We start from the raw sequence: 55,633 nt of genomic DNA, 5'->3' as shown, positions 1-55,633 counted from the left end.
GTCGAGGCGAGTCCGGACGCGAGCAGCCCGACCGCGAACAGGACACCGACGACGGGGCCGACGTTCGCCTCGATCGCGGCCTGCGCGCCGGGGATCGTGTCGGTCCCGGCGACCCCGGGCAGCGTCGCGGCGGCGAGCACGAGCATGCAGACGTTCACGCCGCCGGCCACGACGAGCGCGAGGGCGACGTCCCACCGCGTCGCGACGAGCACCCGGCGGCGTTCCGGGCCCGCCGGGACGTCGCCGTGCCGGTCGCGTGCGAGTGCCGAGTGGAGGTAGACGGCGTGGGGCATGACCGTCGCGCCGAGCATCGACGCGGCGAGGAGTACCGACTGCGCGCCCTCGAAGCGGGGGACGAGCCCGCTGACGAGCTCGCCCGGTGAGACCTGCGCGAAGAGGAGCCCGGCGCAGAAGCCGACCGTGAGGATCGCGAGCATCGTGGTCACGACGGCCTCGAACGTGCGGGTGCCGCGGCGGCTGTGCAGCAGCAGGATCGCCATCGAGACCACGCCGGTGAGCACGCCGCCGGCGACGAGCGGCAGGCCGAAGAGCAGGTGCAGGGCGAGTGCGCCGCCGATGACCTCGGCGACGTCGGTCGCGGCGGCCACCACCTCGGCCTGCGCCCAGAAGAGCAGCCGCGGGGTCCGTCGCATGCGCAGCCCCAGGTGCTCCGGCAGCGACCGGCCGGTGACCACGCCGAGCTTCGCCGAGAGGTACTGCACGACGACGGCGCTCGCGTTCGCGGCGACGAGCACCCAGAGCAACAGGTACCCGTACTGCGCGCCCGCGGTGAGGTTCGCCGCGACGTTCCCGGGGTCGACGTAGGCGATCGCGGCGACGAAGGCCGGGCCGAGCAGGGTGAGGCCGGCGGCGCGGCGACGCGGTCCACCGGCTCCCGGTGCGCCGCCCCGGATCGCAGCTGCGTCGGCACGACGGGGGTCGGTGCCGTCGGCGGGGCGTCCGGAGCGGGCACGTCGAGCGGCGGCGGTGTCGGTCATGTCCTCAGCATGCCAGGATTCGGCGAGCCGAATCCACAGGTTCGGTGAACGTCGAACGCTCCCCCGGTCGCGGCACGTCCCACGCGGGCGCTCCGCCCACGTCCCACGCAGACGCTCCGCCCTCGGTCCGCGCTCAGGCGGCAGCACGGCGGGCGCGGTGCGCGCGCACCTTGGCCCGGTTGCCGCAGCGCTGCATCGAGCACCAGCGACGCGTGCCCCCGCGCGACGAGTCGTAGAACACGAGCCCGCAGTCCTCCGCCGAGCACCGGCTGAGCCGCGTCGGCTGCCCGTCCGCCGCGACGTCGTCGAAGCCGACCTCGGTGAAGAGCGCGACCGCGTCCCGCGCCACGCTGGACAGCGCCTGCGCCAGCCGGACCCGGTTCGCCCCCGCCCGACGTCGGCCGCCCGGCAGGCTCGGTGGCACGTCGGGCAGCGCCGCGAAGAGGTTCACCGTGTCGATGTCGTCCGGTGCCGGGCGGGTGCGTCCGGTGCCCGCGCGCAGTCCCGCCGCGACGGCGGTCCGTGCGGCCGCGTCCGCGGACCCGACGGGGGCCGGGGCGGCCGCCACCGCGAGCCTGCCGATCGCGGCCCGGAGCGCACGGGCGTCCTGCAGCTCGCGGGCGGTCGCGCCGACGTCGATCGGCTCGGTGTGGTCGCCGAGCCACTCGTCCAGGTCGGCCGGGGTCACGAGGAGCTCACCGAGGCGGGCGCGCGGACGTCGGGCGTCCGGGTCGTCGGCGAACCCACCGGTGTGGGCGAAGTCCAGGGCGATCCGGCCGGCGTCGAAGAACCACGACGACCCGCTGTCCGTCCGGATGTGCTGCCCCGTGTGCATCCGTCCAGGCTAACGGTTCCCCGGCGCGCCTCCCCGGGGCCCGTGGATCATGCGGTAGCCGCCCGCCGCTCCCACGTGATGAGGTTCCGGCCGTCGAAGCGTCGCGAGCACCGCGCGCACGCCAACGGTCGCGTGGGCGTGCGGTAGCGGAAGTGCTCGTGGCCGGCCGGACAGGTGCCGACCCACGGTGCGAGCTCCGACGCGATGGGCCCGTCGTACAGGCGGGACCCGGTGTACCCGATGCCCGCGGCGGTCCGACGCCACGCGGGCCCGTGCCCGGCACGGGGGCCTGCCAGCGCGTGCGCGACCTCGTGGAGCAGCACCTGCTCGACGTCGTCCTCGGACACCCGGGCGGCGATGTGCCGGCTCACCGTGATCCGACGTCGTCCGAAGTCGCACTGGCCCGCCCGGGTCTTCGCGTGGTCGAACGCGAACGTCCAGCCGCCCGGACCCAGGTGCACGGTCAACAGGTGCTCGGCGCGGACCCGGACCCGCTCGAGCGTCGCGGCCGCGGGGTGCGTCGTCACCGCGCGTCGGGGTCCTGCTCGTCGCGCGGTGCCTGGCCCTTCTGCGCCGCTCGTGCGGCGATGCGCCCCCACAGGTCGTCGGCCTCGGTGCGTGCGGCGTCCGGGGCCCCGAGCACCCGGCGGCGGACCGGCGGGACCTGCTTCACCGGCTCGGCGACGCGGGTGGTCGGCTCGTCGTCCTCGGCGCGGCGCGCGGCGACCTCGCGGGCGGTGCGGGGCTTGTCCTCGGCGGCCCTCGGCTGCGACACCGATGCGCGGAGTGCCGCCTCGACCGCGGTGCGCAGCGCCTCGGTGCGCTCCGAGGGAGCACCGGCCTGCCGGAACGCCTGGTAGGCGCGGGAGAGCGCGGAACGGGCCTCCTCGAAGCGCGACAGCTCGAACAGCGACCAGCCCTCGAGCTCGGCGGCGGCGCCCTCGAGCTCGGGCCACTCCTCGGTGCGTGCCGTGTCACGGGCCATGGCGGCCTCGGTCGCGGCGCGCTCGTACCGACCGAGGTCGTGCAGCACGTGGGCGCGACGGATGCGCGCGGCGACCTTGTCCGAGCGTTCGCCGGTGAACATGGTCAGGCGGAAGACCTCCTCCGCGACGACGAGCGACTCGTCGAGACGGCCGAGCAGGCGGAGGAGCTCGGCGCGCTCGGCGAGGGCGTCGGTGCTCCGGCTCTGGCCGAGGTCGCGCAGCCGCTGCTGCACGGCGTCGGCATCGACGGCCGGGCGCAGGCTGATCGGCGCGAAGGTGCTCCCCGGGCTCACACCGGCAGTGGGTGCGGAGCCGACCGGCGTGGAGTCGCCCGGTGCGGCGTGACGGGGTTCCCGAGCGCGGTCGGCGCGGTCGGGCTGCTGGCTGTCGTCGGGCGGGAGGGACATCGGTTCGAGGGTAACCGTGGGCTCCCGTGAGCGGGCGGTGCCACGCGCACGGGGGGCGTGAAGCGTGTCGGGGTGGACGCGGAACGGCCCGCCCCGCTGCAGCGGGACGGGCCGTTCACCGGGCGGGCGGACGCTCAGGACGCGCCGTTCACCGCCGCTGCGGCAGCCACGCCGATGTAGGTCACGAAGGTCGCGATGGTGGCGACGACCGCCAGGACGATCGCGAAGACGCCCCAGCCGCGACCCCGCTTGGTCACGGCGGCGATGATGCCCTGCACGAGTGCCCACAGGCCGAGGATCGCGGCGATGCCGGCCACGACCGCACCGACGCCGAGCTGACCCATCACGGCCGGGTCGTTCATGAGCTGCTGCTGCAACTGCTGCTGCTGCTCGGCCGAGGCACCGCCACCCTGCGCGATGTCGCTGAGGGCGTTGCTGTTCGCCAGGGCGTTCCCCATCAGGTAGCCGCCGACCACGCCGAGCACGAGCGACGCGAGTCCGAGCACGAAGGCGACGACGCCGACGGTCTTCTTCTTGCGCTTCGGCTCCTCGTAGGACTGCCACGCGGGGCTGCCGGCGCTCGCCGGAGCCGAGGACGCCGCGTACGGCTGGTGGGAGCCCTGGTGCTCACCCCACGTCGGGGAGTCCTGTCGGCCGTCGTGCTGCCCGTACTGGTCCTGCTGGTGCCCGTGGTGCTGCCCGTACTGCGGCTGCTGCCCGTACTGGTCGCGCTCCCCGTACTGCGGCTGGCCCTGGTGCTGCTCGCCGTACTGCGGTGCCGAGCCCGGTGCCGGGTCCACGCGCTCGCCGTAGCGCGGTGCGTCGTGCTGGTCGTGCCGCGGCGCGCTGCCCCAGACCGGCGCGCTGCCGTCGCCCGTCCGGTCCTCGTTGCTCCGGTCGTCGTTCGTCATCAGGGGACTCCCTCGGTCGGTCGCGCGGTCGCGCGGTCGTTGTCCCCCATCCTGGCAGCCGGATGCCCGACGTGTTCAGGGGGACACGGGACTCCTGTACCCGTCCGCGGCCGGGAGGCGCGGTGGCGGACCGGCACGGCGCCTCCCGGCCGGAGGTGGTCGCGACCCGACCGCCGGCTCAGCCGCCGAAGACGCTGCGGTTCGGCTCGGGGGACGCGACCGCGGTCGCGTCGGTGACGATCGCCGCCCCCGCCGTGAAGGCGCGGAGCTCCTGCCCGTGCACCACCTTCGCCGGCATCGGGTCCGACGAGTACCGCCGGGGCATGTCGGCCACCGGCAGGTCCGCCTTCGACCCGAGCAGCACGATGTTGCCGAAGCGTCGGCCCTTCAGCATCCCCGTGTCGGCGACCGCGGCGACCGACGGCAGCACGGCCTGCAGCGTCGACGCCTGACCGCGGGCGAACGCCAGCCCGGCGCCGTCCGCGACGTTCACCGCGACGATGCCGGTGGGGGAGAGGAACTCGGCGACGGACCGGTAGAACTCGACGCTCGTCACGTGCGCCGGGATCTGCGATCCGCCGAACACGTCGACGACCACCAGGTCGACGGTGCCGCGGAGTCCGGCGGGCAGCTTGCCGAGGACCTCGCGCGCGTCGCCGTACCGCACCCGGATCGATGCGCCGCGGGGGAACGGCAGGACCGCGCGGACGTGGTCGACGAGGTCCCGCTCGAGCTCGACCACCTGCTGCCGGGAGCCCGGGCGGGTGACGGCGACGTAGCGGGGCAGCGTGAGTGCGCCCGCTCCCAGGTGGAGCGCGGTGACCGGCCCCTCGGGCAGCAGGTCGATCGCGTGCCCGATCCGCCGGATGTACTCGAAGGCCAGGTGCGTGGGGTCCTCGAGGTCGACGTGCGACTGCGGGGTGCCGTCGACCACGAGCGTGAACGAACCGGGGCGGTGCCGGTCCGGCTCCACGGCTGCCCAGCCCGCACCGATCCGGAACCCGTCGAACGCATCAGCCATGCCCCCAATGGAACACCACCCCGCATCCCCACCCGGACCACCACCCGCGGGTGGTGGGCACGGCGGACCCCGCTCGCGAGGCTGGGAGCACCGGTCGGGGACCCCCGTCGGACACCCCGTCGGGAAGGCACACCATGACCGCCCAGCTCCTCACGAACACCGTCGTCGGACTCCTCCTCGTCGGGCTCCTGGCGTACCGCCAGGCGACCTGGCGGGCCCTCGACCCGACGCGGGTGTGGCGCGCCCCGCTCGTCCTCGGCGTGGTCGGGGTGGTGGTGCTCGCGCGGTCGGCCGTCACCGTGACGACGCTCGACGTGCTCTTCCTGGGCATCGAGGCCCTGCTCGCGGTCGCTGTCGGGCTCGCGATGGGGTCGATGACCCGGTTCCGGACGGCTGCGACCCCGGACGACCACGGACGGACGCTGCAGGCCCGGACCGGGTGGGTGGGCGCCGGGCTGTGGCTGCTCCTGGTCGCCGTCCGTGTCGGGCTGGACGTCGTCGGCGGTCACCTCGGCGCGCACCTGCTCACCTCGACGGGCGCGATCCTGCTCGTCCTGGCGCTGAACCGGGCAGCACGGGCCCTGGTCGTCGACCAGCGGATGCCGCGCGCCACCAGCGGCATGATGGTCCGGTGAGCAGCAGCCCTGGACCCGTCAGGACCGCTGCCGCACTGCCCGGGGCGGTGCGGGTGCGGTCCGGCTCCGCGGTCACCCGTGCGCTGAACGTCCTCGGGATCGTCGTGGTCGCGTACTGGTCCGTCCGCACCGCGACCGCCGTCGACGCGCCCGTCTGGGTGTGGGTCACGGGGGCCGTGGCGCTCGCCGCGTGGGTGCTCCGCGTCGCCGCCCGCTCGGAGCGCGTGCTGCTCGTCGCGGCCGGGGTCATGGTCGTCGCCGGCGCCGCCGTCGTCGTCCCGACGGTGACCGTGGTGGTCGCCGTGCCGCTCGTGGGCGTCGTCGTCCTCGGCGCGAGCGCACTGCTGCCCACGTGGACAGGCCCCGTCGCCGCGACCGTGGCACTGGTCGAGGTCGCGGGCACCGCAGTGCCGGCCGGCGCACCGGTGACGCTCGTGCTCGGCATCGGCGGCGGTCTGCTCCTGGCGGCCGTGGTCGGGTTCAGCCGCCACCAGGCCCGCCTGGTCGAGGACCGCACCCTGCAGGCCGAGGTCGAGCAGCAGCGCGCCGAGCTGCTGGCGGACCGGTCCCGGACGGCCCGTGAGGTCCACGACGTCCTCGCCCACTCGCTCGGCGGACTCGTCCTGCAACTCGACGCGGTCGAGGCCCTGCTCGAGGCGGGTCGCGTCGAGGAGGCCACGCGGCGCGCAGGCGCGGCAAGGGCCCTCGCGGCGTCGGGGCTCGCCGAGGCCCGACGCGCCGTGCACGCGCTGCGGGACGACACCGTCGGACCCGTCGGGCCGCCCGTGGACCTGACCGGTCTGGTGGACGCGCACCGTGCGTTCGGCGGGACGGTCACGACGCACGGTGACCTGGCGCTCACCGCCGTCGACGCGGCGCACCGCGACGTCGTGGTCGCGGCCGGCCGGGAGGCCCTGAGCAACGCGCGCAGGCATGCTCCGGGCCGCCCCGTGGTGCTGTCCGTCGACCAGGAGGACGCCGCGGTCCGGGTCACCGTGACCAACCCCCTCGATGCGACCGCGGACCCGGCGGCCACCGCCTCGGGCGCCGCTCGTGGACACGGCACCGACGGGATGCGGGAGCGGTTCGCGGAGCTCGGCGACGACTCGTCCGTCACCGCCGGTGCCGTGGAAGGGTCCTTCGTGGTGACCATGCGGGTACCGACGCCGTCCGGAGAGCCGGGGGTGCGGCGGTGACGATCCGGGTGCTCGTGGTGGACGACCAGGCGATCGTGCGGGACGGCCTGGTGACCGTGCTGTCGCTCGTGCCCGACCTCGAGGTCGTCGGCGAGGCCGCGGACGGTGCCGAGGCGATCGCGATGGTGGAGGGCGACCCGCCGGACGTCGTGCTCATGGACCTGCGGATGCCGGGGACGGACGGCCCGACCGCCACGGCGGCGATCACGGCCACGCACCCGGAGGTCGCAGTGCTCGTGCTCACGACCTACGCCGACGACGAGTCGATCGTCGGCGCGCTCCGAGCCGGAGCACGCGGGTACCTGACGAAGGACGCCGGCCGGGCCGAGGTCACCACCGCGGTGCGCGCCGTCGCCTCGGGCCAGACCACGTTCGACGCGCAGGTCGGGGCCCGGCTCGTCGCGCAGCTCGGCGCCGCCCCGGTGGCGTCGGAGCACCCGACAGCCCCCGCGGTCCGCGACCGCTTCCCGGAGCTCACCCCGCGCGAGGCCGACGTGCTCGAGCGGATCGCGGCCGGTCGGACGAACCCGGAGATCGCCGCCGAGCTGTTCCTGACGGTCCCGACCGTGAAGTCCTACGTGAACCAGGTGTTCGCCAAGCTGGGCGTGCGGTCCCGGTCGGAGGCCGTGGCCCGCGTCCTGCGCTGACGCAGCGTCCCCTCCGCGTACGACCAGCCGACGTCAAGGGACACGACGTACCGTTCACCTCGTCGTCACCCGACAGGTGTCGAGCACCGCGCCCTGCGAGGCCGTGGTGTTCCGCCGGTCCGGGTGACCACGACGTGGACCGGCACGACCACGCGCGACCCCCACCGCGCCCGGGTGCCCCGCACGTCGTCGGCGCGCCCAGCGGTGCGCCGCCCTCCGGCGTGCGACGGCGCACCCCACCACGCGTGCGCCGATCCCCGATCCGTGCGGCACGCGGCAGCACCCGACTCCCCCAGGAGACCCGCGATGACCGACACCCTCAGCGTCCCCACCCTCCGACCCGCCCGCACCGCGACCGCGGCGGGCCGCTCCGCCCGTCCGCACCGCGCCTCCCGTCCGGTGACCGCGGACGGTGAGCGCGCGCCGCTCTGGATGCGCGTGCTCGGTGCCGCGCTCCTGCTCGGCGGCGGCGTGCTCACCGCGGCCGTGCTCGGATGGCCCGGGGACGCACCAGAGGTCGCCCTGCTCGTGCCCGGTGTGGTCGCGCTCGTCGCCGGCGCGCTGCTGCTGCTCGCCCGGACCGGGATCGCGGTGACCGAGACCGACGTCGTCCTGCGCTTCCGGCCGCTGCCCGCACGACGCATCGCGCGCCGACGCATCGCCGACGTCGCCGTGGTCGAGGCGGACGCCCGCACGTACGGCGGGGTCGGACTGCGGCTCGGGCGGGGCGTCCGCGCGCTCATCCTGACGCCCGGCCGGGGCGTGCGCATCACGGACGACCGCGGTCGCGTCACCTTCGTGCGGACCGAGCACCCGGAGCAGGTGCTGCACGCGCTCGCGGCCTGACACGCGCCGACCGGGGCCCGGCGGCAGGGAATGCGGCGGCGGTCCGCGTGCTTATACACGCCATCGCCGAATCCGGTCAAGCCAGGACTGGACAGCGCAGGCCAGGGCGACCTATGATGACAGTTCGCGCTCCCTGGCATCCGTGTGTCGTCATATTGCGGTCGAACACGCGCCCTGGTGAAGCCGGTCCCGTATATGGCGGCGGGTCCCGCTCACCGATCATCCCACAGGTCCTCGACGGTCGTGTCCGTCGTGCGTTCCGTGTCGGTGGTCCCGGGGTCGCGCCGAGCGATCAATCCACTCACCTACGTGCTGCTCGTCAGTACCGGCCCGACGGGGCCTACCGGAGGTCACACCCTTGGCTGCTGCGCCCAACGCATCCACCAACCCCAAGAACGGTCGCAACCACTCGCGACTCTCGTTCGCCAAGATCACGGACACCCTCACGGTGCCGGATCTGCTCGCCCTCCAGACGGAGAGCTTCGACTGGCTCGTCGGCAACGACGTCTGGAAGGCCCGCCTCGCCGAAGGACAGGAGCAGGGTCGCACCGACCTCGCCCTGCACTCCGGCCTCGAGGAGATCTTCGAGGAGATCTCCCCGATCGAGGACCTCGGCGAGACCATGCAGCTCTCGTTCACGTCCCCGGAGCTCGAGGACCCGAAGTACTCCATCGACGAGTGCAAGGAGCGTGGCAAGACCTACGCCGCGCCGCTGTACGTCAACGCCGAGTTCATGAACCACATGACCGGTGAGATCAAGACGCAGACCGTCTTCATGGGCGACTTCCCGCTCATGACCGAGCGCGGCACGTTCATCATCAACGGCACCGAGCGCGTCGTCGTCTCGCAGCTCGTCCGCTCGCCGGGCGTGTACTTCGAGCGTGCGCAGGAGAAGACGTCCGACAAGGACATCTACTCCGCTCGCGTCATCCCCTCGCGTGGTGCCTGGCTCGAGTTCGAGATCGACAAGCGCGACCAGGTGGGCGTGCGCATCGACCGCAAGCGCAAGCAGTCCGTGACCGTCTTCCTCAAGGCCCTCGGCCTGACGAGCGAGGAGATCATGGAGGAGTTCCAGGGCTTCGCCTCGATCGAGTCGACCCTCGAGAAGGACGCCGTCCTCACGAAGGAAGAGGCGCTCAAGGACATCTACCGCAAGCTGCGTCCGGGCGAGCAGGTCGCCGCCGAGGCCGCGCGTGCGCTCCTCGACAACTTCTACTTCAACCCGAAGCGCTACGACCTCGCCAAGGTGGGTCGCTACAAGCTGAACCGCAAGCTCGGCATCGACGCGCAGCTCTCGGACTCGGTGCTGACCGTGCAGGACATCGTCCGCACCATCAAGTACCTCGTCTCGCTCCACGCCGAGAAGACGACGCTCGACGGTGTCCGTGACGGCGAGCCCGTCCAGCTGCGCCTCGACGTGGACGACATCGACCACTTCGGCAACCGTCGCATCCGCGCCGTCGGCGAGCTCATCCAGAACCAGGTCCGCACGGGTCTGTCCCGCATGGAGCGCGTCGTCCGCGAGCGCATGACCACGCAGGACATCGAGGCGATCACCCCGCAGACCCTGATCAACGTGCGACCCGTCGTCGCCGCGATCAAGGAGTTCTTCGGCACCTCGCAGCTGTCGCAGTTCATGGACCAGAACAACCCGCTCGCGGGTCTGACGCACAAGCGTCGCCTGTCGGCCCTCGGCCCGGGTGGTCTGTCCCGTGAGCGTGCCGGCGTCGAGGTCCGTGACGTCCACCCGTCGCACTACGGCCGCATGTGCCCGATCGAGACCCCGGAAGGCCCGAACATCGGCCTGATCGGCTCGCTCGCGTCGTTCGGTCGGATCAACTCGTTCGGCTTCATCGAGACGCCGTACCGCCGCGTCGTGAACGGTCAGGTCACCACGACCATCGACTACCTCACGGCATCGGAGGAGGACGACTTCGTCGTCGCCCAGGCCAACGCGCCGCTGACCGACGACTTCCACTTCCAGGACGACAAGGTGCTCGTCCGGAAGAAGGGCGGCGAGGTCGAGCTCGTCGGCAAGGACGAGGTCGACTACATGGACGTCTCGCCGCGCCAGATGGTGTCGGTCGCGACCTCGCTCATCCCGTTCCTCGAGCACGACGACGCGAACCGCGCCCTCATGGGTGCGAACATGCAGCGTCAGGCCGTCCCGCTGCTCCGTTCCGAGTCGCCGCTCGTCGGCACCGGCATGGAGGGCTACACCGCCATCGACGCCGGTGACGTCGTCACCGCCGACAAGGCCGGTGTGGTCTCCGAGGTCTCGGCTGACGCCGTGACCCTGCAGCTCGACGAGGGCGGCACGCAGACCTACTACCTGCGCAAGTTCGACCGCTCGAACCAGGGCACGAGCTACAACCACCGCGTCATCGTCTCCGCAGGCGAGCGCGTGGAGCAGGGCGAGGTCATCGCCGACGGCCCCGCGACGGAGAACGGCGAGCTCGCGCTCGGCAAGAACCTCCTCGTCGCGTTCATGCCGTGGGAGGGCTACAACTACGAGGACGCGATGATCCTGTCGCAGAACCTCGTGAAGGACGACACGCTCTCCTCGATCCACATCGAGGAGTACGAGGTCGACGCCCGCGACACGAAGCTCGGCAAGGAGGAGATCACCCGCGACCTCCCGAACGTCAGCCCGGACCTCCTGGCAGACCTCGACGAGCGCGGCATCATCCGCATCGGCGCCGAGGTCCGCCCCGGCGACATCCTGGTCGGCAAGGTCACGCCGAAGGGTGAGACCGAGCTCTCCGCCGAGGAGCGCCTGCTCCGCGCGATCTTCAACGAGAAGTCGCGCGAGGTGCGCGACACCTCGCTGAAGGTGCCCCACGGTGAAGAGGGCACGATCATCGGCGTCAAGGTCTTCGACGCGCAGGACGGCGACGACGAGCTCGGCTCGGGCGTCAACCAGCGCGTGGTCGTCTACATCGCCCAGAAGCGCAAGATCACCGCGGGTGACAAGCTCGCCGGTCGTCACGGCAACAAGGGCGTCATCTCGACGATCCTGCCGGTCGAGGACATGCCGTTCCTCGCGGACGGCACCCCGGTCGACATCGTGCTCAACCCGCTCGGCGTCCCCGGCCGCATGAACTTCGGCCAGGTCCTCGAGATCCACCTCGGGTGGCTCGCGAAGCAGGGCTGGAACGTCGAGGGCATCCAGGAGTGGGCATCCGCCCTCCCCGAGGCCGCCCGTCACGCGGAGCCCGGCACGAAGGTCGCCACCCCGGTGTTCGACGGTGCGTACGAGCGCGAGATCGAGGGTCTCCTCGACAGCACGCTCCCGAACCGCGACGGCGAGCGCCTGATCGGTTCGTCCGGCAAGGCGCAGCTCTTCGACGGCCGCTCCGGCGAGCCGTTCCCGGAGCCCGTCTCGGTCGGCTACATGTACATCCTCAAGCTGCACCACCTGGTCGACGACAAGATCCACGCCCGTTCGACCGGTCCGTACTCGATGATCACGCAGCAGCCGCTGGGTGGTAAGGCGCAGTTCGGTGGACAGCGGTTCGGTGAGATGGAGGTGTGGGCGCTCGAGGCGTACGGCGCCGCCTACGCCCTCCAGGAGCTCCTGACGATCAAGTCCGACGACATCCTCGGCCGCGTGAAGGTCTACGAGGCGATCGTCAAGGGCGAGAACATCCAGGAGCCCGGCATCCCCGAGTCGTTCAAGGTCCTCATGAAGGAGATGCAGTCGCTCTGCCTGAACGTCGAGGTCCTCTCGGCCGACGGCCAGGCGGTCAGCCTGCGCGACACGGACGACGAGGTCTTCCGTGCCGCTGAAGAGCTCGGCATCAACATCTCCTCGCGGTTTGAGTCGTCGTCCGTCGACGACATCTGAGCCGGCCCGTACCGAACACGTTTCGAACTCAGCAAGAGAGAAGAACATTGCTCGAAGCAACGTCATTTGACGCCATCCGGATCGGCCTCGCGACCGCCGAGGACATCCGTCAGTGGTCGTACGGCGAGGTCAAGAAGCCGGAGACCATCAACTACCGCACCCTGAAGCCCGAGAAGGACGGTCTGTTCGGTGAGCAGATCTTCGGTCCGTCCCGCGACTGGGAGTGCGCCTGCGGCAAGTACAAGCGTGTCCGCTTCAAGGGCATCGTCTGCGAGCGCTGCGGCGTCGAGGTCACCAAGTCCTCGGTCCGTCGTGAGCGCATGGGCCACATCGAGCTCGCCGCACCCGTCACGCACATCTGGTACTTCAAGGGCGTCCCGTCGCGCCTCGGGTACCTCCTCGACATGGCGCCGAAGGACCTCGAGAAGGTCATCTACTTCGCGGCGTACATGATCATCGACATCGATGAAGAGGGCCGTCACGCCGACATGCCCGGTCTCGAGAACGAGATGCGCCTCGAGATCAAGAACCTCGAGGGTCAGCGCGACTCGATCATCGCCGACCGTCTCAAGAAGCTCGAGGACGACCTCGCAGCGCTCGAGGAAGAGGGCGCCAAGGCCGACGTGAAGCGCCGGACCAAGGACACCGCCGAGAAGGAGATGTCCCAGGTCCGCAAGTCCTTCGACGAGGACATCACCCGCCTCGAGCGCGTGTGGGAGGACTTCCGCAACCTCAAGGTCGGCGACCTCAAGCCCGAGGACGCCGTGTTCCACGAGCTGCAGGACCGCTTCGGGATCTACTTCGACGCCTACATGGGCGCCGAGGCGATCAAGCTGCGTCTCGAGGCCTTCGACCTGGCCGCCGAGGCCGAGGCGCTGCGCCTGCAGATCGCCGAGGGCAAGGGCCAGAAGAAGATCCGCGCGATCAAGCGTCTGCGCGTCGTCAGCTCCTTCCTCGCCACCGGCAACTCGCCGGCCGCGATGGTGCTCGACGTCGTGCCGGTCATCCCGCCGGAGCTCCGCCCGATGGTGCAGCTCGACGGTGGCCGCTTCGCCACGTCGGACCTCAACGACCTCTACCGTCGTGTGATCAACCGCAACAACCGTCTCCGCCGCCTGCTCGACCTCGGTGCCCCCGAGATCATCGTGAACAACGAGAAGCGCATGCTGCAGGAAGCGGTCGACGCGCTGTTCGACAACGGTCGCCGTGGTCGTCCGGTCACGGGCACCGGCAACCGCGCCCTGAAGTCCCTGAGCGACATGCTCAAGGGAAAGCAGGGTCGCTTCCGCCAGAACCTGCTCGGCAAGCGAGTCGACTACTCGGGCCGTTCGGTCATCATCGTCGGCCCGCAGCTCAAGCTGCACCAGTGCGGTCTGCCGAAGCAGATGGCGCTCGAGCTGTTCAAGCCGTTCGTCATCAAGCGCCTCATCGACCTGTCGCACGCGCAGAACATCAAGTCGGCCAAGCGCATGGTCGAGCGGTCGCGTCCGCAGGTGTGGGACGTGCTCGAGGAGATCATCCGCGAGCGCCCCGTCCTGCTGAACCGCGCACCGACGCTGCACCGTCTGGGCATCCAGGCGTTCGAGCCGCAGCTCGTCGAGGGCAAGGCCATCCAGCTCCACCCGCTCGTGTGTGCTGCGTTCAACGCGGACTTCGACGGTGACCAGATGGCCGTGCACCTGCCGCTGTCGGTCGAGGCCCAGGCCGAGGCCCGCATCCTGATGCTCGCCTCGAACAACATCCTCAAGCCGTCGGACGGCCGTCCGGTGACCCTGCCCGCACAGGACATGATCATCGGTCTGCACCACCTGACGACCGTCCGCGAGGGCGCCGTCGGTGAGGGCCGTTCGTTCTCCTCGGTCGCCGAGGCGATCATGGCGAAGGACCAGGGCACGCTGCACCTGAACGCGATGGTGAAGATCCGCATGTCGGGTGTCCACTTCGCCGAGGGCGAGGCACCGGAGGGTTACGAGGTCGGTCAGTCGATCCTCCTCGAGACCACCCTGGGCCGTGCGCTCTTCAACGAGACCCTGCCGGCGGACTACCCGTTCGTGCAGCGCGTCACCGACAAGGGCACGCTCTCCGCGATCGTCAACGACCTCGCCGAGCGCTACTCCAAGACCGAGACGGCCGCTGCGCTGGACCGGATCAAGGACGCGGGCTTCTACTGGGGCACCCGCTCCGGTGTGACCGTGGCGCTGTCGGACGTCGTGACGCCTCCTCGCAAGAAGGAGATCATCGCGGGCTACGAGGTCCAGGCCGCCAAGGTCCAGGGCGAGTTCGACAAGGGCCTGATCACCGATGCGGAGCGCCGCGCCGACCTGATCAAGATCTGGACCGAGGCCACGAACGAGATCGCGCAGGAGATGCGCGACAACTTCCCGGTCGACAACACCATCAACCGCATGGTGTCGTCCGGTGCTCGTGGTAACTGGCTGCAGGTGCGCAACATCGCCGGTATGCGCGGTCTGGTGAACAACCCGAAGGGTGAGATCATCGCCCGCCCGATCATCAACTCGTACCGCGAGGGCCTGACCGTGGCGGAGTACTTCATCGCCACGCACGGTGCGCGCAAGGGTCTGGCGGACACGGCTCTCCGTACCGCCGACTCGGGCTACCTGACCCGTCGTCTCGTCGACGTGTCGCAGGACGTCATCATCCGTGAGGACGACTGCGGCACGACCCGTGGTCTCGAGCTGCCGATCGCGACCGTGGGTGCCGACGGCGCCCTCGTCCGCGACCCGCGCGTCGAGAACACCGTGTACTCGCGCACCCTGGCCACCGAGGCCGTGGACGCGAAGGGCACGGTCGTCGCCGAGGCCGGTTCGGACGTCGGTGACGTCCTGCTGGACACGCTGCTCGAGGCAGGTGTCGAGAGCATCAAGGTGCGCTCGGTCCTGACCTGCGAGTCGGCCGTCGGTGTCTGCGCGAAGTGCTACGGCCGTTCGCTCGCCACGGGCAACCTCGTCGACATCGGCGAGGCGGTCGGCATCATCGCCGCCCAGTCCATCGGTGAGCCCGGTACCCAGCTGACGATGCGTACCTTCCACACGGGTGGTTCGGCCTCGGCCGACGACATCACGCAGGGTCTGCCCCGCGTGACGGAGCTCTTCGAGGCCCGCACCCCGAAGGGTGCGTCCCCGATCGCCGAGGCCCCCGGCCGCGTCACGATCGAGGACACGGACAAGGGTCGTCGGATCATCCTCACGCCGGACAACGGCGACGAGCCGTTCATCTACCCGGTGCTCAAGCGTGCGACCCTCCTCATCGAGGACGGCCAGCACGTCGAGCTCGGCGAGCAGTTCATCGCCGGCACGGTGGACCCGAAGGAGGTCCTCCGGGTCAAGGGTGTGCGCGAGGTCCAGAAGCACCTCGTCAACGGTGTGCAGGACGTGTACGGCTCGCAGGGCGTGCCGATCCACGACAAGCACATCGAGGTCATCGTCCGTCAGATGCTCCGCAAGGTCACCGTCGTCGACCACGGCGACACCGACCTGCTGCCGGGTGAGCTCGTCGACCGGTCGCGCTACAACGCGCTGAACCGTGCGGCGCTGCAGGAGGGTCGCAAGACCGCCTCGGCTCGCCAGGAGGTCATGGGCATCACGAAGGCGTCCCTCGCGACCGAGTCGTGGCTGTCCGCTGCGTCCTTCCAGGAGACCACCCGCGTCCTCACGCAGGCGGCCATGGAGGGCAAGCAGGACCACCTCGTCGGCCTCAAGGAGAACGTCATCATCGGTAAGCTCATCCCCGCCGGGACGGGCCTCAGCCGGTACCGCGACGTGGACGTCGCCGCGACCGAGGAAGCGAAGGCAGAGCGGTACCCCAACCGCATCTTCGCCGACGACTCCTCGTTCTCGGACGCGGACCTGAGCTTCGTCGACTTCGACAGCTTCTCGTCCGACGACTTCACGCCCGGCACCTACAACTGAGCCTGAGCTGACGTCGGAAGGCCCCCGCATCCTCGGATGCGGGGGCCTTCCTCGTTGCCGGAGCGGTGTCGGACGGGAGGCACGGTGCGAGCCCGTACCGCGCCTCCCGTCCGGCGGGTGGCCGCGTCTCAGGCGGTGCGGCCCTTCTCGTCGACCAGCGAGTACAGGCTGAGGACGTTGCCGTCGGGGTCGCGCACGTCGAACCAGTCGACGGCTCCGTCGACGCACTCGACCGGGCCGACGTCGATGCCGAGGGACCCGATCCGCGCGTGCTGCGCGCGGACGTCGTCGACACCGAACCGGACGGTCGCCGGGTGCTCCTCGGCGTCCGCGGCCAGGTACAGCTGGAGCCAGATGCCGCCGATCTCGTACTCGACGACGCCGTCCTCGGGCTCGAGGTCGGGGTCGGTGCGCTGGAACACCGCGCCGTACCAGAGGCAGGACGCCTCGATGTCGGTGACGGGCAGGCCCACGGTCACGCTCGTGATGTCCATGACTCATCATGTCCCGGCCGGTGGGCGCACGTCGAGGGTCTCCTCGTCGCGGGACCTGCGGACCGCCGTTCCTGCACAGGGCCGCAGGCAGGTCGACCTGTGCACCGGATGCCGCTCGCGTCCGTGCGCGCACCGCCTCGGGTCGCAGCATCGGTGCATGACGAACGCGCTGCGGGCCCCTCGGCACCCCTCGGTACCCGTCGGTACCCCTGCACTGGGGCCACCCGGCACCCCGTCGCCCCCTCGTTGTGGGACTGCGGGGGCCGTGCCGGGCGGCCGTAGCGTGGACGGGCGCCGCGCCGCTGCGGTGCGTTCCCCACGACCCGGTCTCGACCCGAAGGAGGCTCCGGGACACATGGCCACGCTGTCCGAGATCCTCATCCTCAACGGCGCACTGCCGATCGAACACCTCGACGCCATGACGGGCGACGAGGAGATCGACGAGCGCGCGATCCGCACCCTTGTCGACCAGGGTGTCGTGAGCGAGGCGCAGTACATCACCGCCCGTGCGGCGTCGAACAACTCGCGCACCGTGCCGCTGACGGACTACCCGGTGGACGGCACCGCGGTCTCGATGCTGCCGGCCGCGCTGTGCCGCCGGCACGGCGTGCTCGGCATCGGGTTCGAGGGGGAGACGCTCGTCCTGGCGATGGTCAACCCGACCAACGTGCTCGCGATCGACGACGCCCGTGCCGCCTCCGGCCGGACCGTCAAGCCGTTGCAGGTCGACGAGCGGGACCTGCAGGCAGCGCTCGACCGGTACCTCCGGGCGGACGACGAGCTGAACGACCTGACCTCGTCCCTCGAGGAAGAGGCATCGACCCAGGCGAAGCAGCACGTCGACCTGACCGACGGGGCGCTCGACGACGTCCCGATCGTCCGCTTCGTCAACCTGCTCGTGTCCCAGGCGATCCAGGACCACGCCTCCGACATCCACATCGAGCCCGGCGAGCACGAGGTCCGCGTGCGGTACCGCATCGACGGCGTGCTGCACGAGATGGCACCGGCGCCGAAGAACATCCAGAACGGCGTCATCAGCCGCCTCAAGATCATGAGCGACATCGACATCGCCGAGCGCCGGAAGCCCCAGGACGGCCGCATGTCGGTCCGCCACGGCGGGCGCCAGATCGACCTCCGCGTCGCGACGCTGCCCACCGTGTGGGGCGAGAAGGTCGTCATGCGGATCCTCGACAACACGAACACGTCGATGTCCCTGAAGGACCTCAACCTGCTCGAGCAGAACTTCCGGGCGTACCAGCGGTCCTACTCGAAGCCGTACGGCATGATCCTGGTCACCGGACCGACCGGCTCGGGCAAGTCGACGACGCTGTACACGACGCTGAACGCGGTCGCGAAGCCCGAGATCAACGTCATCACCGTCGAGGACCCGGTCGAGTACCGCATGGCCGGCATCAACCAGGTGCAGGTCAACCCGAAGGCGGGTCTGACGTTCGCGTCCGCGCTCCGGTCGATCCTCCGCTCCGACCCCGACGTCGTGCTGCTCGGTGAGATCCGCGACCACGAGACCGCGCAGATCGCCATCGAGGCGTCGCTCACCGGTCACCTCGTGCTCTCCACCCTGCACACGAACGACGCCCCGTCGGCCGTGACCCGTCTCACCGAGATGGACATCGAACCGTTCCTGGTCGGCTCCGCACTCGACTCCGTCGTCGCGCAGCGTCTGGCCCGACGGCTCTGCGACCGGTGCAAGGCCCCCGCGGTCTACGAGGCCGAGCAGCTGCACGCGCTCGGGTTCCTCGACCGTCCGGACGCAGCCGTGCCGGAGTTCTTCGCACCGATCGGCTGCGCCGTCTGCTCGAACACCGGGTACCGCGGCCGCATCGCCCTGCACGAGGTCATGACCGTCACCGAGGAGATCGAGCGTCTCGCCGTCGCGCGTGCGTCGAGCGCCGAGATCAGCCGGGTCGCCCAGCAGCAGGGCATGCTCACGCTGCGACAGGACGGGTGGGAGAAGGTCAAGCTCGGCATGACGAGCGTCGACGAGATCCTGCGCGTGGTCGCGTAGGGCGGGAGCACGAGACGATGAACGAATCGGTGTACGACATCGAGGCCGGCGACGACCCCGTCGCCGGCTGGCACCCCGGACAGCCGGGCAACGAGGTCGGCGGGCGTCGGGCCGCGCGGCTCGCGGCGGCGGCAGCGGCTGCGGCCGCCGCGTCGGCGCCGGAGGTCGACCGGCCCGTGGTGCCGACGTCGAGCAACGCGGTCTACGACCTGTCGGCCGAGCCGGTGTGGGGCGACCCCTCCGGCACCGGCAGCGCGGGCGCGTGGGCGAACGGTCCGGGCTCCGACGGCGCCCCCGCGTGGAGTGGCACCGGGTCCTGGCCGCCGCCCGCCGGAGCCCCGGTCGCCGTGCCGGTCGCGCAGCCGCAGGCCGCACCCGCCACGCCACCCGCCGCCGTGCCGCCGTCGACCGCCGCGTACGGCTACGCCGACGTCGTGACCGAGCACCTGCCGGCGGCGCCCGCGGCCCCGACCACGGTCCTCCGGTCCGTCGCTCCGGCAGCCGGCGGCACCCACCCCGAGATCGGCTTCACGCGACACGCTCGCGAGGTCGCGGACGCCGACCTCATCACCGCGCTCGCCCAGGTCGTGTACCAGGGGGCCTCCGACCTGCACGTCACCGCGGACGCCCCGCCGACCGTGCGCGTCGACGGCTCCCTGCGACCCGCCGTGCCCGGAGGACCGTGGGCCCGGAACAAGGTGATCGCCGCACTGAAGACGCTGCTCAGCCCCGAGCAGGCCGGGCAGTTCGACCACGAGCAGGAACTCGACTTCGCCTACTCCCTGTCGCCGGAGTTCCGCTTCCGCGTGAACTACTACCAGCAGCGGGGCAACTGGGGCGCAGCGTTCCGCATCATCCCCACGAAGATCAAGTCGCTCAAGCAGCTCGGCATCCCGGCGCACGTCGGCGAGTTCGCCAAGCTGCCCCGCGGACTCGTCCTCGTCACGGGGCCGACCGGGTCCGGCAAGTCGACGACCCTCGCGGCGCTCATCGACCTGGTCAACGAGACCCGTGCCGACCACATCGTGACGGTCGAGGACCCGATCGAGTTCATGCACGAGCACAAGAAGGCGATCATCAACCAGCGCGAGGTCGGTGCCGACACGCACTCCTTCGCGGCCGCCCTCAAGCACGTGCTGCGGCAGGACCCCGACGTCATTCTGATCGGCGAGCTCCGCGACCTCGAGACCATCTCCGTCGCACTGACCGCGGCCGAGACCGGACACCTCGTCTTCGCCACGCTCCACACGCAGAGCGCCCCCGGCACCATCGACCGCGTCATCGACGTGTTCCCGCCGCACCAGCAGGGGCAGATCCGGACGCAGCTCGCCGCCACGCTCGAGGGCGTCGTGTGCCAGACCCTCGTGCCGAAGGCCAACGGGGCCGGCCGCGTCGTCGCCACCGAGATCATGAAGACCACGCCGGCGATCGCGAACCTGGTGCGCGAGGGCAAGACCTACCAGATCACCTCCGCCATGCAGGCCGGCCGCGACGCAGGCATGCACACGATGGACCAGGACCTCGCGGAACTCGTCAACGTCGGCACCGTCACCCGCGCCGCGGCGATGGAGAAGGTGCACGACGAGGACGGCTTCGACCGGCTCGTGCAGCGCGTCGAGTCGCCGTCCGACTCGTCCGCCGCGGCCATCGCCGCGTCGGAGATCGACTTCGGCGACAAGTACTCGGGAGGCCACTGATGTCGCTCGCCTTCGACTACCGGGGCCGTGACGGTGCCGGCAAGCTCGTCAAGGGCCGGCTCGACGCTGCGTCCGAGGGTGCGGTCGTGCAGCGGCTCCGCACGATGGGCGTCTCGCCCATCGCGATCACCGAGGCGAAGCCCGGCACCGGGCTGCAGACGGAGATCAAGATCCCGGGGTTCGAGAAGGGCGTCGGGCTCAAGGACCTCGCGATCATGTCGCGGCAGGCCTCGACCATGCTGTCGTCGGGGCTCTCGCTGCTCCGCGCGCTGACGATCCTCGCCGACCAGACGGACAACAAGAAGCTGCAGGACATCCTCGGGAAGGTCCGCGACGACGTCGAGCGCGGTGTGTCGTTCTCGGATGCCGTGGCGAAGTACCCGGTCGACTTCCCGCCGATCATGGTCAACATGATCCGGGCGGGGGAGACGGGCGGCTTCCTCGACCAGGCGATGGACTCGATCGCGACGAACTTCGAGAAGGAGCACAAGCTCCGGTCGACGATCAGGTCGGCCATGACCTACCCCGTGGTCGTCCTGGTCATGTCGCTGCTCGCGGTGGCGATCATGCTCATCTTCATCGTGCCGATCTTCCGGGACATGTTCGCGTCACTCGGCGGCCAGCTCCCGCTGCCGACGATGGTGCTCGTCTGGCTCTCGCACGCCATGGTCTACATCGGTCCGGTGCTCGCCGTGCTCCTGGTCGTCGGGTGGCTCTGGTGGCGGGCGAACAAGAACACCGACCGGGTCCGCGGGCTCGTCGACCCGCTGAAGCTCCGGATGCCGGTGTTCGGGCAGCTCGCGCGGAAGATCGTGATGGCACGGTTCTCGCGGAACCTGTCGAACATGATCGGCGCGGGCGTACCGATCCTCGAAGCCCTGCAGATCGCCGGCAAGGTGTCGAACAACATCGTCGTCGAACGAGCTTTGCACCGGGTTTCCGAAGCGGTGCGGAAAGGCGAGTCCATCGCCGCACCACTCGAACGCGAAACGGTGTTCCCGGCAATGGTCGCGCAGATGATCGCCGTCGGCGAGGACGCCGGTTCCATGGAATTGATGCTGGAACGCATCGCGGTGTTCTACGACAATGAAGTAGAAGCGTCGACCGAAGCATTGACGTCGCTCATCGAGCCGCTGCTGATCGGGTTCCTCGGTGTGGTGGTGGGCGGCATGATCGTCGCGCTGTACCTGCCGATCTTCCAGATCTCCTCGCTCGTCAAGTGACTCGACGACCGGCGTCCCTCGTTCCGGGGGCCGTCAGGTGATCCGCACCCCCGGTACTGGGGGCATTTCGTAGCAGAGATCACCCCCGTTCTCGGGATTATGCCTCCAAAGCGCCCTGAATACGCTTGCCAGCGGCGGCGGAGCAGTCTGCGGCACATCCCCCAACGCATTTCCCAGAAGAATGGAAAACACCATGTACTTCGCTCTCATGGGCAAGCTCGACGCTCGCCGCAAGGGCCTCCTCGAGGACAAGGAGAAGGGCTTCACGCTCATCGAGCTCCTGGTCGTCGTCATCATCATCGGCATCCTCGCCGCGATCGCGATCCCGGTGTACCTGGGCATCACGAACAACGCGAAGGACAGCTCGGCGAAGTCCGACCTGACCAACTGGAAGACGGCGGTCATCTCCATCCAGTCGAACAACGGCGCGCTGCCCGCGAGCGTTGGGCCCATCACGCACGCCGCGAACGGTGGTGCGGCGACCCCGGCGATCTCGGACGCACTGAAGAGCGCCGGTGCCGGCTTCAGCGACAACACCAAGAGCCTCACCTACACCCTCTCCGGTGATAGCAAGAGCTTCTGCATCGCGGCCACGAGCACGGCTGACAACACCTTCCACATCACCGACGCCGGCGGCGTCGTCAGTGGCGCTTGCTGATCAGCTGAGCCGGAGACGGGTCGTGACACGCGTCATGGCCCGTCTCGTTACACACCCACCGCGAACGAGAGGCTGAGCATGCTGCTGCGCATCGTCGACCGCCTCCGAGCGGCCCGGGAGTCCGACGAGGGCTTCTCGATCATCGAGGTCATGGTCGCCATGACGATCTTCGCGATGATCGCCGCGGGCGTCGCCGCCGGCATCGTCTCCACGCTCTACCTGACGCAGGACAACCGCTCCCGCGAGGCTGCCCTCAACCTCGCGAACCAGGCGCTCGACGCCGCGCGCAGCACGAAGGACGTCTTCACCCTCGATGACGAGACCGTGCCGGCGACCGTCGGGAACCAGGACTTCACGGTCAAGCAGACGACCAACTGGATCAACTCGGACGGGTCCGACAACACCTGCGGTGCCGGTTCGGGCGTACTCGCCTACAAGCGTGTCTCCATCAGCGTCTCCTGGACAAGCGGCACCTCGCCCCGCCAGAAGAACGTGGTGCTCGACACGCTCATCTCGCCGTCGTCCGCCGTCACCAGCGCAACGGCGTCGACGATCGTCATCGGTGTCAAGACGGCAACCGGCGGCCCGAACCAGGGCGTGGCGGTGGCGTTCACGCCCCGCTCCGGCGGTGCGAGCGCCATCGCCAGACCGCCCGCCGCGACCGACGCGAACGGGTGCACCTACGCCGTCGGTGTGACCCCTGGGACGTACCGGGTCACGATCACCAAGGCCGGAAACATCGACCCCGACGGTACCGCGGCGCCCTACGCCGACGTCACGACCGCTGCGGGCGGCGTCGGCAACAAGACGTTCCAGTTCGACCGCGGACTCACGGTGACGGCGGGCGGTCCGCTCAACCTGAAGGACGGCGTCAGCGCGAAGCTGCCCACGGCCCTCCCGATGACCTACCGCTACGACGACCAGGTGAAGACGGTCTCCACGGTGACGACGACGCTCTTCCCGTACCAGTGGAAGGCCGTCGCGGGCGCGTTCTCGGACACCTGCACGAACGTCGATCCGTCGGCCTGGCCGACCGCGAACGGCTTCGCGACCTCACCGAACATCTTCAACGCCGCGGACGGCGTCACTCCCGGCTTCAACCCGACGACTGACAGTACGGTCACGGCCCGAGCGCCGATGGGCATCGTCGACGTCACGACCAGTGGACTCGACACGGTCCTGGTCGCCAAGGTGAAGAACACCAGCGCCGTTCCGAACGGCGACCCCGGCTGTCAGGCCACGACCTACGTGTTCACCGGGTTGTCGTCGCTCCGACCGACGACGATCGCCCTGCCGTTCGGCACGTGGTCGCTCGCCGGCACGACGGCGGTCGGCAACCTCCTCGCGTCGGGATCGGTCAAGATCGCTGCCAACCCGGACGCACTGAACCTCAAGACGACGACGAGCGGCAACGTCGTCACCCTCGACCCGCGAACGGTCGTCGCCCCGTGAGCGTGGTGCTCCGGCGACTCGCGGACCGTCTCCGCACGGAGGAGCGCGGGCTGTCCCTCGTGGAACTCCTCGTGGCGATGACGCTCGGATTGCTCGTCCTGACGATCGCGGGCTCGTTCCTCGTCTCCTCGCAGAAGGCCGCGGTGACCGCTACGTCGACGAGTGCGAACACGCGAGCCGCCTCGGTGGCGATGAACGAGATGGGGCGCATGCTCCGGGCCGCGACGGACAACCCGGTGCCCACGGGTGACGACTCGCAGTTCGCGTTCCAGTACGCGAGCGCGACGTCGCTGCGCTTCTTCGCGTACGTCAACCTCGACTCGACCCTGTCGCAGCCCGTCGAGGTGCAGCTCACGCTCGATCCGGCGACGAAGCGGATCACCGAGACCACCTGGAAGGGCCAGGCCGTCGCCAACAACACGTCGTACTTCGCGTTTCCGCTCGGTTCCGGCCCGACGCTCGCAGCGACACCGACCACACAGCGAACCCTCGTGTCGTCCGCCGTCAATGCGACCGCCTTCAGCTACCGGAAGACCGACGGCAGTCCGCTGACCATCACGGGCTCCGCCCTCGCACCCACCGACTTGCCGAACATCCGTGCCGTCACGATGGCCGTGACCGTCGGCTCGAGCAGTGCGGACCCGAACGCCGTCACGCTGTCGAGCACGGCCAGCTTGCCGAACATCGTCATGGGAGCGTCGTCGTGATCCGGATCCTGCGCGCGATCCGCGCCCGCGACGACGAGCGGGGGATCGCCCTCGTCGCCGTCGTCGGCATCGGCGCCGTCGTCATGCTGCTCGTCGCGACGATGGTCGCGGTCGCCACCTCAGGGGCGCGGGTCACGGCCTCGGACCGGTCGTGGAACCGGGCGATCGCGGCTGCGTACGCGGGGGTCGCCGACTACCAGTCCCGTCTCAACGCTGACAACACCTACGGGAACTACGGGCAGCCGCGGGCGCCGTTCAGCCTGGCCACGGGCAGCCTGTTCCCGAAGGGCGACGGCGGCAACCCGGCGTTCGGGTACCGCGCTTCCGACCCCTGGGTGACAGTCCCGACGGGGGACGGCACCGCGGGCGACTCATCGTTCCGGTACGCGGTGGACAACAGCAAGCTGTCGGCGCAGGGCGTGATCCGCGTCCAGTCGACCGGCCGGTCCGGCTCGACGACCCGCACCGTCGTCGCGAACGTCCGGCCCGATGGCTTCTCGAACTACCTGTACTTCACGAACTACGAGTCGGGCGACCCGACCGTCACGAACGAGACCATCTCGACCACCAGCTCAACGCTGTGCACGTCGGCGTACCGGCCGGCGGCGACGTCGCGGACCTGCCAGCAGATCCAGTTCGGGTCGAGCGACGTCTTGCGTGGCCCGGTGCGGTCGAACGACCAGATCAAGGTCTGCGGTGCGTCGTTCAAGAGCTCCGTGCAGAGCGTGTTCGGCATCACGAGCAGCGGCAGCGGATGCTCCGCCGGCCAGTACGACGTCACGCCGAAGACGTCCTCGACGCTGACGCCACCCGCGACGATCGGTGACCTGCGCGACTTCACGCGCACGGACCTGCCTCTCACCCGCGACACCGTCGAGGGCCCTGGGTGCCTGTACACCGGCCCGACGAAGATCGTCTTCAACGGCAACGGCACCATGACGGTGCGCTCGCCGCTGACGATCAAGACGCAGGTACAGGGGGAGACAGCCACGGCTGGCGCGCAGCTCGTGAGCGGCGACGCCGTCGCGATGTGCGGGGACGTGAGCGCGCTCCGGAGCAGCCGGGGCGCGACGATCCCGGTCCCGAAGAACAACATCGTCTACGTCCAGAACGAACCGGCCACCCGCGCCGGACAGCAGAAGGACCCGAACTCGTGGAGTGAGTCCGAGGCGACGAAGACGACCGCCACCGCCTGCTCGGCGCTCAAGCCCAGCGTCGGATCGAGGAGCGCCACGAGCTTCAAGCAGAACGGCGTCGGGTACCCGTTCATCGGGAACACGGTGAGCAGCTCGGAAGCAGATCCCACCGCCGGCCTCGGCCAGGGGGTCTCGGAGCCGTACGGGTGCGACCGTGGCGACGCGTTTGTCGAAGGTACCGTCGACAAGGCCGTCACCATTGCGGCCGAGAACTACCTCTACGTCACCGGCGACATCACCTACTCCGCGAACCGCTCTGCGTCGACCGTGCTCGGGCTGATCGGTCAGCGCGCGGTCTGGGTGTGGAACCCGATCAAGCCGGACGGCTCCACGCTCCTGACGAAGGACCGGGAGATCGACGGTGCGATCCTCTCGAACACCGGCACGTTCGTGGTGCAGAACTGGACGCGCGGTTCGACGAACGGCCGGGGCACCCTGACCGTGAACGGGTCGATCGCGCAGAACTTCCGTGGTGCCGTCGGGTTGGCGAGCGGGCAGGGGTACGACAAGGACTACCGGTTCGACCCGAGCCTGGCCACCTACACGCCGCCGAAGTTCCCGCAGCCGACGGTCACGACCTACCGAGTAGCGACACAGGTGGAGTCGAGGACTGCATACGACGCGGCCGGGACGGCGCTCCCGTGATCGCCGCGCTCCCGGTCCTGACACCGATCGTCGGCGTCCTGGGCCTCGCCCTCGGCTCGTTCCTCAACGTCGTCGTGCACCGTGTGCCCGCCGGTCGCTCCGTGGTGTCGCCTGCGTCGGCCTGCCCGCGCTGCCAGCACGCGATCCGCGGCGTCGACAACGTCCCGGTGATCTCGTGGTTCGTCCTGCGCGGACGCTGCCGTGACTGCGCGCTTCCGATCCCGGTGCGGTACCCGCTCGTCGAGGCGGCGACGGCGGTGCTGTTCGTCGTGGTCGTCCTCGGTTTCCAGCCGCGTGCGCAGGCCACGTCCGCAGAGTTGATGGGTCACGGCGTGCTCCTCCTCGCCCTCCTCTACCTGATGGCCATCAGCGTCGCGCTCGCGCTCATCGACCTGGACACACACCGGCTGCCGAACCGGATCGTGCTGCCCGCCTACCCGGTGCTCGCCGTGCTCCTGACCGGCGCGAGTGCCTTCACCGGCGACTGGGTAGCCCTCCTCCGTGGTCTCGTCGGGGCGATCGGTCTCGGCGGTGCGTATCTCGCCCTCGCCCTCGCGGTGCCGCGCGGGATGGGGCTCGGGGACGTCAAGCTCGCCGGCGTCCTGGGCCTCGTGCTGGCGTACCTCGGATGGGGACCCCTCGCTGTGGGTGCTTCCGCGGCGTTCGCGCTGGGCGGTACCTTCGGCATCGTCCTCCTCGCGGTGCGACGGGCGAGCCGATCGACCGGTATCCCGTTCGGCCCCTGGATGCTCCTCGGCGCGTGGGTGGGCGCGTTCGCGGGCGCTCCGCTCTGGGACGCCTACCTCCGACTCTCCGGTCTGCGCTGATCCGAACCGCTGATCGACCGCTCCCCGCGCCCTGGAAGGAACCACGACATGGCGAAGAACATCGTCGGCATCGACATCGGTGCCGAGACGATCCGTGCGGTCGAGGTAGCAGACGCCGCCAAGCCCCAACCGATGATCGTCCGCGTCGCCGAGGTCCCGGTGCCGGTCGACGCGACGAAGCACGGAGAAGTCCTCGAGGCGAACACCGTCGCGACCGCACTCCGCGAGCTGTGGTCGATCGGGCGGTTCCGGACGAAGGACGTCGTGCTCGGCATGGGCAACCAGCGCGTGCTCTCCCGCGACCTGACCGTCCCGAAGGTGCCGCTCGCACAGATCCGCGAGTCGCTGCCGTTCCAGGTGCAGGACATGCTGCCCGTCCCGGTCGGTGACGCGATCCTCGACTTCTACCCGATCGAGGAGGGCACGGGCGACAGCGGTCCGGTCGTACACGGCCTGCTCGTCGCGGCGATCAAGGACGCCGTGCTGGCGAACGTTCGCGCCGCCGAGCTGGCCGGGCTCCGGCCCGTCGGCGTCGACCTCATCCCGTTCGCCCTGACGCGTGTCCTGGCGCCGCGGGTGGCCGGAGCGGGCACTGTCGCCCTCGTCGACTGCGGAGGCAACACGACCTCGGTCGTGATCGCGCACGACGGTGTCCCCAAGTTCGTCCGCATCATCCCGACCGGCGGCGACGACGTGACGAAGACGATAGCCGCACGCCTCGAGATCCCGCTCGCCGAGGCCGAGGCGGTCAAGCGGCACTTCGGGCTGGTCGGCCGGGCGCTCACGCCCGACGACGCCCGCGCGGTCGGCGTCATCCGCGAGACGGTAGGCGAGCTCATGACGAGCATCCGCAACACCGTCAATTACTACGCGAACACGCGTCCGGACGACGCGGTCCGCGGCATCGTCGCCGTCGGCGGCGGGTCCGCGCTGCCGGGCTTCCGCGAGGGGCTCGGCGACGTCTCGGGTCTGCCGGTCGCGATCGGCGACCCCTTCGTCTCCGCCCGCACGGCGCGAACCATCACGCCCGAACTGCTCCGCGAACGGTCGACGTCGATCGCCGTGGCCTGGAGCCTCGCCGTGGGAGGGCGCGCAGCATGACCGAGATCCTCGACGGCACCAGCGCCGACGGCGCGACCCACGGTCGCGGCGGACGCGGCAAGGGTGCGCGCGGCCAGGGCGGCGGCCGATCGGCGACTGCCCCGACGGCAGCGGCCCGCGGCCTCGTGATCGGCGGCGCGCCCCGCGTCGACCTGCTCCCGGCAGAGGTGCACGCGAACCGCCGGCAGCGGCAGGTCGTGCGACGCGTCTGGGCCGGCGTCGTGGTCATCGCCGTCGGCGTGGCCGTCGTCGCCGGCTGGGCCACGATGGTCCGGATGACGGCGGAGCAGGAGCTCCTGTCCGCCCAGGGCGAGACGACCGCGCTCGCGCAGCAGCAGGGGCAGTTCCGGGACGTCCGTACGACGGAGTCCGAGAGCACGCTCCTCGAGGCGGCGCAGCAGGTCGGCGGTTCGACCGAGGTGGACTGGTCGGCGACGCTGCAGGCAGTCCGCGCGAAGCTGCCGGCCGGCGTGCAGATCACCGGCGTCACCGTGGACTCCGCCTCGGCCACCGAGCAGTACGCGCAGTCCGACGACCCGCTGCAGGGCCGACGGATCGCGACGCTGACATTCGACGCGACGAGCAGCGTGCTGCCGTCCGTCCCCGACTGGCTGACCGCGGTCCGCGGGGTCACCGGGTTCGTCGACGCCAACGCCAACTCGGTCACGCGGGCCGAGGACGGCGGCGGGTACTCGGTGAACATGACGATCCACCTCGACGAGCGAGCGTTCGACGGCCGGTACGCCGCCGACGCGGCGAAGGGCTGACACGATGTCCCGCACCCGACTCAACCTGATGCTCGCCGTCCTCGCGATGGTCGTCGTGGCCGTCGGCGGCTTCTTTCTAGCCGTCCAGCCGCAGCTGACGCAGACCGCGGCGGCGCGTGAGCAGCTGCAGACCGTCGAGCAGACCAACGCCACGAGTCGGACGGAACTCGCCCGGCTTCGCGAGCAGGCCGCGCAGCTGCCGGCGATGCGCGAGGAGCTGTCGGCGCTGGACGCCTCGGTGCCGGACCGGGCGGACCTGCCGGCCTTCATCGACCAGCTCAACGGCGTCGCCGCGGCCACCGGGATGACGGTCTCGTCCTTCACGGCGAGCGACGCGACGGCCTACGCGCCGGTCGCCGCAGCCCCGGCCGGTGACACGACCGCCACCTCGGAGCCGAGCAGCACCGCCACCCCCGCGCCGAGTGCGTCGCCCACCGCTCCGGAGCTCGTCACGAACCCGGCGATCACGGCGCAGAACCTCTCGATCGTGCCCGTGACGGTCGCGGTCGACGGTACGTTCGACCAGGCGCTCGCGTTCGTGAAGGGTGTGCAGTCCGGGCAGCGGCTCTTCCTCATCACGACCATCACCTCGTCGGAACAGAGCGGTGACGACGGCGCCACAACGACGAGCTCGACGTGGACCTTCGGCGGCTCCGTGTACGTGCTCGACCGTTCCACGGACGCGTCGGCAGGCTCCGCTGGCACGTCGTCGGAGCCGTCCTCAGCCGCCACCTCCAGCACCGCGACCGCGGGCTGACACCCCCGCACCACACCCCCGCGAAGTGGGTGCGGCACGCCGCGCCGCGCCCGCTTCCGCGACACCCGCCGGAGTGCGTACGATGCTCCCGACGCCGCGCTCGCGGCTGCTCACACCCCTCTCGGACGGTCGCCTCAGGACGGCCGTTCCTCGTCGTGCCCGGAGTCGCGCGTGTTGGTCGGAATCGTGGAGTTCCTCGGCTGGTTCGGTGCCGTAACCGTTCTCGCAGGTTACCTACTCTTCTCGCTGGGCAAGATCCCGAACGGGCCGCTGTACCAGTCCCTCAACCTCGTCGGTGGGCTGTCCGTCGCGATCAACGTCGCGGCCCACCACGCCGTCCCGTCGACGATCGTGAACGGTGTCTGGGCGGTCATCGCGGTGGTCGTCCTGGTCAGGATGGCTCGTGCCCGTCGCGCCGCCGGCGTCCGTGCTGCGGAACCGGAGGAGACCGTGGCGCCGCCCGTGCTGCACGCCGAGCCGCTGGCGACGACCGCCGTCCTGCCGGTCGTGGGGCCGGCGCTGCGTGACCACGAGGCGGAGGCGAGCGGTGCCGCGCCTGCCGCGCCGCGCCTCCAGGCCGGTCCGGTTCCCGAGGCGGGCACGGGTGCCCGGCGCGCGGACGCCGACGCGGCACCCACCGCGCACGGACGCTCCGATGCCGACGCGGCTCCCGCGGCGCCGATGACCGAGTCGGTCCCGGTCATCACCGCGACCATCGCACTCGCACTCGTCGCTGCTGCGCAGCAGCACGTCGACACCGTGACGCAGGAGCACACCGCCGTGCGGCACGCGGCAGACGGCACGCACGAGCACGCCGGGTCGGCGGCCCAGCGCGAGGACGCGACGCAGTAACGGCGCCGCGCACCACCCACCCAGGTGGGGCCCGCCCGGCCAGCCGACTGTGCCCCGTTCGGCCAGCCCACCCCGCTCTGCAGGCCCCGGCGGTACGATCACCCCATGTCCCGGTGGCTGATCGCGACGATGACGTCCGTCCTCTTCATCGCGCTCGTCGTCGCCGTGACGGGCTTCGAGTCCCTGCTCGCCGACGTCGAGGCGATCCCGCAGCCCGACGCCAGCCAGTACCTCGGACCCGCGATGGTCGTCGCCGCCGCGGTGGTCGTGTTCCTCGCGACCGCGGCCGGCGTCCGCGAGGGCAACCCGGGCGTCACCGGCCTCGTCGCCGCGGCGGCCACCTACCTCGTGATGCTCGCCGTCGGATCGGTCGGGTACGCCCTGACCCGCGGGGACGGCACGGAGCTCCTCGTGTTCCCGGCCGGCTCGGCCCTGAGCCCGTTCGTGGTCGGCTCCGTCGTCGTGGCGCTCCTCTGCGTCGTCGGAGGGGTCACCGTCGCGCGCCACCAGGCGCGTCAGCAGGCCGGCCAGGGTGCCGCGACGGAGGAGCGCGACCACGTCTGAGGGCCGTCCCCACGACGCCGCCCGGCGGTAGGATCCCGGAGCAGGCACGAGGCACGACGGGGGACGCATGACCGACCAGCAGCCGGACGGGTGGGCGGCCGTCCCGCACGTCGACACGCTCCGTGGGACGCAGGAGGCCCCGGTCCCCGCGGGTGCACCGACCCCCGCACGGCGGCGACGCCCCGTGCGGCGTGGCGCACTCGTCGGCATCGTCGCGGGCGGCGTCGCGGTGGTCGTGCTCGCGGTGACCGGCGTGGTCGGGTACGTGTCGCAGTCCGCGTCGCACGCGGCGGACCGCCCGGTCCGTGCCTTCCTCGACGACCTGACGGCCGGTCGCGTCGACGATGCGCTGGACGCGGCGGGCATCGATCACGACGACCAGGACGTCCTGCTCACCGACGCCGCGTACGCGAAGGCCTCCGGCCGTGTGACCGGCTACCGCATCGCCGCGACGCGGACCGACGGCGACACCGCGACGGTGCGCGCGTACCTCCGCCAGGGTGGCCGCGACGTGGCGGCCACGTTCACGCTCGACCGGGAGGGCACCGACTGGGGGGTCTTCCCGGTGTGGGCGCTCGAGGCGCCGGAGCTCGGCGAGGTGGAGCTGTCGGTCCGCGGTCCGGCGGGGACGCCGGTCGAGGTGGCGGGACAGCGGATCGCGACGTCGGAGGACGGGACCGCGCGGCTCTCCGCCCTCCCCGGCACCTACGCGGTGGCCGTGGACGGCGGCAAGTGGTTCACCGCCGAGGGTGCGTCGGCGCAGGTGTCCGGCTTCGGTGCGACCGGCTCGGCGCCGGTGGCGATGACGACGACGCTGACGTCGGCGGGCGAGCAGGCGGCAGAGCAGGCCGTGGACCGCTGGGTGGACGGGTGCATCGCGTCGACCGACGCGGCACCGGCCGGGTGCAGCTTCTACGCCTACGGCGAGGACCCCGAGTACGCCTACTCCAACCAGAAGTGGACGCTCGAGCAGCGGCCTCGGGTCACGGTCGGTGGCTGGCTCTCCCGCGGTTGGGCCGTCTCGACGACGACCTTCGGTCGCGCCACGTTCACGGCGGACATCTCCGGACCAGGAGGGGTGGGCACCGCCTCGGCCGGTCCGATGAACGTGAACGCGAGCGGGTACGTGTCCGGCTTTACGGACGAGGGTGCGACGTTCGAGTCCGCCATCGGCAACGGCGCCTCCGACACGGGGTCCTGACCGGCCGGGAGGCGCGGCGCACCGCCGTCCTCCCACCGCACCCGGCTGCGTGGCCGGTCAGGCCCCTCGCGCCCGCCTCGGCAGGAGCGGTCCGGGCCCGCGGGCCCCGCCCGCTGGCACGGTTCGCGGGCGACGCGCCCGGATTGATTTCGTCGTGTGACGCGGGTAGTCTCTACCGGGTGTGCGCCCTCGGGCGCGCCCGAAATCCCGGGTCGCGACATCCGCGCCGGGACCATCCATCCCTCGACCTCCCTCCGCCGTCAGGCGGTGATCAGCGTGGGATGAGGAAGCCGACGGAACGCGTCGGCCAGAGCACGAGCGAAGAACCAGGAGAACAGTTGCCTACCATCCAGCAGCTCGTTCGCAAGGGTCGTACGCCCAAGGTCGTCAAGACCAAGGCGCCGGCACTGAAGGCGAACCCCCAGCAGCGTGGTGTCTGCACCCGCGTCTACACCACCACCCCCAAGAAGCCGAACTCGGCCCTGCGCAAGGTCGCTCGTGTGAAGCTCTCGAACGGCACCGAGGTCACGGCCTACATCCCCGGTGAGGGCCACAACCTGCAGGAGCACTCGATGGTGCTCGTCCGCGGCGGTCGTGTGAAGGACCTCCCCGGTGTGCGCTACAAGATCATCCGCGGTGCCCTGGACACCCAGGCCGTCAAGAACCGTAAGCAGGCCCGCAGCCGCTACGGCGCGAAGAAGGGTTGAGATAGATGCCTCGTAAGGGTCCCGCCCCGAAGCGTCCCGTCGTCGCCGACCCGGTGTACGGCGCGCCGATCGTCTCGCAGCTCGTCAACAAGATCCTCCTGGACGGCAAGAAGGGCCTCGCCGAGCGCATCGTCTACGATGCACTCGAGGGCGTCTCCGCCAAGAACCAGCAGGATGCCGTCGCGACGCTGAAGAAGGCGCTCGACAACGTCCGTCCGACTCTCGAGGTCCGCAGCCGCCGCGTCGGTGGCTCGACCTACCAGGTCCCGGTCGAGGTCAAGCCGCACCGCGCGAACACCCTCGCGCTCCGCTGGCTCACCTCGTACGCCAAGGCCCGTCGCGAGAAGACGATGACCGAGCGTCTCATGAACGAGATCCTCGACGCGTCGAACGGCCTCGGTGCCGCGGTCAAGCGCCGCGAGGACACGCACAAGATGGCCGAGTCGAACAAGGCCTTCGCCCACTACCGCTGGTAGCCCCGGCTGCGGGCGGGCACCGGTCGTCATGGACGACCGGTGCCCGCCCGGCCGCCAACCTCTCCTACAACTCTTCCGGAGGAACCTGTGGCACAGGACGTGCTCACCGACCTGAACAAGGTCCGCAACATCGGCATCATGGCGCACATCGATGCCGGCAAGACCACGACGACCGAGCGCATCCTGTTCTACACGGGCATCACGCACAAGATCGGTGAGGTCCACGACGGCGCCGCCACGATGGACTGGATGGCGCAGGAGCAGGAGCGCGGCATCACGATCACGTCGGCCGCGACGACCTGCTTCTGGGACAACAACCAGATCAACATCATCGACACCCCCGGTCACGTGGACTTCACGGTCGAGGTGGAGCGTTCGCTCCGCGTCCTCGACGGTGCGGTCGCCGTCTTCGACGGTAAGGAGGGCGTCGAGCCCCAGTCCGAGACCGTGTGGCGTCAGGCGGACAAGTACAACGTCCCGCGCATCTGCTTCGTCAACAAGATGGACAAGCTCGGTGCGGACTTCTACTTCACCGTCGACACGATCATCAACCGCCTCGGTGCGGAGCCGCTCGTGCTCCAGCTCCCGATCGGTGCCGAGAACGACTTCGTCGGCGTCGTCGACCTCATCGAGATGCACGCCAAGGTCTGGCCGGGCGATGCCAAGGGTGACGTCACCATGGGCGCCCAGTACGAGGTCCAGGAGATCCCCGCGGACCTCCAGGCCCGTGCCGAGGAGTACCGCGCGAAGCTGATCGAGCGCGTCGCCGAGTCCGACGACGCCCTGCTCGAGAAGTTCTTCGACGGCCAGGAGCTCACCAACGACGAGATCCGCGCCGGCATCCGCAAGCTGACGATCGCGTCCGAGGTCTACCCGGTCCTCTGTGGTTCGGCCTTCAAGAACCGCGGTGTCCAGCCCATGCTCGACGCCGTCATCTCGTACCTCCCGTCCCCGCTCGACGTGCCGCCGATGATCGGCCACGACGTCAAGGACGAGGAGAAGGAGATCATCCGCAAGCCCGACGCCACCGAGCCGTTCTCGGCCCTGGCGTTCAAGGTCGCGGTGCACCCGTTCTTCGGTCGCCTCACCTACGTCCGCGTGTACTCCGGCTCGATCGAGTCCGGTGCCCAGGTCATCAACTCGACCAAGGGCAAGAAGGAGCGCATCGGCAAGATCTTCCAGATGCACTCCAACAAGGAGAACCCGGTCGACAACGTGACCGCGGGCCACATCTACGCGGTGATCGGCCTCAAGGACACCACCACCGGTGACACGCTCTGCGACCCGAACGACCAGGTCGTCCTCGAGTCGATGACGTTCCCGGAGCCGGTCATCGAGGTCGCGATCGAGCCGAACACGAAGGCCGACCAGGAGAAGCTCTCCACGGCCATCCAGAAGCTCGCCGAAGAGGACCCGACGTTCCGCGTCGAGCTCAACGCCGAGACCGGTCAGACGACCATCAAGGGCATGGGCGAGCTCCACCTCGACATCCTGGTCGACCGCATGAAGCGGGAGTTCAAGGTCGAGGCGAGCGTCGGCAAGCCGCAGGTCGCCTACCGCGAGACCCTGACCAAGCCGGTCGAGCGCTACGACTACACCCACAAGAAGCAGACCGGTGGTTCCGGTCAGTTCGCGAAGGTGCAGATCGCGCTCGAGCCGATGGAGGTCACGGCCGAGAAGGTCTACGAGTTCGAGAACGCCGTCACCGGTGGCCGCGTCCCGCGCGAGTACATCCCGTCGGTCGACGCCGGTATCCAGGACGCGATGCAGGTCGGCATCCTCGCCGGCTACCCGACGGTCGGCGTGAAGGCCATCCTCAAGGACGGCCAGTCGCACGACGTCGACTCGTCCGAGATGGCGTTCAAGATCGCCGGTTCGATGGCGTACAAGGAAGCTGCCCGCAAGGCCGGCCCCGTCATCCTCGAGCCGATCATGGCCGTTGAGGTCCGTACTCCGGAGGAGTACATGGGCGACGTCATCGGTGACCTGAACTCCCGTCGTGGCCAGATCGCCTCGATGGAGGATGCCTCGGGCGTCAAGGTGGTCCGCGCGAGCGTGCCGCTGTCCGAGATGTTCGGCTACGTCGGTGACCTTCGTTCGAAGACCTCCGGTCGTGCCGTCTACTCGATGACCTTCGAGACCTACGCACAGGTCCCGAAGAAGGTCGAAGAGGAGATCATCGAGAAGGGCAAGGGGAACTGACGCTCCCGAGCGTGTTCCCCACAGGCGGGGGCGCCCGGCGACGGGCCCCTCGCCACCAAGTAAAGTAATACACACACCCTGCACGCCAACGGTCACGGACCGGGGGCATGCTCTCCGAGTCCTGAGGAGGACCCACAGTGGCCAAGGCCAAGTTCGAGCGGACCAAGCCGCACGTCAACATCGGAACCATCGGTCACGTCGACCACGGCAAGACCACGCTCACGGCGGCGATCACCAAGGTTCTGCACGACCAGTACCCGGACCTCAACGAGGCCCGTGACTTCGCACAGATCGACAGCGCTCCCGAGGAGCGCGACCGCGGCATCACGATCAACATCTCGCACGTCGAGTACCAGACCGACAAGCGCCACTACGCGCACGTCGACGCTCCTGGTCACGCCGACTACGTGAAGAACATGATCACCGGTGCGGCGCAGATGGACGGCGCGATCCTCGTGGTCGCCGCCACCGACGGCCCGATGCCCCAGACGCGTGAGCACGTGCTGCTCGCCCGCCAGGTCGGCGTCCCCTACATCGTCGTCGCGCTGAACAAGTCCGACATGGTGGACGACGAGGAGATCCTGGAGCTCGTCGAGCTCGAGGTCCGCGAGCTCCTCGGCTCGCAGGAGTTCGACGAGGACGCCCCCGTCGTGCAGGTCTCGGCGCTCAAGGCGCTCGAGGGCGACGAGAAGTGGGTCAAGTCCGTCCAGGACCTGATGTCCGCCGTCGACGAGAACGTCCCGGACCCGGTGCGCGCCACCGACCAGCCGTTCCTCATGCCGATCGAGGACGTCTTCACGATCACCGGTCGTGGCACCGTCGTCACCGGTCGTGTCGAGCGTGGCACGCTGGACCTCAACTCCGAGGTCGAGATCGTCGGCATCCGCCCGACGCAGAAGACCACGGTCACGGGCATCGAGATGTTCCGCAAGCTGCTGGACAAGGCTGAGGCGGGCGACAACACCGGTCTCCTCATCCGTGGCCTCAAGCGCGAGGACGTCGAGCGCGGCCAGGTCGTCGTGAAGCCGGGTTCGGTCACGCCGCACACCGAGTTCAAGGCGAACGCGTACATCCTGACCAAGGAAGAGGGCGGTCGTCACAACCCGTTCTACGCGAACTACCGTCCGCAGTTCTACTTCCGCACCACGGACGTCACCGGCGTCATCACGCTGCCCGAGGGCACCGAGATGGTCATGCCCGGTGACACCGTCGCCATGTCGGTCGAGCTGATCCAGCCGATCGCGATGGAGGCCGGCCTCCGCTTCGCCATCCGTGAGGGTGGCCGCACGGTCGGCGCCGGTACGGTCGAGGAGATCGTCAAGTAACTCCCGGTTCTCCGGAAGACACTGCGTCAGCGGGGTCGGGCCTTCGGGTCCGGCCCCGTTTCGTCGTTCCCGAGGGCGCCCGCGAGGCTCCCACGACGGCCTGCGGGTCCGGGGCAGGCGCGACGGGGACGGTGGTGGGGACCGATCACAGGCAGCACCGGGCACCATCATCAGGGTGACTCGTCTCCGACGCTCCAGGACCAACGGTCGTGGCTACCACCGTGTCCGCAGCGGCAAGGGCTTCTCGTTCCGGGATCCGGACGGTCAGACCGTGACGGACAAGGCCGTCCGTGAGCGGCTCGAGGAGCTCGTGATCCCGCCGGCCTGGGACGACGTGTGGATCTCGCCCTACGACAACGGGCACATCCTGGCGACGGGGATCGACGGTGCCGGACGCCGGCAGTACATGTACCACCCGGGCTGGCGCGAGCGCATGGACCGGATCAAGTACGACCGCGCCCTCGCCCTCGCCGAATCGCTGCCGTCGGCACGGAGGATGGTGACGCAGGACCTCCGCAGGCCGGAGCCCGACCGTCGCCGGGCGCTGGCCGCGGCGTTCCGGATGCTCGACCAGGGCTCACTCCGCGTCGGCTCCGAGCGCTACGCCACCGAGCACGGCAGCCGCGGACTGTCGACCCTGCTCTGTGCGCACGCACACGTCTCGGGCGACGACATCGAGCTCGACTTCCCGGGCAAGAGCGGGCAGGAGTGGTCGTCCACCATCCACGACCACGACCTCGCGCGGGTGATCGCGGGCATGAAGCGACGTGGTCCGAACGCGCGCCTGTTGTCCTTCCGTGCCGAGCGCGGCGCCGAGTGGGAGCCGCTCGCCGCCGACGACATCAACGAGTACGTCAAGGAGCGCGCGGGGGACGAGTTCACCGCCAAGGACTTCCGGACCCTGCACGGCACCGTGGCGGCCGCGGTGGACCTGGCCAGGACCGGGCCGCAGTCGTCGCAGGCGAAGCGGAAGAAGGCCGTCTCGCACGCCGTCAAGGCCGCGAGCGAGGAACTCGGCAACACGCCGACGGTGTGCCGGCAGAGCTACATCGACCCGCGCCTGCTCGACGCGTACGAGCACGGCGAGACGATCGACCCGGACCGGTTGCACGCCGCCGAGTCCGAGGTCCGAGCGCTGCTCTACCGACAGTGACCCGGGGGCGTGGGAGATGACGTACGGTTGGACACCGTGCCCGACCACCCCCACCCGGGCACGGAAGGACCCTCACCAGTCGTGACCGACGAGTGCATCCACGGTTTCCCCACCGAGCTCTGCGACATCTGTGCCCCCCGCCAGCGCGAGGCGCCGGCAGCCCCCACCCCGGCTCCGCGCCGGACCCGCATCACCACCTCCCTCCGCAGCACCCCGGGCCCCCTCGGCTCGGGCTCCTCGCTCCGCTCGCCCGCGGCGCCCGAGCTGCCCGAACCGCGTGACTTCGGCGCCCTCCGCGCCCACCACGTCACGCACGTCGACAACCTCGCGGCGATCGTCGCCGAGGGTGCCGTCCTCGCCGCCGACGCCGCCACCCCCGCGGTCGACGTCAGCGCTCCCGAGACGCGGGCGGCCCGTGCCGAGGCGACCGCACCCGACGGCGGCCCCGTGTCCGGTCACGTCGCGTTCACGCTCTCGCCCGACGCCACCCGGTGGGACGAGCTCCGCCGCGGCGCCCAGGGCGCCCGGTGGTCCGACGCGGCTCGGCGGACCCGGGCGACCGAGTACGTCGTGCTCGTCGTCCCCGTGTCGGCCTTCGGTGCGTCCGTCATCGTCGCCGACCAGGACGCCGAGGCCGAGGACGTCCGCTTCGCCGTCGGCCCCGAGGCGGCGACGAACCTCATCCGGCGCACGGACTTCACCGACCCGGAGATGCACGGCCTCGAGCTGCTCGCCGGGCCGCGCGTGCCGTTCTCCTCCGTCGCGGTCATCGGCGTGCCGAACGACCGGGTCCGCCAGCAGGTCAAGGCGCTCCTCGCCGAGCACCGCGGACACGCGCCGCGTGTCGCGGTCTTCCCGCCGTGGTTCGTGCCGCCCGTGGTCGACGCCGAGTAGCCGTCCGACGCGCTGCGGACGCACCCTCCCGACCACACGTCGGGAGGGTGCGCCGCGTTGCGGGGCCGGCGCGGGCCTCCCGTCCGGATCCCCGTCGTTCCGCGGGAGTGGGCCGTCCCGACACGCCAACGAAACGCGACACGCCCGGGTTGCACGGATCGTGTGCCTGTGCGAGACTTGTCCGGTTCCGAATTCCGCGGGCGCTCGCGCGCGCAGGATCACTGCTCTGGCAGTGCACAACCCCTCCGTCCAGCGGAGCTGGGTTGGGCCGCAGGCAGCAGAACACGATCGAATCCCCACGAAGCGCGACGAGCAGCGCTGTGTCGAGAGGCACGGCTGTGCCCGGAGTGCGGGGAAGCGACATGCCCACGCTGGACGGCCACGGTCGCCCTGCGCGGTTGACAGGAGAACAGCGGTCATCCCCCGTGGATGCGGCCGGTTGGTTCAGGAAAACAGCCAAGCCCTGCAGGAATGCACGGTGACGGCGGCGTCAGGCGGCCCGAGGGTGCGCGGCGCAGAGAGGACAGAGAGACACATGGCGGGACAGAAGATCCGCATCCGGCTCAAGTCGTACGACCACGAGGTCATCGACACGTCGGCCCGGAAGATCGTCGACACGGTGACCCGTGCCGGTGCGACCGTGGTCGGCCCGGTGCCGCTCCCCACCGAGAAGAACGTGGTCACCGTGATCCGTTCGCCCCACAAGTACAAGGACTCGCGCGAGCACTTCGAGAAGCGCACGCACAAGCGGGTCATCGACATCGTCGACCCGACGCCGAAGGCCGTCGACTCGCTCATGCGACTCGACCTCCCGGCTGACGTCAACATCGAGATCAAGCTGTAAGGGGGACCGACCAATGGCGAACTCAACCAAGACCGTCAAGGGCCTCCTCGGCAAGAAGCTCGGGATGACCCAGGTGTGGGACGAGAACAACAAGTTCATCCCCGTCACCGTGATCGAGGTCGGCCCGAACGTGGTCACCCAGATCCGCAACGTCGAGCGCGACGGCTACGAGGCGATCCAGATCGCCGCCGGCGCCATCGACCCGCGCAAGGTGAACAAGCCGGCCGCCGGCCACTTCGAGGCTGCTGGTGTGACCCCGCGTCGCACCCTCACCGAGATCCGCACCAACGACTCCGCCGAGTACACGCTCGGCCAGGAGCTCACCGTCGACACCTTCGAGGCCGGCCAGAAGGTCGACGTCGTCGGGACGTCGAAGGGCAAGGGCTTCGCCGGTGTCATGAAGCGCCACGGCTTCGCCGGTGTGTCCGCTTCGCACGGTGCCCACCGCAACCACCGCAAGCCCGGTTCGATCGGTGCTTCGTCGACCCCGTCGCGTGTCTTCAAGGGCATGCGCATGGCCGGCCGCATGGGTGGCGAGCGCGTGACCGTCCTCAACCTCACGGTGCACGCCGTCGACGCCGAGAAGGGTCTGCTGCTCGTCAAGGGCGCCGTCCCCGGTGCGCGCGGTCGCTCCGTCTTCGTCCGCACCGCCGTGAAGGGTAAGTGATCATGGCCACCGAGACCGCAACCACGATCGACGTCCTCGACGCGACCGGAGCCGTCGCCGGCAGCATCGAGCTGCCCGCCGAGCTCTTCGACGTCGAGACGAACGTCCCGCTCATCCACCAGGTCGTCACCGCGCAGCTCGCCGCCGCGCGTCAGGGCACCCACAAGACCAAGAACCGTGGCGAAGTCCGCGGTGCCGGTCGCAAGCCGTTCAAGCAGAAGGGCACCGGCCGCTCCCGTCAGGGTTCGGTCCGCGCTCCGGAGCACACCGGCGGTGGCGTCGTCCACGGACCGACCCCGCGCGACTACTCGCAGCGCACCCCGAAGAAGATGATCGCCGCGGCGCTGCTCGGCTCGCTCTCGGACCGTGCCCGCGGTGGCCGCATCGCCGCCGTCGAGTCCTTCGTCCCGGCTGAACTGCCGTCGACCAAGACCGCTCGCACGCTCATCGAGAAGGTCGCGCCCGTCAAGAACGTGCTCGTCGTGCTCGAGTCGGACGACGAGCTCACGCTCAAGTCGGTCCGCAACCTGTCGAACGTCCACGCGCTCTCGTACAGCCAGCTCAACGCCTACGACGTGCTCAAGGCCGACGCCCTCGTCTTCAGCAAGAGCGCACTCGACGCCTTCATCGCGTCGAAGACCGCGAAGGAGATCTCCGCATGAGCGGCTTCAACAAGGACCCGCGCGACATCATCATCTCGCCGGTCGTCTCGGAGAAGAGCTACGGCCTGATCGACCAGGGCAAGTACACGTTCATCGTGGACCCCCGCTCGAACAAGACCGAGATCAAGCTCGCCATCGAGAAGATCTTCGACGTCAAGGTCGCGAGCATCAACACGCTGAACCGCCCGGGCAAGACCCGTCGCACCAAGTTCGGCATGGGCAAGCGCAAGGACACCAAGCGCGCCATCGTGACGCTCAAGTCCGGTTCGATCGACATCTTCACGGCTGTCGGCTGAGGACCAGAGGGATAAATCATGGCTATTCGTAACTACAAGCCGACGACCCCTGGTCGTCGCGGCTCGTCGGTCGCCGACTTCGCTGAGATCACCCGTTCGACGCCGGAGAAGTCGCTGCTTCGTCCGCTGCCGAAGACCGGTGGCCGCAACAGCTCGGGCCGCATCACCACCCGCCACATCGGTGGTGGCCACAAGCGCCAGTACCGCGTGATCGACTTCCGTCGTCACGACAAGGACGGCGTGGACGCCAAGGTCGCGCACATCGAGTACGACCCGAACCGCACCGCGCGCATCGCGCTGCTGCACTACGTCGACGGCACGAAGCGCTACATCATCGCGCCGAACAAGCTCAAGCAGGGCGACGTCGTCGAGCAGGGCCCCGGCGCCGACATCAAGCCCGGCAACAACCTGCCGCTGCGCAACATCCCCGTGGGTACGGTCATCCACGCGATCGAGCTCCGCCCCGGTGGCGGCGCGAAGATGGCGCGTTCGGCCGGTGCCTCGGTGCGTCTCGTCGCCAAGGACGGCCCCTACGCGCAGCTCCGTCTGCCGTCGGGCGAGGTCCGCAACGTCGACGCCCGCTGCCGCGCCACCATCGGCGAGGTCGGCAACGCCGAGCAGTCCAACATCAACTGGGGCAAGGCCGGCCGCATGCGCTGGAAGGGCGTCCGCCCGACCGTGCGTGGTGTCGCGATGAACCCGGTCGACCACCCGCACGGTGGTGGTGAGGGCAAGACGTCCGGTGGTCGTCACCCGGTCAGCCCCTGGGGCCAGGCCGAGGGTCGTACGCGCAAGCCGAACAAGCCGAGCGACAAGCTCATCGTCCGTCGCCGTAACGCCGGCAAGAAGCGCAAGTAGGAGTTCAGAAGATGCCACGCAGTCTGAAGAAGGGCCCCTTCGTCGACGAGCACCTGCTCCGCAAGGTCGTCACGCAGAACGAGGCCAACACCAAGAACGTGATCCGTACGTGGTCGCGTCGCTCGATGATCGTGCCGAACATGCTCGGCCACACGATCGCCGTGCACGACGGCCGCAAGCACATCCCGGTGTTCGTCACCGAGTCGATGGTCGGTCACAAGCTCGGCGAGTTCGCGCCGACCCGCACCTTCCGTGGTCACGTGAAGGACGACAAGAAGGGCCGTCGCCGCTAACGCGGGGACGCAGAGGAGGAACGAAATGGTGGAGTCGATCGCACGCGTGCGACACATCCGCGTCACGCCTCAGAAGGCCCGTCGCGTCATCGAGCTGATCCGCGGCAAGCAGGCCCACGAGGCGCTCGCCATCCTGAAGTTCGCCCCGCAGGCCGCTTCGGAGCCCGTGTACAAGCTGGTCGCCTCGGCGATCGCCAACGCACGTGTCAAGGCGGACTCGACGAACAGCTTCCTCGACGAGCGCGACCTCTACGTGAGCCGCGTCTTCGTCGACGAGGGCACGACCCTGAAGCGGTTCCAGCCGCGCGCCCAGGGCCGGGCCTTCCGCATCAACAAGCGCACCAGCCACATCACGGTCGTCCTCGCGACGCCGGACGAGGTCGAGGCTGCCGCGACGAGCAAGAAGGCGAGCAACTAATGGGCCAGAAGGTCAACCCGTACGGTTTCCGTCTCGGGATCACGACGGACCACGTCTCGCACTGGTTCACCGACAGCACGAAGCAGGGTCAGCGCTACGCCGACTACGTGGCCGAGGACATCAAGGTGCGCGAGTACCTGAAGAAGACCCTCGACCGCGCCGGTGTCGCCCGCATCGAGCTCGAGCGCACCCGTGACCGCGTCCGTGTGGACATCCACACCGCGCGTCCGGGCATCGTCATCGGTCGCCGTGGCGCCGAGGCGGAGCGCGTCCGTGGCGAGCTGGAGAAGCTCACCAAGAAGCAGATCCAGCTCAACATCCTCGAGGTCAAGAACCCCGAGACCGAGGCCCAGCTCGTCGCGCAGGGCATCGCCGAGCAGCTCTCCGCCCGTGTCGCGTTCCGTCGCGCCATGCGCAAGGGCCTGCAGGGTGCACAGCGCGCCGGCGCCAAGGGCGTCCGGATCCAGGTGTCGGGCCGTCTCGGCGGCGCCGAGATGTCGCGCTCGGAGTTCTACCGCGAGGGCCGTGTGCCCCTGCACACGCTCCGCGCGAACATCGACTACGGCTTCTACGAGGCCCGGACCACGTTCGGCCGCATCGGCGTGAAGGTCTGGATCTACAAGGGCGACATCACGAACAAGGAGCTCGCTCGCGAGCAGGCGAACCAGCGTTCGTCGCGCCCCGAGCGTCGTGGCGGCCCGCGTGGCGAGCGCGGCGAGCGTGGGGACCGCCGTGGCGGCGACCGCGGCGGCCGCCAGCAGCAGGCCCCGCAGGACGCGCCGGCCGGCGCAGGAGTTGAGGCGTAACCATGCTTATTCCCCGTCGAGTCAAGCACCGCAAGCAGCACCACCCGAAGCGTTCGGGTCAGGCCACCGGTGGCACCAAGGTCAGCTTCGGCGACTTCGGTATCCAGGCCCTCACCCCGGCGTACGTGACCAACCGTCAGATCGAGTCCGCTCGTATCGCCATGACGCGTCACATCAAGCGTGGCGGCAAGGTGTGGATCAACATCTACCCGGACCGTCCGCTCACCAAGAAGCCGGCTGAGACCCGCATGGGTTCCGGTAAGGGCTCGCCCGAGTGGTGGGTCGCCAACGTCAAGCCGGGTCGTGTGCTCTTCGAGCTCTCCGGCGTCAGCGAGGACATCGCTCGCGAGGCGCTGACCCGTGCAATCCACAAGCTGCCCCTCAAGGCACGCATCATCAAGCGCGAGGAGGGCGACGCATAATGGCGATCGGTTCCAAGGAGCTCCGTCCGACGGAGCTCGACACCTTCGAGAACGAGCGTCTCGCTGACGAGCTGAAGAAGGCCAAGGAGGAACTCTTCAACCTCCGCTTCCAGTCGGCCACCGGCCAGCTGGAGAGCCACGGTCGTCTCCGTGCCGTCAAGCGCGACATCGCACGCATCTACACCGTCCTCCGCGAGCGCGAGCTCGGCATCCGTGCCACCCCCGCGCCCGTCGAGACCGCCACCAAGGCCAAGAAGACGACGAAGAAGGCTGACAAGCCGGCCGAGTCGACCGAGGCCGCTACCGCCGAGGAGAACTGATGGCGAACGAAGAGAAGAACTCCGCCGCCTCGACCCGCGGCTACCGCAAGACGCGTCGCGGCTACGTGACGAGCGACAAGATGGACAAGACCATCGTGGTCGAGGTCGAGGACCGCGTGAAGCACGCGCTCTACGGCAAGATCATCCGCCGCACGTCCAAGGTGAAGGCCCACGACGAGCTCGGCACCGCCGGTGTCGGCGACCTCGTCGTGATCAGCGAGACCCGTCCCCTCAGCGCCTCCAAGCGCTGGCGCCTGGTCGAGATCCTCGAGAAGGCCAAGTAGGCCCCGGCCTGCTTCGGAATAGGAGACAGCAGTGATTCAGCAGGAATCCCGCCTGAAGGTCGCCGACAACACGGGTGCCAAGGAGATCTTGACCATCCGCGTGCTCGGTGGCTCGGGTCGTCGCTACGCCGGCCTCGGTGACGTCATCGTCGCCACGGTGAAGGACGCCATCCCCGGCGGCAACGTGAAGAAGGGTGACGTCGTCAAGGCGGTCATCGTTCGCACCAAGAAGGAGACCCGTCGTCAGGACGGCTCCTACATCAAGTTCGACGAGAACGCGGCAGTGATCCTCAAGGCCGACGGCGACCCGCGCGGTACGCGCATCTTCGGTCCGGTCGGTCGTGAGCTCCGTGACAAGAAGTTCATGAAGATCATCTCGCTCGCGCCGGAGGTGCTGTAAGCCATGGCGAACATCAAGAAGGGTGACCTCGTCCAGGTCATCACGGGCGCCAAGCAGGAGCGTGGCGGCGACCGTGGCAAGCAGGGCAAGGTCATCGAGGTCCTCACGGACAAGAACCGGGTCGTCGTCGAGGGCGTGAACTTCGTCACGAAGCACGTCCGCGTCGGCCAGACGCAGCGTGGTTCGAAGACCGGTGGCATCGAGCAGCACGAGGCTCCGATCCACGTCTCGAACGTCGCCGTCGTCGACCCGAAGACCGGGAAGCCGACCCGCGTCGGTTTCCGCAACGAAGAGGTGGAGAAGGACGGCGTGAAGAAGACCGTCCGCGTCCGCTACGCCAAGAAGTCGGGTGAGAAGCTCTGATGACCGACACGACTGCCGCGCCGGCGACCAAGGTCGAGCCGCGCCTCAAGCAGAAGTACAAGAACGAGATCAAGGCTGCCCTCACCGAGCAGTTCGGGTACGCGAACGTCAACCAGGTCCCCGGCCTGGTCAAGGTCGTCGTGAACACCGGTGTCGGTGAGGCCGCTCGCGACTCGAAGATCATCGACGGGGCCGTCAAGGACCTCACGGCGATCACGGGTCAGAAGCCGGTCGTGACGAAGGCCCGCAAGTCCATCGCGCAGTTCAAGCTGCGTGAGGGCCAGGCCATCGGTGCGCACGTCACCCTCCGCGGTGACCGTGCGTGGGAGTTCATCGACCGCCTCGTCACCCTCGCACTGCCCCGCATCCGCGACTTCCGCGGTCTCAGCGACAAGCAGTTCGACGGGAACGGCAACTACACGTTCGGTCTCACGGAGCAGTCGATGTTCCACGAGATCGACCAGGACCGCATCGACCGCGTGCGTGGCTTCGACATCACCGTCGTGACCACCGCGAAGACGGACGACGAGGGCCGCGCGCTGCTCCGCCAGCTCGGTTTCCCGTTCCGTTCGGCCGACCAGACGGTCTAAGATAGTCCGGGCGCTGCGGGCCGGAGGATTCACGTCCTCCGGCCCGCACGCACGAACACCGGTCGTCGGCGTCAGCCGTCGGCCTCCAGGTCTCCGGGAACCGCTCGGAGACCACCCCGATCGCTCAGGTCGGCATTCGTGGAACGGGTGTCGAAACCAGGCGAAGAATGGACGACCATCATGACGATGACCGATCCGGTCGCAGACATGCTGACCAGATTGCGGAACGCGAACTCGGCGCACCACGACGCCGTCTCGCTCCCCAGCTCCAAGCTGAAGAAGAACATCGCCGAGATCCTCAAGCGCGAGGGTTACATCAGCGAGTGGAAGATCGAGGACGCCCGCGTCGGGCAGACCCTCACGATCGACCTGAAGTACGGCCCCGAGCGCGAGCGTTCGATCGCCGGCATCAAGCGCGTCTCGAAGCCCGGTCTCCGGGTCTACGCGAAGTCGACGGAGATCCCCCAGGTCCTCGGTGGCCTCGGCGTGGCGATCCTCTCGACCTCGTCGGGACTGCTCACCGACCGTGAAGCCGAGCAGAAGGGCGTGGGTGGGGAAGTCCTCGCCTACGTGTGGTGACCGACAATGTCTCGTATCGGACGTCTTCCCATCGACATCCCCGCAGGCGTGACCGTCTCCGTTGACGGTCAGACCGTCGCGGTCAAGGGCCCGAAGGGCGAGCTCGCGCTCGTCGTCGCCGAGCCCATCCAGGCCAAGGTCGAGGAGAACCAGGTCCTCGTCACCCGCCCGGACGACGAGCGCGAGTCCCGTGCCCTGCACGGCCTGACCCGTACCCTCATCGCGAACAACATCGTCGGCGTGACCCAGGGCTACTCCAAGGGCCTCGAGGTCGTCGGCACCGGTTACCGCGTGCAGGCCAAGGGCAGCAACGTCGAGTTCGCGCTCGGCTACTCCCACCCCATCACGGTCGAGCCGCCGGCAGGCATCAGCTTCGCCGTCGAGGGCAACAACAAGCTCACCGTGTCGGGCATCGACAAGCAGGCCGTCGGCGAGGTGGCTGCCAACATCCGCAAGCTGCGCAAGCCCGAGCCCTACAAGGGCAAGGGTGTCCGCTACGCAGGCGAGGTCGTGCGCCGCAAGGCCGGAAAGTCAGGTAAGTGATCATGGCTCTCGGTATCCGAGGAAAGAGCAAGTCGGCCGCCAAGGCGCGTCGTCACAACCGTCTCCGCAAGAAGATCACCGGCACCGAGGCGCGTCCGCGTCTCGCTGTCACCCGGTCGTCGCGTCACGTGTTCGTCCAGGTCATCGACGACGCGAAGGGCCACACCCTGGCCAGCGCGTCGACGATGGAGGCCGACCTCCGTTCGTTCGACGGCGACAAGACGGCCAAGGCCCGTCGCGTCGGCGAGCTCCTCGCCGAGCGTGCGAAGGCCGCCGGCGTCAAGGCCGTGGTCTTCGACCGCGGTGGTAGCAAGTACGCCGGTCGCGTCGCCGCGATCGCCGATGGTGCCCGTGAAGGAGGGCTGAACCTGTGAGCGACATCGCGAACAACAACGAAGCGGCCGAGACCAAGGCCCCGGCAGCGGACACCGCCGCCGTCGCCGAGCGTCCCGTCGAGACCGCCGCGGGCTCCGCGTCGAACAACCGCGACAACGCCGACCAGCGCGGCCGTCGTGGCGGTGGGCGTGACCGTCAGCAGGGTCGTGACCGCAACAACCGCGGTGGCGACAGCCAGTTCCTCGAGCGCGTCGTGACGATCAACCGCGTCTCGAAGGTCGTCAAGGGTGGTCGTCGCTTCAGCTTCACGGCGCTCGTCGTCGTGGGTGACGGCAACGGCCTCGTCGGTGTCGGCTACGGCAAGGCGAAGGAAGTCCCGACCGCGATCTCCAAGGGCGTCGAGGAGGCGAAGAAGAACTTCTTCCGCGTCCCGCGCGTCGGCAACACCATCCCGCACCCGGTGCAGGGTGAGGCCGCTGCCGGTGTCGTCCTCCTGCGTCCGGCCGCTGCCGGTACCGGTGTCATCGCCGGTGGTCCGGTCCGCGCCGTGCTCGAGTGCGCCGGCATCCACGACGTCCTGAGCAAGTCGCTCGGCTCGTCGAACACCATCAACATCGTGCACGCGACCGTCGAGGCGCTGCAGCAGCTCGAGGAGCCCCGCGCCGTCGCGAGCCGTCGTGGCCTCGACGTCGACCGGGTCGTCCCGGCTCGTCTGCTCCACGCCGAGGCCGCGGCCCTGCGTGCCGCGACCGAGAAGGCAGGTGCGTGATGGCGATGCTGAAGATCACGCAGACGAAGTCCGTTATCAGCGAGAAGCAGTACCAGCGCGACACCCTGCGCAGCCTGGGCCTCAAGCGCATCGGCCGTACGGTCCTGCGTGAGGACAACGCCCAGAACCGCGGGTACATCGCGACGGTGGCGCACCTCGTGAAGGTCGAGGAGGTCGACGCATGAGCGACGAGAAGAACGAGCGCGTGCAGGTGCTGAAGCTGCACCACCTCCGCCCCGCCGCGGGCGCCAAGAAGGACCGCACCCGTGTGGGTCGCGGTGAGGGTTCGAAGGGCAAGACCGCCGGCCGTGGCACCAAGGGCCAGAAGGCTCGGTACCAGGTCAAGGTCGGCTTCGAGGGTGGGCAGATGCCGCTGCACATGCGCACCCCGAAGCTCCGCGGGTTCAAGAACCCGTTCCGTGTCGAGTACCAGGTCGTGAACCTGGACAAGATCGCGGAGCTCTACCCCAACGGTGGCGACGTCACCGTCGCGGACCTGGTCGCCAAGGGCGCCGTCCGCAAGAACGAGAAGGTCAAGGTTCTCGGTCAGGGTGACATCAGCGTTGCGCTGACGGTCTCGGTCGACAAGGTCTCGGCGTCCGCCGCCGAGAAGATCGTGGCTGCTGGCGGAACCGTCTCCCAGTAACCCCCGTCGGCGGCCCGTGCGTTTGCGCACGGGCCGCCGTTACGGTTTCCTTGACAGTGGCCGTCGTCCGTCGGCCGGGTCGGTGCTGCCGACCGACACCGTGACGGCCCCGATCGGGCCGCCGGTCCCAGAAGTTCGGAGTCCTCGTGTTCAGAGCGGTCGCGCGCATCATGCGCACCCCCGATCTTCGCAAGAAGATCGGCTTCACCCTCGCGATCATCGCGCTGTTCCGTCTCGGGTCGTACATCCCCGCGCCGTTCGTCGACTACGCCGCCGTGCAGAGCTGCCTCGCCAGCGCGTCGTCCTCCGGTGGGCTCTACGACCTGATCAACCTGTTCTCCGGCGGCGCGCTGCTGAAGCTCTCCGTCTTCGCGCTCGGCATCATGCCGTACATCACGTCGTCGATCATCGTGCAGCTCCTGCGCGTGGTCATCCCGCACTTCGACGCCCTCTACAAGGAGGGCCAATCGGGCCAGGCGAAGCTGACGCAGTACACGCGCTACCTCACCATCGCGCTCGGTGTCCTGCAGTCCACCACGCTCATCACGGTCGCGCGCTCCGGTGCCCTCTTCGGTACGAACGCCTCGGCCTCCTGCTCGTCGATCATCTCGAACGACAGCTGGTACGCGATCATGCTCATGGTCGTCACGCTGACCGCCGGTACGGGCCTCATCATGTGGATGGGCGAGCTCGTCACCGAGCGGGGGATCGGCAACGGGATGTCGCTCCTCATCTTCACGTCCATCGCGGCGCAGTTCCCGTCGGCACTCTGGGCGATCGAGCAGTCGCAGTCCTTCGAGCTCTTCCTCTTCGTGATCCTCGTCGGCCTGGTCATCATGATGGCGGTCGTCTTCGTCGAGCAGTCGCAGCGGCGCATCCCCGTGCAGTACGCCAAGCGCATGGTCGGGCGTCGTACCTACGGCGGCAACAACACCTACATCCCGATCAAGGTGAACATGGCCGGCGTCGTGCCCGTCATCTTCGCTTCGTCGCTGCTGTACCTGCCGGCGCTGGTCGCGCAGTTCAACCAACCCTCCGACGGCTCCGAGCCGGCCGCGTGGGTGACCTGGATCCAGAACAACCTGACCTCGGGTGACAACTGGTTCTACATGGTCCTGTACTTCCTGCTCATCGTCGGCTTCACCTACTTCTACGTCGCGATCACCTTCAACCCCGAAGAGGTCGCCGACAACATGAAGAAGTACGGCGGCTTCATCCCGGGCATCCGGGCCGGTCGCCCGACGGCGGAGTACCTCGACTACGTCCTGACCCGGGTGACGTTGCCCGGCTCGCTCTACCTCGGTCTCATCGCGCTCATCCCGCTGGCAGCACTGGCGCTGTTCGGCGCGAACCAGAACTTCCCGTTCGGCGGCGCGAGCATCCTCATCATCGTGGGTGTCGGTCTCGAGACCGTGAAGCAGATCGACTCGCAGCTGCAGCAACGTCACTACGAAGGGCTTCTCCGTTGAGCGCACGTCTCATCATCGTCGGACCTCCCGGAGCCGGGAAGGGCACCCAGGCCGGTCGCATCGCCGAGGGGTTCGGCGTCCCTGCGATCTCGACGGGCGACATCTTCCGGAAGAACGTCTCCGAGGGCACGCCGCTCGGCCTGCAGGCGAAGGCGATCATGGACGCCGGCAACTACGTGCCGGACGAGCTGACGAACGAGCTGGTCAAGTCGCGGCTCGCCGAGTCCGACGCCGAGCAGGGCTTCCTGCTGGACGGCTACCCCCGCACGGTCGGGCAGGTCGCCTACCTCGACGCGCTGCTCGCCGAGCAGGGCACCGGGATCGACGCCGTCGTGCAGCTCGTGGCGGACCAGGACGCGCTCGTCGCCCGCCTGCTGAAGCGCGCTGAGGAGCAGGGTCGCAGCGACGACAACGAGGAGACGATCCGTCGTCGCCAGGAGGTCTACACGGAGCAGACCGCTCCGATCGTGGCCGCCTACGCCGAGCGTGGGCTCGTGGTCGACGTCGACGGTCTGGGTGGCATCGACGAGGTGGGTGACCGCATCCAGGCGGCCCTGGTCTCGCGCGGGCTCACCGCGGGCGTCTGAGCCCCCTCGTGCGGCGCCGCAAGCCGTCGATCTACAAGTCGCCGGAGGAACTCCGCGCGATGGTCCGTCCCGGGCTGCTCACCGAGGCCGCGCTCACCGCGGTCCGCGCGGCCGTCCGTCCCGGCGTCACGACGGGCGAGCTCGACGCGATCGCCGAGCAGACGATCCGTGACGGCGGCGGTGTCCCCAACTTCCAGCTCGTGCCGGGCTACCGCCACACGCTGTGCGTCTCGGTGAACGACGAGATCGTGCACGGGATCCCCGGCGACCGCGTGCTGCAGCCCGGCGACATCGTGTCGGTGGACGCCGGTGCCGAGGTCGACGGATGGAACGGTGACAGTGCCTTCACGACGGTGCTGCCGGGTGGCGACGCCCCGCTGACCGCCGCTCGGCAGACGCTCTGCGACACCACGGAACGTGCGCTCTGGCACGGCATCGCGGCGCTCGCCCACGCGCGCACCCTCAACGAGGTCGGCGCGGTGATCGAGGACGCGATCGACGAGACGGGTGCCTGGGGCATCGTCGAGGACTTCACGGGCCACGGCATCGGCCGGTCCATGCACGAGGACCCGCCGGTCTTCAACCACCGGGTCCGCGGTGCGGGCCCGGCGGTGAAGCCCGGGCTGGCGGTCGCGATCGAGCCCATGGTCACGGCCGGCACGATCGACAGTTCGACGGACGACGACGACTGGACGATCCGCACGCTGGACGGTTCGGACGCCGCCCACTGGGAGCACTCGGTGGCGGTGCACCCGGGCGGCATCTGGGTGCTGACCGCGGCGGACGGCGGTGCCTCGGGCCTCCTGCCGCTCGGCGTGACGCCGGCCCCCGTGCCGTAGGCAGCGGACGCCGTCCGGCCTGCTGCTCCGGCCTGGAGGCGCGAGCGGCTCCGGTGGGCCGGCCCACCCAGGTGGGTGAACGCACGCCCGCGGGAACGCCGACCGCCCCGCATCGGCAGCCCGACCACGGTGCCTGCGGCCTGTCGGCCCAGCGGCCCGGCCGCCCGACCCTCCGGACGGACCGTGCCGGCGCCGGTGCGCACCGGGCCGTCCAGGTGTGGCGGGAGGACGGCGCCGCACCCCCTGCCCCGCGCGGCCGCTCGGCCGACGCCCCGGTCAGTTCCCGACGGTGCAGGTCTGCTCGGACGCGGACTGCCCAGAGATGCTCGACGGCAGCGGCGTCGCCGACGGGGTCCCGGCGTCGGTCGCGGCGCCCGTCGGCGTCCCGCCCGCGGTGCCGCCCGACGTGTCGCTACCGGTCGACGGTGCCGACGCCGACGCGTCGCTGCCCGGGGTGCTCTGCGCGGTGGGGGACTCCTCCGACGCCCGCCCGGTGGTCGAGTCGCTCAGCGAGGTCTTGCGGTCCTGCTGCAGCGCGACGTTGAGGTCGTGGGCGGCCGCCTCGTCGACGAGCACGTGCGCCGTGTCGTTCGGGTCGTCGACGACCGGGTACTGCACGAAGAGCATCTGCGAGGTGCTCATCCCCCGCAGGGTCGACGCGAGCCCGACGAGCGTCCGGGTCTGCGCGAGGCCGTCGGACAGCGTCATGTTCGACAGGGCTGCTCCGGCCAGCTTGTACAGCGTCACCGGGTTCGAGAGCGTCCCGTCCGACGTCACCTTCCGGAGCAGCGCCGACAGGAACACCTGCTGCGAGCTGATGCGGGCGAGGTCGCTGCCGTCGCCGACACCGTGGCGGCTGCGCAGGAACGCGAGGGCGTCCTGGCCCTCGAGCGTGTGCTGTCCCGCCGCGAGCTGCAGGCCGGTGTAGGTGTCGTCGATCGGCTTCGCGACGCAGACGTCGACGCCGCCGAGCGCGTTCGACATCTCGATGACGCCGTCGAAGGTGATGAGTCCGGCGTAGGGGATGGTGAGGCCGGTCAGGTTCTCCACCGTGTCCACCGCGCAGGAGATCCCGCCGTGTCCGAGGGCCTCGTTGATGAGTTCACTGTCGACCGCCGGGTACGAGGTCCCGGTCTCCGGGTTCGTGCACGCCGGGATCGGCACCTTGAGGTCGCGGGGGAAGCTGACCGCCGTGAGCTGCTGGTGGTCCTGGGAGATGTGCACCAGGATCGTCACGTCGTTGCGGGCTCCCTCGACGTTCTCGTCCGAGTCGAACTGGCCGACACGGGTGTCGCTGCCGAGGAGCAGGATGTTCGCACCGCCCTGCATCGCGGTGATGTCGGCCGTCTCCGCGGTGTTCTGGTCGTCGGTGCTGAGCTGCACGGTGTGCGGCGCGCTGGCGAGCTGTGCGCCCGCGATCGCCGCGACGCTCGTCCCGCTGACGAGCAGGACGGCGACGGCGGACGCGACGAAGCCGACCAGCGTGCCCCAGGCGCGACGGCGGGGCAGCCGGCCGTGGCGGGCGAGGGGGCGGGGTGCATCAGGCACGTGGTCTCCGATCGGTGGTCCGGCGTGGCCGGCGGACGGTCAGCGCGCTCAACGCTACGGCGGCGGAGCCAGCGCGGAGCCCCGAACGCACTGCCAGACCACTGTGGAACGCTCAGCCAGTGCGCCGCGAGCCCCAGACGGAGGGGTTCCGTGGCGCCAGCACTTGGCAATCTGGCACTCATCCCATACGATTGATCTTTGGTGTGTCATGCCCTTCGGCGTGGCGCCCGACCCGCAGACCGGCTCGGGGATCACACCGGTAATCCAACCAAGCGACAGTGAGGCTATGGCCAAGAAAGACGGCGTCATCGAGATCGAGGGCTCGGTGCTCGAAGCTCTGCCCAACGCGATGTTCCGCGTTGAGCTGACCAACGGACACAAGGTCCTCGCGCACATCTCCGGGAAGATGCGCCAGCACTACATCCGCATCCTCCCCGAGGACCGCGTGATCGTGGAGCTGAGCCCGTACGACCTGACCCGCGGCCGGATCGTCTACCGCTACAAGTGATCCGCGAGCTGGAAAGGAACGGCTCGGCGAACCCGCCGGGCACGAAGCCAGCGAGCAACAGGAAGCAATCATGAAGGTCAACCCCAGCGTCAAGCCCATCTGCGAGCACTGCCGTGTCATCCGCCGCAAGGGCCGCGTCATGGTGATCTGCAAGAGCAACCCGCGCCACAAGCAGCGCCAGGGCTGAGCTCCCAGCAGGACCCACAACTCAACACTGAACACGCAGTACCAGAACCCCGGTCCGGCCTCGGCCGCGATCGGGGGGACACCTCGGGGCGGAGGCCCGGGCACCGGTACTGCGCCACACCTCCACCGAAAACAGGAGCAGCCAGCACATGGCACGTCTAGCAGGCGTCGACATCCCGCGCGAGAAGCGCGTGGAGATCGCACTCACGTACATCTACGGCGTCGGCCGTACCCGCGCGGTCCAGGCACTCGCCGAGACCGGTATCTCCGGTGACATCCGCGTCAAGGACCTGACCGACGACCAGCTCGTCGCCCTCCGTGACTTCATCGAGGGCAACTTCAAGGTGGAGGGTGACCTCCGCCGCGAGGTCGCCGCCGACATCCGCCGCAAGGTCGAGATCGGTAGCTACGAGGGTCTCCGCCACCGTCGTGGTCTCCCGGTGCGTGGTCAGCGCACCAAGACCAACGCGCGTACCCGCAAGGGACCGAAGCGCACCGTGGCAGGCAAGAAGAAGGCCCGATAGGAGATCATCATGGCTACCCCCAAGACTGCCGCGCGCAAGCCGCGTCGCAAGGAGAAGAAGAACGTCGCCGTGGGCCAGGCCCACATCAAGAGCACGTTCAACAACACCATCGTCAGCATCACCGACCCGTCGGGTGCCGTCCTCAGCTGGGCGTCCTCGGGTGCCGTGGGCTTCAAGGGTTCGCGCAAGTCGACGCCGTTCGCGGCGCAGCTCGCCGCCGAGTCCGCTGCGCGTCAGGCGCAGGAGCACGGCGTCAAGAAGGTCGACGTCTTCGTCAAGGGTCCGGGCTCGGGCCGCGAGACCGCGATCCGTTCCCTCCAGGCCGCTGGCCTCGAGGTCGGCTCGATCAACGACGTCACCCCGCAGGCGCACAACGGCTGCCGCCCGCCGAAGCGTCGCCGCGTCTGACGCGAGGAGCAACCGGCCGTTCCCCGCTCGTCCCCTGACCGGGGCGAGCGGGGCCGGCCATTCCTGGTCGTTCGATCGCGCACGACGGGCCCCTCGGGTCCGCCGGTGCGCGTGATCACAACTCAACAGACCCGTCGGGGCCCGGTCGGCCCCGTCGTACCGCCGAGTGTCATATAGCGGACACTCCGCCGAAAGGAATCCCACAGTGCTCATTGCACAGCGCCCCACCCTGACCGAGGAGTCGATCTCCGAGTACCGCTCGCGCTTCGTCATCGAGCCGCTCGAG

The 55,633-nt window shown here is 69.6% G+C and carries 62 protein-coding genes (2 of these 62 cut by a window edge); 54 read left to right on the top strand and 8 right to left on the bottom strand.

Annotation, left to right across the window (positions count from 1 at the left end):
* The 6 genes from DEJ22_RS14835 to DEJ22_RS14810 form a co-directional block, all read right to left on the bottom strand.
* Positions 1-998: the 5' portion of an Nramp family divalent metal transporter gene (locus tag DEJ22_RS14835; RefSeq protein ID WP_111227369.1), read on the bottom strand. It extends 328 nt beyond the left edge of the window; only the first 998 of its 1,326 coding nucleotides appear in the window; its start codon is at positions 996-998; the stop codon falls past the left edge of the window.
* A gap of 133 nt (positions 999-1,131) precedes the next feature.
* Positions 1,132-1,833 carry a CGNR zinc finger domain-containing protein gene (locus DEJ22_RS14830; protein ID WP_111227370.1) on the bottom strand — a complete coding sequence of 234 codons (702 nt, stop codon included), beginning with the start codon at positions 1,831-1,833 and terminating at the stop codon, positions 1,132-1,134.
* Between the two features lie 47 nt (positions 1,834-1,880).
* A complete protein-coding gene (locus DEJ22_RS14825; RefSeq protein ID WP_111227371.1) occupies positions 1,881-2,360 on the bottom strand; it encodes a SprT-like domain-containing protein in 480 nt (159 codons plus the stop codon).
* On the bottom strand, positions 2,357-3,226 hold the full coding sequence (locus tag DEJ22_RS14820) for a hypothetical protein (protein WP_111227372.1): 870 nt from the start codon (positions 3,224-3,226) through the stop codon (positions 2,357-2,359). Before DEJ22_RS14820 ends, DEJ22_RS14825 begins: the two co-directional genes overlap by 4 nt.
* A 134-nt stretch (positions 3,227-3,360) precedes the next feature.
* A complete protein-coding gene (locus DEJ22_RS14815; protein WP_111227373.1) occupies positions 3,361-4,137 on the bottom strand; it encodes a phage holin family protein in 777 nt (258 codons plus the stop codon).
* A gap of 178 nt (positions 4,138-4,315) precedes the next feature.
* Positions 4,316-5,158 carry a spermidine synthase gene (locus tag DEJ22_RS14810; protein WP_111227374.1) on the bottom strand — a complete coding sequence of 281 codons (843 nt, stop codon included), beginning with the start codon at positions 5,156-5,158 and terminating at the stop codon, positions 4,316-4,318.
* Between the two features lie 134 nt (positions 5,159-5,292).
* On the opposite strand from DEJ22_RS14810, the gene DEJ22_RS14805 reads away from it, so the two are divergent.
* From DEJ22_RS14805 to rpoC, 6 genes are all read left to right on the top strand, one after another.
* Positions 5,293-5,793 carry a hypothetical protein gene (locus DEJ22_RS14805; RefSeq protein WP_111227375.1) on the top strand — a complete coding sequence of 167 codons (501 nt, stop codon included), beginning with the start codon at positions 5,293-5,295 and terminating at the stop codon, positions 5,791-5,793.
* Positions 5,790-6,989, top strand: a complete 1,200-nt coding sequence (locus tag DEJ22_RS14800; protein ID WP_146241766.1) for a sensor histidine kinase — start codon at positions 5,790-5,792, stop codon at positions 6,987-6,989. Before DEJ22_RS14805 ends, DEJ22_RS14800 begins: the two co-directional genes overlap by 4 nt.
* A complete protein-coding gene (locus tag DEJ22_RS14795) occupies positions 6,986-7,636 on the top strand; it encodes a response regulator (RefSeq protein ID WP_111227377.1) in 651 nt (216 codons plus the stop codon). The genes DEJ22_RS14800 and DEJ22_RS14795 overlap by 4 nt, the downstream gene beginning before the upstream one ends.
* A 306-nt stretch (positions 7,637-7,942) precedes the next feature.
* Positions 7,943-8,482 (top strand): hypothetical protein, encoded by a 540-nt coding sequence (locus tag DEJ22_RS14790; protein ID WP_111227378.1) that lies wholly within the window; start codon positions 7,943-7,945, stop codon positions 8,480-8,482.
* Positions 8,483-8,840: 358 nt separating this feature from the next.
* Positions 8,841-12,329: a DNA-directed RNA polymerase subunit beta gene (rpoB, locus tag DEJ22_RS14785; protein WP_111227379.1), complete on the top strand. Its 3,489-nt coding sequence runs from the start codon at positions 8,841-8,843 to the stop codon at positions 12,327-12,329.
* Between the two features lie 47 nt (positions 12,330-12,376).
* Positions 12,377-16,258 carry a DNA-directed RNA polymerase subunit beta' gene (rpoC, locus tag DEJ22_RS14780; RefSeq protein WP_111227380.1) on the top strand — a complete coding sequence of 1,294 codons (3,882 nt, stop codon included), beginning with the start codon at positions 12,377-12,379 and terminating at the stop codon, positions 16,256-16,258.
* A 128-nt stretch (positions 16,259-16,386) separates the two neighbouring features.
* Here the strand turns inward: rpoC and DEJ22_RS14775 are convergent, their stop codons facing one another.
* A complete protein-coding gene (locus DEJ22_RS14775) occupies positions 16,387-16,752 on the bottom strand; it encodes a VOC family protein (RefSeq protein ID WP_111227381.1) in 366 nt (121 codons plus the stop codon).
* Positions 16,753-17,107: 355 nt separating this feature from the next.
* Here DEJ22_RS14775 and DEJ22_RS14770 point away from each other — a divergent pair, with 355 nt between their 5' ends.
* The 43 genes from DEJ22_RS14770 (at position 17,108) to map (ending at position 52,173) form a co-directional block, all read left to right on the top strand.
* Positions 17,108-18,778: a GspE/PulE family protein gene (locus DEJ22_RS14770; protein WP_111227382.1), complete on the top strand. Its 1,671-nt coding sequence runs from the start codon at positions 17,108-17,110 to the stop codon at positions 18,776-18,778.
* A 17-nt stretch (positions 18,779-18,795) separates the two neighbouring features.
* Positions 18,796-20,475: a type IV pilus twitching motility protein PilT gene (locus DEJ22_RS14765; RefSeq protein WP_284174738.1), complete on the top strand. Its 1,680-nt coding sequence runs from the start codon at positions 18,796-18,798 to the stop codon at positions 20,473-20,475.
* Positions 20,475-21,698 (top strand): type II secretion system F family protein, encoded by a 1,224-nt coding sequence (locus DEJ22_RS14760; protein WP_111227383.1) that lies wholly within the window; start codon positions 20,475-20,477, stop codon positions 21,696-21,698. Before DEJ22_RS14765 ends, DEJ22_RS14760 begins: the two co-directional genes overlap by 1 nt.
* A 193-nt stretch (positions 21,699-21,891) precedes the next feature.
* Positions 21,892-22,356, top strand: a complete 465-nt coding sequence (locus DEJ22_RS14755; protein ID WP_111227384.1) for a type II secretion system protein — start codon at positions 21,892-21,894, stop codon at positions 22,354-22,356.
* 78 nt (positions 22,357-22,434) lie between these two features.
* Positions 22,435-23,808 carry a prepilin-type N-terminal cleavage/methylation domain-containing protein gene (locus DEJ22_RS14750; protein ID WP_111227385.1) on the top strand — a complete coding sequence of 458 codons (1,374 nt, stop codon included), beginning with the start codon at positions 22,435-22,437 and terminating at the stop codon, positions 23,806-23,808.
* Positions 23,805-24,515, top strand: a complete 711-nt coding sequence (locus DEJ22_RS14745; RefSeq protein ID WP_181430837.1) for a prepilin-type N-terminal cleavage/methylation domain-containing protein — start codon at positions 23,805-23,807, stop codon at positions 24,513-24,515. Before DEJ22_RS14750 ends, DEJ22_RS14745 begins: the two co-directional genes overlap by 4 nt.
* Complete coding sequence (locus DEJ22_RS14740; RefSeq protein ID WP_111227387.1) at positions 24,512-26,356, top strand: hypothetical protein; 1,845 nt, start codon at positions 24,512-24,514, stop codon at positions 26,354-26,356. Before DEJ22_RS14745 ends, DEJ22_RS14740 begins: the two co-directional genes overlap by 4 nt.
* Positions 26,356-27,183 (top strand): A24 family peptidase, encoded by an 828-nt coding sequence (locus DEJ22_RS14735; RefSeq protein WP_111227461.1) that lies wholly within the window; start codon positions 26,356-26,358, stop codon positions 27,181-27,183. Before DEJ22_RS14740 ends, DEJ22_RS14735 begins: the two co-directional genes overlap by 1 nt.
* A gap of 48 nt (positions 27,184-27,231) precedes the next feature.
* Positions 27,232-28,284, top strand: coding sequence for a type IV pilus assembly protein PilM (pilM, locus tag DEJ22_RS14730; protein ID WP_111227388.1), 1,053 nt, complete (start codon positions 27,232-27,234; stop codon positions 28,282-28,284).
* The gene (locus DEJ22_RS14725; RefSeq protein ID WP_111227389.1) at positions 28,281-29,051 is read left to right on the top strand and encodes a PilN family protein; all 771 of its coding nucleotides are present in this window, start codon (positions 28,281-28,283) and stop codon (positions 29,049-29,051) included. The genes pilM and DEJ22_RS14725 overlap by 4 nt, the downstream gene beginning before the upstream one ends.
* Before the next feature lie 4 nt (positions 29,052-29,055).
* A complete protein-coding gene (locus DEJ22_RS14720) occupies positions 29,056-29,808 on the top strand; it encodes a type IV pilus inner membrane component PilO (protein WP_111227390.1) in 753 nt (250 codons plus the stop codon).
* Positions 29,809-29,979: 171 nt separating this feature from the next.
* Entirely contained in the window at positions 29,980-30,660 is a 681-nt protein-coding gene (locus DEJ22_RS14715; RefSeq protein WP_111227391.1) for a CBU_0592 family membrane protein, read from the top strand.
* A 105-nt stretch (positions 30,661-30,765) separates the two neighbouring features.
* Positions 30,766-31,224, top strand: coding sequence for a DUF6121 family protein (locus DEJ22_RS14710; protein ID WP_111227392.1), 459 nt, complete (start codon positions 30,766-30,768; stop codon positions 31,222-31,224).
* A gap of 67 nt (positions 31,225-31,291) precedes the next feature.
* Complete coding sequence (locus DEJ22_RS14705) at positions 31,292-32,425, top strand: hypothetical protein (protein ID WP_111227393.1); 1,134 nt, start codon at positions 31,292-31,294, stop codon at positions 32,423-32,425.
* A gap of 338 nt (positions 32,426-32,763) precedes the next feature.
* Entirely contained in the window at positions 32,764-33,132 is a 369-nt protein-coding gene (rpsL, locus tag DEJ22_RS14700) for a 30S ribosomal protein S12 (protein ID WP_058728453.1), read from the top strand.
* Positions 33,133-33,137: 5 nt separating this feature from the next.
* On the top strand, positions 33,138-33,608 hold the full coding sequence (gene rpsG, locus DEJ22_RS14695) for a 30S ribosomal protein S7 (RefSeq protein ID WP_058728452.1): 471 nt from the start codon (positions 33,138-33,140) through the stop codon (positions 33,606-33,608).
* Positions 33,609-33,695: 87 nt separating this feature from the next.
* Positions 33,696-35,810 (top strand): elongation factor G, encoded by a 2,115-nt coding sequence (fusA, locus tag DEJ22_RS14690; protein WP_111227394.1) that lies wholly within the window; start codon positions 33,696-33,698, stop codon positions 35,808-35,810.
* A 137-nt stretch (positions 35,811-35,947) separates the two neighbouring features.
* A complete protein-coding gene (gene tuf, locus DEJ22_RS14685) occupies positions 35,948-37,135 on the top strand; it encodes an elongation factor Tu (protein WP_058728450.1) in 1,188 nt (395 codons plus the stop codon).
* A 175-nt stretch (positions 37,136-37,310) separates the two neighbouring features.
* Positions 37,311-38,288 (top strand): DNA topoisomerase IB, encoded by a 978-nt coding sequence (locus DEJ22_RS14680; protein ID WP_111227395.1) that lies wholly within the window; start codon positions 37,311-37,313, stop codon positions 38,286-38,288.
* 81 nt (positions 38,289-38,369) lie between these two features.
* Positions 38,370-39,182: a DarT ssDNA thymidine ADP-ribosyltransferase family protein gene (locus DEJ22_RS14675; RefSeq protein WP_181430839.1), complete on the top strand. Its 813-nt coding sequence runs from the start codon at positions 38,370-38,372 to the stop codon at positions 39,180-39,182.
* Between the two features lie 535 nt (positions 39,183-39,717).
* Complete coding sequence (rpsJ, locus tag DEJ22_RS14670; protein WP_022903286.1) at positions 39,718-40,026, top strand: 30S ribosomal protein S10; 309 nt, start codon at positions 39,718-39,720, stop codon at positions 40,024-40,026.
* A gap of 13 nt (positions 40,027-40,039) precedes the next feature.
* Positions 40,040-40,693 carry a 50S ribosomal protein L3 gene (rplC, locus tag DEJ22_RS14665; protein WP_022903285.1) on the top strand — a complete coding sequence of 218 codons (654 nt, stop codon included), beginning with the start codon at positions 40,040-40,042 and terminating at the stop codon, positions 40,691-40,693.
* A 2-nt stretch (positions 40,694-40,695) separates the two neighbouring features.
* Positions 40,696-41,355 carry a 50S ribosomal protein L4 gene (gene rplD / locus DEJ22_RS14660; RefSeq protein ID WP_111227397.1) on the top strand — a complete coding sequence of 220 codons (660 nt, stop codon included), beginning with the start codon at positions 40,696-40,698 and terminating at the stop codon, positions 41,353-41,355.
* A complete protein-coding gene (rplW, locus tag DEJ22_RS14655) occupies positions 41,352-41,651 on the top strand; it encodes a 50S ribosomal protein L23 (RefSeq protein ID WP_065960036.1) in 300 nt (99 codons plus the stop codon). Before rplD ends, rplW begins: the two co-directional genes overlap by 4 nt.
* A gap of 18 nt (positions 41,652-41,669) precedes the next feature.
* Entirely contained in the window at positions 41,670-42,509 is an 840-nt protein-coding gene (rplB, locus tag DEJ22_RS14650) for a 50S ribosomal protein L2 (protein WP_022903282.1), read from the top strand.
* A gap of 11 nt (positions 42,510-42,520) precedes the next feature.
* Positions 42,521-42,802 carry a 30S ribosomal protein S19 gene (rpsS, locus tag DEJ22_RS14645; protein ID WP_017885529.1) on the top strand — a complete coding sequence of 94 codons (282 nt, stop codon included), beginning with the start codon at positions 42,521-42,523 and terminating at the stop codon, positions 42,800-42,802.
* Positions 42,803-42,827: 25 nt separating this feature from the next.
* Positions 42,828-43,220 carry a 50S ribosomal protein L22 gene (gene rplV, locus DEJ22_RS14640; protein WP_058742339.1) on the top strand — a complete coding sequence of 131 codons (393 nt, stop codon included), beginning with the start codon at positions 42,828-42,830 and terminating at the stop codon, positions 43,218-43,220.
* A complete protein-coding gene (gene rpsC, locus DEJ22_RS14635; RefSeq protein ID WP_111227398.1) occupies positions 43,220-44,026 on the top strand; it encodes a 30S ribosomal protein S3 in 807 nt (268 codons plus the stop codon). The genes rplV and rpsC overlap by 1 nt, the downstream gene beginning before the upstream one ends.
* A gap of 2 nt (positions 44,027-44,028) precedes the next feature.
* Positions 44,029-44,448: a 50S ribosomal protein L16 gene (rplP, locus tag DEJ22_RS14630; protein ID WP_066657030.1), complete on the top strand. Its 420-nt coding sequence runs from the start codon at positions 44,029-44,031 to the stop codon at positions 44,446-44,448.
* Positions 44,448-44,768, top strand: coding sequence for a 50S ribosomal protein L29 (gene rpmC / locus DEJ22_RS14625; RefSeq protein WP_065960029.1), 321 nt, complete (start codon positions 44,448-44,450; stop codon positions 44,766-44,768). The genes rplP and rpmC overlap by 1 nt, the downstream gene beginning before the upstream one ends.
* Positions 44,768-45,052, top strand: coding sequence for a 30S ribosomal protein S17 (rpsQ, locus tag DEJ22_RS14620; protein WP_058728266.1), 285 nt, complete (start codon positions 44,768-44,770; stop codon positions 45,050-45,052). Before rpmC ends, rpsQ begins: the two co-directional genes overlap by 1 nt.
* Before the next feature lie 31 nt (positions 45,053-45,083).
* The gene (gene rplN / locus DEJ22_RS14615) at positions 45,084-45,452 is read left to right on the top strand and encodes a 50S ribosomal protein L14 (protein WP_017885523.1); all 369 of its coding nucleotides are present in this window, start codon (positions 45,084-45,086) and stop codon (positions 45,450-45,452) included.
* A 3-nt stretch (positions 45,453-45,455) separates the two neighbouring features.
* Positions 45,456-45,815, top strand: a complete 360-nt coding sequence (gene rplX, locus DEJ22_RS14610) for a 50S ribosomal protein L24 (protein WP_111227399.1) — start codon at positions 45,456-45,458, stop codon at positions 45,813-45,815.
* Positions 45,815-46,405: a 50S ribosomal protein L5 gene (gene rplE / locus DEJ22_RS14605; RefSeq protein ID WP_111227400.1), complete on the top strand. Its 591-nt coding sequence runs from the start codon at positions 45,815-45,817 to the stop codon at positions 46,403-46,405. The genes rplX and rplE overlap by 1 nt, the downstream gene beginning before the upstream one ends.
* Before the next feature lie 180 nt (positions 46,406-46,585).
* Complete coding sequence (gene rpsH / locus DEJ22_RS14600) at positions 46,586-46,984, top strand: 30S ribosomal protein S8 (protein ID WP_058725384.1); 399 nt, start codon at positions 46,586-46,588, stop codon at positions 46,982-46,984.
* 6 nt (positions 46,985-46,990) lie between these two features.
* Positions 46,991-47,527, top strand: a complete 537-nt coding sequence (gene rplF / locus DEJ22_RS14595; protein ID WP_111227401.1) for a 50S ribosomal protein L6 — start codon at positions 46,991-46,993, stop codon at positions 47,525-47,527.
* A gap of 2 nt (positions 47,528-47,529) precedes the next feature.
* A complete protein-coding gene (gene rplR, locus DEJ22_RS14590; RefSeq protein ID WP_111227402.1) occupies positions 47,530-47,901 on the top strand; it encodes a 50S ribosomal protein L18 in 372 nt (123 codons plus the stop codon).
* A 5-nt stretch (positions 47,902-47,906) separates the two neighbouring features.
* Positions 47,907-48,632, top strand: coding sequence for a 30S ribosomal protein S5 (gene rpsE / locus DEJ22_RS14585; protein WP_111227462.1), 726 nt, complete (start codon positions 47,907-47,909; stop codon positions 48,630-48,632).
* On the top strand, positions 48,632-48,817 hold the full coding sequence (gene rpmD / locus DEJ22_RS14580; protein ID WP_031273241.1) for a 50S ribosomal protein L30: 186 nt from the start codon (positions 48,632-48,634) through the stop codon (positions 48,815-48,817). The genes rpsE and rpmD overlap by 1 nt, the downstream gene beginning before the upstream one ends.
* The gene (rplO, locus tag DEJ22_RS14575; protein ID WP_111227403.1) at positions 48,814-49,278 is read left to right on the top strand and encodes a 50S ribosomal protein L15; all 465 of its coding nucleotides are present in this window, start codon (positions 48,814-48,816) and stop codon (positions 49,276-49,278) included. Before rpmD ends, rplO begins: the two co-directional genes overlap by 4 nt.
* A gap of 146 nt (positions 49,279-49,424) precedes the next feature.
* Complete coding sequence (secY, locus tag DEJ22_RS14570) at positions 49,425-50,747, top strand: preprotein translocase subunit SecY (RefSeq protein ID WP_111227404.1); 1,323 nt, start codon at positions 49,425-49,427, stop codon at positions 50,745-50,747.
* On the top strand, positions 50,744-51,334 hold the full coding sequence (locus DEJ22_RS14565) for an adenylate kinase (protein WP_111227405.1): 591 nt from the start codon (positions 50,744-50,746) through the stop codon (positions 51,332-51,334). The genes secY and DEJ22_RS14565 overlap by 4 nt, the downstream gene beginning before the upstream one ends.
* A gap of 8 nt (positions 51,335-51,342) precedes the next feature.
* The gene (gene map, locus DEJ22_RS14560) at positions 51,343-52,173 is read left to right on the top strand and encodes a type I methionyl aminopeptidase (protein WP_258379635.1); all 831 of its coding nucleotides are present in this window, start codon (positions 51,343-51,345) and stop codon (positions 52,171-52,173) included.
* Between the two features lie 276 nt (positions 52,174-52,449).
* Here the strand turns inward: map and DEJ22_RS14555 are convergent, their stop codons facing one another.
* Positions 52,450-53,721 carry an LCP family protein gene (locus tag DEJ22_RS14555; RefSeq protein WP_258379636.1) on the bottom strand — a complete coding sequence of 424 codons (1,272 nt, stop codon included), beginning with the start codon at positions 53,719-53,721 and terminating at the stop codon, positions 52,450-52,452.
* Positions 53,722-54,007: 286 nt separating this feature from the next.
* On the opposite strand from DEJ22_RS14555, the gene infA reads away from it, so the two are divergent.
* The 5 genes from infA to DEJ22_RS14530 form a co-directional block, all read left to right on the top strand.
* Positions 54,008-54,229: a translation initiation factor IF-1 gene (gene infA / locus DEJ22_RS14550; RefSeq protein WP_017885509.1), complete on the top strand. Its 222-nt coding sequence runs from the start codon at positions 54,008-54,010 to the stop codon at positions 54,227-54,229.
* A 70-nt stretch (positions 54,230-54,299) separates the two neighbouring features.
* Entirely contained in the window at positions 54,300-54,416 is a 117-nt protein-coding gene (rpmJ, locus tag DEJ22_RS14545; RefSeq protein ID WP_022903266.1) for a 50S ribosomal protein L36, read from the top strand.
* 148 nt (positions 54,417-54,564) lie between these two features.
* The gene (rpsM, locus tag DEJ22_RS14540) at positions 54,565-54,939 is read left to right on the top strand and encodes a 30S ribosomal protein S13 (RefSeq protein ID WP_058728274.1); all 375 of its coding nucleotides are present in this window, start codon (positions 54,565-54,567) and stop codon (positions 54,937-54,939) included.
* A 9-nt stretch (positions 54,940-54,948) separates the two neighbouring features.
* Positions 54,949-55,347 carry a 30S ribosomal protein S11 gene (gene rpsK / locus DEJ22_RS14535; RefSeq protein ID WP_017885507.1) on the top strand — a complete coding sequence of 133 codons (399 nt, stop codon included), beginning with the start codon at positions 54,949-54,951 and terminating at the stop codon, positions 55,345-55,347.
* 205 nt (positions 55,348-55,552) lie between these two features.
* On the top strand, positions 55,553-55,633 hold the beginning of the coding sequence (locus DEJ22_RS14530; protein WP_111227407.1) for a DNA-directed RNA polymerase subunit alpha. The gene runs 915 nt beyond the window's last position; 81 of the gene's 996 nt are visible here — the first part of the coding sequence; its start codon is at positions 55,553-55,555; its stop codon lies off the right edge, out of view.

Origin of the sequence: Curtobacterium sp. MCSS17_007 (genome assembly GCF_003234175.2) — a bacterium.
In the GTDB taxonomy this organism is placed as follows: Bacteria; Actinomycetota; Actinomycetes; order Actinomycetales; family Microbacteriaceae; genus Curtobacterium.
The sequence above is the reverse complement of the archived record's forward strand: the minus strand, read 5'-3'. Positions and strand labels throughout refer to the sequence as shown.

Coding starts and splice junctions, on each gene's coding strand:
- DEJ22_RS14830 (WP_111227370.1), bottom strand. CDS start 1,833: ATGCACACGGGGCAGCACATCCGGACGGACAGCGGGTCGTCGTGGTTC.
- DEJ22_RS14820 (WP_111227372.1), bottom strand. CDS start 3,226: ATGTCCCTCCCGCCCGACGACAGCCAGCAGCCCGACCGCGCCGACCGC.
- DEJ22_RS14815 (WP_111227373.1), bottom strand. CDS start 4,137: ATGACGAACGACGACCGGAGCAACGAGGACCGGACGGGCGACGGCAGC.
- DEJ22_RS14810 (WP_111227374.1), bottom strand. CDS start 5,158: ATGGCTGATGCGTTCGACGGGTTCCGGATCGGTGCGGGCTGGGCAGCC.
- DEJ22_RS14805 (WP_111227375.1), top strand. CDS start 5,293: ATGACCGCCCAGCTCCTCACGAACACCGTCGTCGGACTCCTCCTCGTC.
- DEJ22_RS14790 (WP_111227378.1), top strand. CDS start 7,943: ATGACCGACACCCTCAGCGTCCCCACCCTCCGACCCGCCCGCACCGCG.
- DEJ22_RS14775 (WP_111227381.1), bottom strand. CDS start 16,752: ATGGACATCACGAGCGTGACCGTGGGCCTGCCCGTCACCGACATCGAG.
- DEJ22_RS14770 (WP_111227382.1), top strand. CDS start 17,108: ATGGCCACGCTGTCCGAGATCCTCATCCTCAACGGCGCACTGCCGATC.
- DEJ22_RS14765 (WP_284174738.1), top strand. CDS start 18,796: ATGAACGAATCGGTGTACGACATCGAGGCCGGCGACGACCCCGTCGCC.
- DEJ22_RS14760 (WP_111227383.1), top strand. CDS start 20,475: ATGTCGCTCGCCTTCGACTACCGGGGCCGTGACGGTGCCGGCAAGCTC.
- DEJ22_RS14755 (WP_111227384.1), top strand. CDS start 21,892: ATGTACTTCGCTCTCATGGGCAAGCTCGACGCTCGCCGCAAGGGCCTC.
- DEJ22_RS14750 (WP_111227385.1), top strand. CDS start 22,435: ATGCTGCTGCGCATCGTCGACCGCCTCCGAGCGGCCCGGGAGTCCGAC.
- pilM (WP_111227388.1), top strand. CDS start 27,232: ATGGCGAAGAACATCGTCGGCATCGACATCGGTGCCGAGACGATCCGT.
- DEJ22_RS14725 (WP_111227389.1), top strand. CDS start 28,281: ATGACCGAGATCCTCGACGGCACCAGCGCCGACGGCGCGACCCACGGT.
- DEJ22_RS14720 (WP_111227390.1), top strand. CDS start 29,056: ATGTCCCGCACCCGACTCAACCTGATGCTCGCCGTCCTCGCGATGGTC.
- DEJ22_RS14710 (WP_111227392.1), top strand. CDS start 30,766: ATGTCCCGGTGGCTGATCGCGACGATGACGTCCGTCCTCTTCATCGCG.
- DEJ22_RS14705 (WP_111227393.1), top strand. CDS start 31,292: ATGACCGACCAGCAGCCGGACGGGTGGGCGGCCGTCCCGCACGTCGAC.
- rpsG (WP_058728452.1), top strand. CDS start 33,138: ATGCCTCGTAAGGGTCCCGCCCCGAAGCGTCCCGTCGTCGCCGACCCG.
- rpsJ (WP_022903286.1), top strand. CDS start 39,718: ATGGCGGGACAGAAGATCCGCATCCGGCTCAAGTCGTACGACCACGAG.
- rplC (WP_022903285.1), top strand. CDS start 40,040: ATGGCGAACTCAACCAAGACCGTCAAGGGCCTCCTCGGCAAGAAGCTC.
- rplD (WP_111227397.1), top strand. CDS start 40,696: ATGGCCACCGAGACCGCAACCACGATCGACGTCCTCGACGCGACCGGA.
- rplW (WP_065960036.1), top strand. CDS start 41,352: ATGAGCGGCTTCAACAAGGACCCGCGCGACATCATCATCTCGCCGGTC.
- rplB (WP_022903282.1), top strand. CDS start 41,670: ATGGCTATTCGTAACTACAAGCCGACGACCCCTGGTCGTCGCGGCTCG.
- rpsS (WP_017885529.1), top strand. CDS start 42,521: ATGCCACGCAGTCTGAAGAAGGGCCCCTTCGTCGACGAGCACCTGCTC.
- rplV (WP_058742339.1), top strand. CDS start 42,828: ATGGTGGAGTCGATCGCACGCGTGCGACACATCCGCGTCACGCCTCAG.
- rpsC (WP_111227398.1), top strand. CDS start 43,220: ATGGGCCAGAAGGTCAACCCGTACGGTTTCCGTCTCGGGATCACGACG.
- rplP (WP_066657030.1), top strand. CDS start 44,029: ATGCTTATTCCCCGTCGAGTCAAGCACCGCAAGCAGCACCACCCGAAG.
- rpmC (WP_065960029.1), top strand. CDS start 44,448: ATGGCGATCGGTTCCAAGGAGCTCCGTCCGACGGAGCTCGACACCTTC.
- rpsQ (WP_058728266.1), top strand. CDS start 44,768: ATGGCGAACGAAGAGAAGAACTCCGCCGCCTCGACCCGCGGCTACCGC.
- rplX (WP_111227399.1), top strand. CDS start 45,456: ATGGCGAACATCAAGAAGGGTGACCTCGTCCAGGTCATCACGGGCGCC.
- rplE (WP_111227400.1), top strand. CDS start 45,815: ATGACCGACACGACTGCCGCGCCGGCGACCAAGGTCGAGCCGCGCCTC.
- rpsH (WP_058725384.1), top strand. CDS start 46,586: ATGACGATGACCGATCCGGTCGCAGACATGCTGACCAGATTGCGGAAC.
- rplF (WP_111227401.1), top strand. CDS start 46,991: ATGTCTCGTATCGGACGTCTTCCCATCGACATCCCCGCAGGCGTGACC.
- rplR (WP_111227402.1), top strand. CDS start 47,530: ATGGCTCTCGGTATCCGAGGAAAGAGCAAGTCGGCCGCCAAGGCGCGT.
- rpmD (WP_031273241.1), top strand. CDS start 48,632: ATGGCGATGCTGAAGATCACGCAGACGAAGTCCGTTATCAGCGAGAAG.
- rplO (WP_111227403.1), top strand. CDS start 48,814: ATGAGCGACGAGAAGAACGAGCGCGTGCAGGTGCTGAAGCTGCACCAC.
- infA (WP_017885509.1), top strand. CDS start 54,008: ATGGCCAAGAAAGACGGCGTCATCGAGATCGAGGGCTCGGTGCTCGAA.
- rpmJ (WP_022903266.1), top strand. CDS start 54,300: ATGAAGGTCAACCCCAGCGTCAAGCCCATCTGCGAGCACTGCCGTGTC.
- rpsM (WP_058728274.1), top strand. CDS start 54,565: ATGGCACGTCTAGCAGGCGTCGACATCCCGCGCGAGAAGCGCGTGGAG.
- rpsK (WP_017885507.1), top strand. CDS start 54,949: ATGGCTACCCCCAAGACTGCCGCGCGCAAGCCGCGTCGCAAGGAGAAG.